This window comes from Arthrobacter sp. 92, from assembly GCF_050260325.1.
Classification (GTDB): Bacteria; Actinomycetota; Actinomycetes; order Actinomycetales; family Micrococcaceae; genus Arthrobacter.
This window is the reverse complement of the sequence record NZ_CP189863.1, coordinates 2,847,041-2,903,159: the sequence shown is the minus strand read 5'-3', so window position 1 is coordinate 2,903,159 and position 56,119 is coordinate 2,847,041. Positions and strand designations below refer to the sequence as shown.

The window sequence follows — 56,119 nt, the reverse complement described above, 5'->3', positions numbered from 1 at the left end:
AGCACCAGGCTGTACATCTGGGTGGGCATTGTCATGAAGGCGGGGGCTCCCACGAGATATGTTCCCTGTGCTTCATCGAAGGAAGCCAGAAATGACATGACGGCTGCGACAATGATCCCCGGCAGCGCCAGGGGCAGCGTCACGGAGGAGAACACCCGCGCTCTGGAAGCTCCGGCGTCGCGGGCGGCTTCTTCCAGGTTCCGGGGCACTGCGGCGAACGCGGCCGCCGGGATCCAAGTCATGAACACCACTGTGCCCAGGACATGGACGATCAGGATTCCCAGCACGGTGTTCATCAGGTTCAGCGCGTAGAACAGTGCCGCGAGTGTGACGAACAGCCCCATTTTGGGGAACGCGTTGGTGGCGAACAGGCTGATCAGGAAGAACTGCCTTCCGGGGAAATTGAAGCGGGCGAAAGCGTACGCCGCAGGAAGGCAGATGACGGCTGAGACAAGGACAGTCATCGGCGCGAAGAACAGCGAGTTCTGCACGGCCACTGCCAGGGCGCTGTCGTTGAAAACGACCTGCCACCAGCGCAGCGTCCAATCATCGGGCAACAGATTGGGAAAGGTCCAGGTCCCGGCGAAGGCATGAATACCGAGCCACATCAGCGGGCCCAGAATGAAAAGGACCATCAAAGCCACGAAAAGTGCCACGAGGGCGCCCAAGGCCAGCGACCCGGTCGTCACCTGGCGCCGCTGGGGTGCGTGAGTGTTTATGGCCATCAGAGCTTTCCCTGTTCCTTGGCGGAGCGGAAGTTCGCCCATACGTAGAGCGCCGCGATTCCGGAGGCAATCAGGAACACGGTGAAGGCCATCACGGCGGACTGTTGCGGCTGGTTGAAAGACGAAAAGTAGTTCGACATGTCCACCCCCAGCATGTTCGGTGAATTGGGCCCGGTGAAATAAGGGACGGTGAATGACCCGACGATCCCGATGGCAGTGAATGTTGTGGCGATGATGATGGGAACCGCTGCCATCGGAACGATCACCGAAACAACGATCCGCAGGAATCCGGCGCCGGCGTCGCGGGCCGCCTCGATCATTGCCTCGGGCACCGCCTGCAGGCCGGAGGAGACCATGAGCACCGCGAAGGGAAGCGACGTCCAGACCGAGCCGATGATGACGGTGACCATCGTGAAGGCCCAGACCGGGAACTCAAGACCGAACTGCGCGAACACGCTGCGCAGGAAACCCGTGCCCGAATAGAAGGTCAGGATGGCCCACGAAGCGATCACCACCGGTATGAACAGCGGTACGATCGCCAGCCCCGAGAGCAGGCGGGCGGCCCGTCCGCCCCGGAGCTTGAGGAACAACCCGATCCCCAGAGCCAGGAAGAGAACCGCCGCAGTGCTGACCAGGGTCACGGTGACGGTCACCAGAAGATCGCCCAGGAAACGCGGATTGGTGAACATCTCCTGATAAGCGGCCGGGGTTCCCCACCAGTTTCCGGCCTCGTGCACGTTCTGCCCGATGGTGGCGATGGTGTGGTTCAGGCCTCCGGTCATTCCGATGCTGAAGCCGAAGGCGAGCACGATCGGGAACCCGATGAAGAGGGCGATCAGCAGGATCGGTGGGAGCGCCATGAGGAAACCGATGCTTCGCGGGCCCGGCCGGCTGGCGGTCCGGGCGGCGGCCGGAGGCTCCGCCTGCCGCGGAGCCTCCGGCTTTTCGAGCGTGGCCGTCACTGGCCGGGGACCTTCTGGTCCCACAGGCTGTTCAGGTCTTTGCCCATCTGGTCGAAGTAGCCCTTACGCAGGTTGTTCGTGTCCGCGTCCTTAAATTTTTCCTTTACATCGGCGGGAAGCTTGTCCAGGCTGATGGCCGGGAAGCCCGACATTTCCTTGATGATCGTCGACTGCGCGTCGGGGGAGAGGACGAAGTTCGCCAGTTTCAGCGCGGCGTCCTGACGTGTGGTGGACTTGGGAATGCCCAGGTAGGCCGCGCCCCCGGTGAAGGACGGGTTGCTGATCTGTGCGGCTTTCACCGTCGAGGCGATCTGGCCGTTGGCCACTCCGGTGATGAACTGGTCGGACCAGACCGGCGCCATGGAGATTTGTCCGCTGGCGAGCAGGTCAAGGGTCTGCTTGTTCCCGTTCGGGTAAACGCCCTTCTGGAAGACGTAGGGGTTCAGTTCCTTCAGGGCCGCGAAGCCTGCGTCCCAGTCGCCCTCAAGGCCCTTTTCGTATCCGACAGTCATCTTGGCCCGGTCCGCGGCCGGAACGTACTTGTCCAGGACTGTGGCAACGAATGCCCCGCCGGAGCCGCCGGACTTGGGGGAGTTGTAGGTGAACTTCCCGGGGTTCGCCTTGATCCAGGTCAGCAGGTCGTCCAGAGTCTTCGGCGGCGTCGGGACAGTCTTGGTGTCGTAGGCCAGCAGGACGGCGGATCCGCGGTAAGGGATGCCCCCGGTCCCTCCAGCCTGGATGACTTCCTGGGGCACGTCCTTCAATGCCGGCACCGTATCGGTGGTCACGGGTGTCAACAGGTTGGCTGCCGAGGCCTTGGAGACGAACCCGCCGTCGACAAGATCGAAGTCGGGCTCCTTCTTCTGTTCCGTGGCGCTGGTCAGCTTTGCCAGTGTCTGGGCATCGTGTTCCCCGTGCAGGTCCAGGGTGACCTTGACGCTGTAACCGGGGTTGGCCTTCTCAAACGCCGGAACCAGGCTCTTCTCCCACAGGCTCTGCACATTGGTATCACCGCTGATCAACACGGTGATTGTCTTGTCAGCGGACGCGCCCGCGGCGTTGTCCTGGGCGGTGGCAGTACTGCTCTGGGCACAGCCGGTCACAGCGGTAGCTGCTACAACGACAAGTGCCGCTGCGGATAGTAAGCGACGTGTAGTCACGATGTTTCCTTCATATAGTTCCGAAAGTCCCCCAACCGAAGTCACCAGACTCTACGAACCATGTGAACAACGACGGCGGCGACGGTGAACCACCAGTGAACCGGACCATCCTTCCCCATGAATACGTCAGGACATAAGAACATTGATTTCGTCAAAGCAGTGAGGCCCCTGACTAGTCTGCGTGCCTTCACGAGGCCCCACCGTGAAGCCGGTGCGTCATGCGGAGCTCCCGGCGTGTCAACGACGGCGTCGGACAAGTCGGGAACTCCTTCGAGGTTTGGGTGCGAGGTGAAGCGTTTTCGGTCGTGCCACCCTTACCTCACGTGTCCCATCCTCAGACCACAACCAGGTGATGACTCGGCGCTTCGATCCCGGAAGTGTTGGATTGGTCGGAGTTGCTGTTCTCCGGGCGATGCTGCGCCCACGGGATGTGGTCTTTCGCCAACGGATTTGTGGGCCACACTTAGCACGTGCGTACTCTTGGTGTTGAGGAAGAATTTCTGATCGTGGACCCCCGAAATGGCGGTCTCCTGCCCTTGGCCGGAGAAGTCCTGGGCCTCCATGATTTGGGCCGGGGCGCGGAGAATCCTCCCCGGTACCCGATGCTGGCCGCTGAACTGCAGCAGGAACAACTCGAGGTCATCACCGGGCCGCACAGCAGTCTGAGCGGACTGGCCGCCGAAATACGAGCCGGCCGCTCCTATGCAGAATCTTTGGCCAGGAGCGTGGGCGCGAGGATATCCGCCCTCGGCACGTCGCCGCTTCCGGTCGCGCCCCGGCACACCCGCAACGACCGGTATGACGCACTGGTGGAAAAGTTCGCTCTGACTGCTCGGGAACAGCTGACGTGTGGGTATCACGTCCATGTTTACGTCGGCTCCGATGAGGAAGGAGTGGCGGTCCTGGACCGGATCCGGTCCTGGCTCCCGCTGCTCATAGCGTTGAGCTCCAATTCCCCGTTTTGGAACGGCACCGACAGCGGCTATGCCAGTTTCCGCACACAGGCCTGGAACCGGTGGTCAACGGCGGGTCCGACGGACGTGTTCGGCTCGGCGGACGCCTACTACTCATTGGTGGAACGCTTGGCAGACACCGGCGTCGTCACCAGCCCGGATTTTGACGCCCGGCTGTCCGCCAGGCACCCTACCGTGGAGATCCGCGTATCCGATGTTTGCCTTGACGTCCGGGATGCCGCCCTCATCGCGGCCCTGGTGCGGGCGCTGGTGGAGACCGCCGCCAGGGAATGGGAGGCGGGAAAGCCGCCGGACATGGTTCCCGCGGCGATCCTGCGCCAGGCAGCGTGGCGAGCCAGCCGGTTCGGTATCGAAGGAAGCCTGCTCCACCCCGTGGCTCACAAGCTGGACACCGCAAGAAATGTCGTTACCGCAATCTACGATCACGTCCGGGACGCCCTCGACGAGACGGGCGACGCAACGTACGTGATGGAAGGCCTGCAACGCATTCTCACCCAAGGTACCGGTGCCACCCGGCAGCGCCGCTCCTACGAGCGTAACGGCAGCCTCGCCGACGTGGTAACCCACGCCACCGGTGTAACCCACGAGGAAACGAGCAATCCCCACTCCGGCGCGGAACGTGTGCTCAGGTCCGTAGTGATCCCCAGCCGACGTCCGGGCGTGGCCGCCCTTTCGCGCTGATAGATCCGCTCGCCGCCGCCAGACCGGGCGGAGGTCAGTGCCCGGATGACACCAGTCCGACGAGGGCTTGCCCGATCGCCGGGAACACGGCTGCGCCGAGGACCGCGACGGCGAGGACCAGGGCATACTGGCTGATGTTGATCGTCAGACCGTGCCCGATGGTGCCGACGATGACGGATGAAACCAGATTCGCGATCAACTGGACGACGAGGCGGCTGGCCATGATCCCCCAGGTCGGTGCCGTGGTTTCCTTCGTGGGAACGCCGGACAAGCGGTTCCACAACGCGGAGACGGTCAGCGGCCGGAATCGCCTTTACGTGGTCAATAATCTGGACACTGACGCGCCCGTCGCTCTCGGTTCCCCTGACGCGGATCAGCGACTCAATGGAATTCTCGGCACCCCAGCATTTCAGTAATGTCCCCCCGCAGATCAGCCAGCTCCTTAACGCGGTCGGGAGCCTCTGGGGAAGACCCTAGCGGGAATGTACTCTCGGCCCGCAACGCCCGGCGCACTGCTACTGAAGTGCGCGGAGCCAGGTCAGTTCCGATCCGTCGCCTTCAATGAGACCTGCGAGTTCCTCGTTGAATTTTTGTCCGTAGTGGGCTCCAATGTGCTCATCGAAGGCGGCCTGGTCACGGTAAACCTCGAAGACGATGAACTCGTTGGGCCGGGATTCCCTGGTATAGGGCCAGAAGACCACGTTTCCCGGCTCGGCGCGGACGTGTTCGGAGAGCTCGCGCATCATTTCCGCGACTCTGGCCTCGCAGCCGGGCTTGACCGTGAATTCGGCGTACAACGTTTTAGTCATGTCATATCCTTTGCTTCCTACGAAAATTTTCGGAATAGTCAGTTGGGTCAGTCCGCCGGCCGGAGCTCGCCCGAACCCCGGACGATCAGCTCTGAGGGGACAACCCAGGTGCCGGGCCGGCTTTGGTCGCCGTCGATCCTTGCCAGGATCCGTTCGGCGGCAAGTTTCCCGATGCGGTCGGGGTGCTGCGCGATGACCGTGATCCCCGGTTCCATCATGTCCGCCAGGGCAAAGTCGTCGAAACCGACCAGAGCCACTTTGGTGCTCGCGCCCGCTTCCTTCAGCGCCCGCATGGCGCCGAAGGTGACCAGGTTCTGGCTGGAGAATATGGCGGTAGGGGGATTCCGGGAGGCGAGCAGTGCGTGCGTGGCCAGGCGGGCTGCCTCTTCATCATGAAGATCCTCAGTGACCGGGACTGCGGACGCGGGAATCCCGGCGTGGCCGAGTTCCTCCACGAAGCCCCTGCGGCGTTCCCGCGCGGTCTGGATCTCGGGCCGGTCTCCCAGATACGCCAGTCTGGTATGACCGTGGCTGAGCAGATGGGCAGCTGCCCGCGCTCCGCCGGTGGCGTTATCACTCACTACGGCGTCGGCGTCAACCCCGATCGGTTCACGGTCAATGAAAACGATCGGTAGGTTCTGGGAATGTTGAGGTATGACGTGGGCCTGGCTCTTGGCGATCGGGGTAAGGACAAGGCCGTCGACGCGCCGCCGCAGAAACGCGGCGACGAGGGCTTTCTCGCGCTCCGGGTCGTCGTCCAGGCTTGCGGCAAACACCGCAATGCCACGCGGTGCCAGAGCATCTTCGATGGCCCGGTGGATTTCCCCGCTGAACGGATTAGCCACGCTGGGAAGAAGCAACCCGATGGACAAGGTTCTCCGGCCGGTGCGACGAAGACTGCCCGCGGCCATGTCCACCTGATAGTTCAACTGTTCCACGGCCCGGAGAACGCGGACCCTCTTCGCTTCTGACACGCCCGGTTCGTCATTGACGACCCGGGAGACTGTCTTGATCCCGACGCCAGCGAGTGCGGCGACGTCGCGCATGGTGGGGCGCTGCTTCGCGGTGCCGGGATGGTAACCGTTAGACAACGATGTCAACGACCTGCTCCTTCTTATTCGGAGAACTCTTGACTCTCCATTGTGATCCGGGTTACACCTTACATGACATCGTTGTCAGGCACCTCAGTGCCGAATACAAAACAGGAGATTCAATGTTGAGTTCCAAAGCCCTCGGGCCGGCCGTCAACCGCTTCCTCGCCGTCGGTGCAGTTCTGACGATCGGAGCGCTTAGCCTGACGGCCTGTGGCGGTGGTTCTTCGGCCCCGGCCTCCGGTGGAGCCTCCTCCGCCGGGAAGGTCGGCGTTTCGTTGATTGTCAAGACGACCACAAACCCGTACTTCGTTGCCATGGAAGACGGCGCGAAGAAGGCCGCCGAGGGCGGAAACATTGACCTGAAACTTGCCGCGGGCAAGTCCGATGGCGACGAGGACACGCAGATCCAGGCAATCGAGAATGCCATCAGCAAGGGCGACAAGGGCATCCTGATCACTCCGAACGGACCGGCCGTCGTTGATGCGATCAAGAAGGCCCGCGACGCCGGGCTGTTCGTGATCGCCCTGGACACCCCGCCGGACCCGGCAAACGCTGTGGACATCACGTTCGCGACGGATAACTTCGCCGCCGGCAAGCAGATCGGCCAGTGGACCGCGGCGCAGCTGGACGGCAAGAAGGCCACCATCGCGCTAGTCGACCTGTTCAGCGACAAGGTCGTCTCGGTTGACTACAACCGTGATCAGGGATTCCTTGAAGGAATGGGCATCCCCACGGCCGATAAGACCAAGAACGGTGATGAGGCCAAGACCGGAAAATACACTGGAGGCAAGGGCGGGGACTACGAAATCGTTGGCAATCAGGCTTCCCAGGGCGCCGAAGACGGCGGCCGGACCGCGATGGAAACGCTGCTGTCGAAGAACCCGAACATCAACGTCGTCTACACGATAAATGAACCGGCCGCGGCAGGCGCCTATGAGGCGCTGAAGGCCGCGGGCAAGGAAAAGGGTGTGCTGGTGGTCTCAATCGACGGTGGCTGCACCGGGGTGAACAACGTCAAGTCCGGCATTATCGGGGCCACGGCGCAGCAGTACCCGGTGAAGATGGCCCAGCTGGGCGTGAAAGCAATCCAGGACCTGGCCACCACGGGAAAGAAGCCCTCAACATCCGAAGGGCTGGACTTCTTCAACACCGGGTCAGCGCTCGTGACCGACAAAGCCGTTCCGGGATTGACGAGCATCGACACGGCTGCCGCTGCCCAGATCTGCTGGGGCAAGTAACCAAACCCGTCCGGTTCCGGGGCCAAGCCCCGGGACAGGCCGCCGATACACCCCTTAATGCTGAATGCAGGAGCAAATGTGACCCAGCAACAAACCGCCGGACCGCCGCCAGCTCAGGCGGATCTCGCCGAAGAATTCCTTGACCGCAGCACCCCACTGAGCAGGATCCGGAACGTTCTCCACCGCTACCCGGCCCTGAGCCCGGCCATCGTGCTGCTCGTGGCGGTCATCGTCTTCGGAATCCTCAACGACCGGTTCCTCCGCCCCGAGAACCTGTCCCTCATCACCCAGCAGGTCGCCGTCATCGGCACTTTGGCGATCGCGCAGACCCTCATCATTCTGACCGCGGGCATCGACCTCTCAGTGGGCGCGGTCATGGTCCTGGCTTCCATGGTGGTCGCCCAAACGGCCGTCAACAATGGTGTCCCGGCCATTCTCGCCCTCGTCGCCGGACTCGTCATCGGTTTGGTCGCCGGGGCACTCAACGGTTTCCTGGTCACCCGGCTCAGGCTCCCTCCGTTCATCGTCACCCTGGGCACCTTGAACATCTTCATCGCGCTGACTCTGCTCTACTCCAACGGCGCCACCGTCCGCGGATCCAAAATGCCGGACCTGCTCACGTGGACTGGAACCACCTTCCCCATAGGCGGGGTCCGCGTTTCCATCGGCGTGGTGATGATGCTCCTGCTCTACGGCGTGGTGGCTTTCATCCTGGGCAAGACCGCCTGGGGCCGCCACGTCTACGCCGTCGGCGATGACAAAGAGGCGGCGCGGCTGGCCGGCATTCCCGTCAGCCGTGTGCTGATGAGCGTGTATCTGGCAGCCGGAGCGGTGCTGGCAGCCGGCGCCTGGATCCAAATCGGCCGGACGAACGCAGCCAGCCCGAATGCAGGGGTCGACCTCAACCTCGACTCCATCACCGCCGTCGTCATCGGCGGGACCAGCCTCTTCGGCGGGCGCGGCTCCATCTGGGGATCACTGCTCGGTGCCCTCATCGTCGGGGTCTTCCGCAATGGCCTATCCCTGGCCGGCCTCGACGTCTTGTACCAAACCCTCGCGGTGGGCATCCTCGTCATCGTCGCCGTATCCGTGGACCAGTGGATCCGAAAGGTGAAGTCATGACCGTCACAGAAGCCTCAGTCCCATCCGTGCCCCCTGGAGAACCAAACCGAGCGCCGATCCTTCAAGCCAGGAACCTCGTCAAGACCTTCGGCCGGGTCGTGGGCCTGGACGGGGTCAGCCTGGACCTCTACCCGGGGGAGGTACTCGCGATCATCGGCGACAACGGTGCCGGGAAATCGACCCTCATCAAATGCCTCACGGGAGCGGAAGTTCCAGACACGGGAGAACTCTATGTTTCAGGACAGCAGGTGCATTTCAAGCGACCGCAGGACGCCCGGGCTCACGGCATCGAAACCGTGTACCAGAACCTTGCCGTCTCACCGGCGCTCGATGTCGCTTCGAACCTGTTCCTCGGCCGCGAAGAACGCCTCCCCGGCCCTCTGGGGAGCCTGTTCCGGATGCTCGACATCAAAGGCATGCGCAGGAAAGCCAAGGAAGAACTGACCCGCCTCGGGATCTCCACCCTGCAGGACGTCACAGTGGCTGTGGAAAACCTCTCCGGCGGACAGCGCCAGGCTGTCGCCGTCGCCCGTGCCGCCGCTTTCGGCTCCAAAGTCGTGGTCTTGGACGAGCCAACAGCGGCCCTAGGGGTCCGGGAATCCAACCAGGTGCTGCAACTGGTCAGGGACCTCCGGGACCGTGGCCTGCCGGTGATCCTGATCAGCCACAACATGCCTCACGTATTCGATGTCGCAGACCGGATCCACATCCAGCGCCTCGGAAAATGCGCCGCTACCATCACTCCTGAGTCCCACAACATGACCGACGCCGTCGCGATCATGACCGGCGCGGCCACAGCATAAGAACCGGTCCTGCCATACCGTACGGGGCAGGATCTGTCCGCGGACCCTCCTTGTGGGCTTCACGGGCAGATCCTGCCCCGTCGCTTCGGAGCACGAACCACGCCCAGAACGGACACCGGGAAGTCCCTGCCTTGCACACGTGAAGAAAGAGATCATGAACACCCTTGAACCGAAGCCGGGACCCCCGCAGGTCCTGGACGTCATCGTTGTCGGCGAAGCCCTCATTGACATCGTAGAGTCCGACACCGGCACCATCGAACATCCGGGCGGGTCACCGGCCAATGTCGCCTACGGGCTCGGCCGCCTCGGCGTCAGCACAGGCCTGAAGACCGCGATCGGGGAGGACCGGCACGGCCGACTCATCCGGGAACACCTGAACAGCGCCGGTGTGCAGCTGCTGCAGGGGTCCACCTCGCTGGACAGAACAGCAACAGCGACGGCGACCCTCGCCGCCGACGGCTCCGCCAGCTATGAATTCGACATCCGATGGGACCTGACCCAGGCCGCTCCAGGCTTCTTGCCCAAGGTCTTCCACACGGGCTCCATCGCAACGTTCCTGGCCCCCGGAGCGTCCGCCGTCCGGTCCCTGATGCTCCAATGCCACCACTCATGCCTGGTCACCTATGACCCCAATATCAGACCCGCCCTACTGGGCAGCCACCACGAAGCCAAGACCATCTTCGAGGAACTCGTTCCACTGACGGACGTGGTCAAACTCAGCGACGACGACGCTCAATGGCTCTACCCCGGAGCACCACTGCAGGACATCGCGGCCCGGATCCTCAGCCTGGGCGCGGAACTGGCCGTCATCACCACAGGTTCCAACGGCTCCCTGCTCTCCACACCCACAGTGCAACTGAGCATCCCCGCATTGGCCACACAAGTAGCCGATACCATCGGCGCCGGCGACTCATACATGTCCGCACTGATCCACGGGCTCCTGAGCCGCACCGGCGAAGGCCTCGGCCCATCGGTACTGGAAAGGATAGGACGCAGCGCATCCCTGGCAGCAGCAATCACCGTAGGCCGCCCCGGAGCCAACCCGCCGACCTCGAACGAGCTCCAGGCAGCAGTGACACGACACCAGTCCATTGATCCCACCACCGCCTTCGCCCCAACTGCCTGAGCGCCCGCATTCGATCGGCCGCGAAACGCGGGACATGAGAGGGAGTCTTTGAATCAGGTGGATCCGGGGTTGGCGTCCCCCCGCCGGGCGTGCCCGGCGCGGGGACGACTGATCATGAGCGAAACCATGGCCCCGTGGCGACTGACATGGATCAGCGAGGGTCGGCCCAGCAGTGCCTGACCCAGGCCAGGATGAATAGGCAGCCCCATGGTGAACCACTTCGAGGCCGGCTGGGCCGAGCCGGATCCGCACGGAGCTTCTACGGCTCGCTCTTCGACTGGAGCCTTGGTGAGCTTCCGGCCGGCTACCGGATGGTGAACGGCGGCAATGGTGGGTTTTTGGACTGCTTCGCTGGGCGGAAACACTGGGGCGATCTTCTAGGTGCAGGTCGAGGATAGGCCGCGATCGCCCAGGCAGAGTCGCTCTGCGCTAGCGTCGCCCTCCTGTTCGTTGACAACGGCGGCATTGAGTTCGCCCACCTCATTGACCCGTAGGGAAGCCGCTCCGGTGTATGTCGCCCGAGAAGGCCGGTCTCGCCCGGACATTAGATCGGGCGCCGCTTGTTCGGGGCAGGCTGCCACTGTCGCTACCCATCGGGCGCCGCCACCTAGGGGAACGGGGACGGGACATAGTTCGAACACAGGATCAGCAAGGCGCAGCGCCTGTACCGCAGATTGTGCGGCGTCCAGGTCCCGCATCACCAACCGGGCTGGGCCAATGAGCTCCTTTCCTGCCTCACTGAGGACAGCCCGGCGGCCAATGCGGTGGAAGAGCGGCACTCCCAGATCTTTCTCCAGGCCGGCAATGGTCTGGGAAAGGGACGGCTGGGCGATAAGCAGATATTCTGCGGCCCGGCTGAAATTGTCGTGATCAACGACGGCCAGAAAATACCTCAACTTCCGTGTATCCAACGCCATGCCCTTCACCGTGCGGTTCTGAAAGCTTCCCGCGCTGTCAAAATCCCTGTTCTGAGGCAACAACAGGTGCCGCGATCAAGCACGAATAGCCTACGTCAGGGAGGGTGCTGCCATCGACACCACCGTGGCCATCCTGCAACAGGACTGGGGCTACGAAAAAGGTAACGGGGCAGCCGAGTCCAAGTGCTGGTAAAGCGCGTCAACCAGCTGTCCCAAGGCATGGTCCGAGAGGGCGCGAACGGTGCTGGCCGGGTCGAGAGTCCCCTCATAAAGCCCTGCCGCGTCGATTGTTGTTGCGGGATCGCCCTGGTTCAAAACACCCCGGCCCGCGCCGGCATGGACCGGTGACGCGGCGTCGAGTTGGGCCAGCACTTCACCATCCGCGCCCACATGCATGAGGCAGATGGGCAGTTCCACCGGCTCCATCAAGGTAACCGGGATGGCTTCATTGCGTCCGGTCTTGTCATTGTTCCCGCTTGCCGCCTTTGCGGCGGTTGCTGCTAGGCCGCGGAGTGCGAGCAGCACGTCCGGATCAAGATGGGTTGCCCCGCTGAGGCCAAGGACGATGGGGCCTGTGCCGGCCCTTCGGGCGGCGCCGCGAAGGTTTGCCAGAAGACTTGGTAGTTATCCTGGGTCAGGCATTCCCTGAGCTCCGTACGGTGCCGCTGTGGCGACGGGGTTAGCCTCCGGTAATGGTCGTCCAGAGGCCGATGCCGCCGGCCACGACCATGATGGCCGTGGTGGTCCAGCCGAGGGTGGCGGCGAGTTTGCCGTTGCCGTATTCGCCCATGATGTCCTTGTCACCGGAGATCAGCATGGTCACGATCAGGAACGGGGCGGCAGCGATGCCGTTGATGGTGGCGCTGAGGATCAGGAGTCCGATCGGGTCGGTGGCGAAGTAGCTGATCAGCACGCCGCCGAGGGTTCCCGCGCCCAACAGGAGGTAGTACAGGGGTGCGCGGCGGGGACTGCGGTCAAAGCCCCATTCCTTGCCGAGCAGCCCTGCCAGTCCGGCGGCGCCGGAGGCGGCGAGGACCGGTACCGCGAGGATGCCGGAGCCGACGAATCCGGCCGCGAACAGGAACTTGGCCGCTGGCCCGACAATTGGTTCCAGGGCCTTGGCGGCGTCGGCCGCGGTCTTGATATCGGTGCCGTTCCTGCCCAGGGTCGCGGCCGTGGCGGCCATGATGGCGAACATGACCAGGACCGAGAAGAACATGCCGATGAACACATCGGCCCGGGCGTTACGGAGCGTGTGGGCTGCAGCGGCCGAGTCAGGCCGGTCGCGCAATCCGACCGCGTGTTTCCCGCCCCGGTCCTCGCCCCGGAGTTCGTGGATCCGGTGCGCGCTTTGCCAGAAAAAGAGATACGGGGAGATCGTGGTGCCCAGAACAGCAACGATCAGGCCCAAATACTCCGGGGCGAACCGGAACTGCATCCCGAGCAGGCCGGCTGCCACATCCGCCCAGTCGACGTTGGCGACGAACAGGACCGCGACGTAGGCCAGCAGGCTCACGCACAGCCATTTGAAGACTTTTGCGATGAGCGCGAACGACCCCGTCATCAGAGCCGCCCCGATGCCGATGCCGGCGACGGCGCTCCAGAGGTGGTCCGGTCCGGCGCCGAGCATCTCCATGCCCTGTCCGATCGCCATCAGGTCCGCGGCGGCATTGAGAACATTGGCCACCAGCAGCGCGAGGATCAGGACCGCGATCACCATCCGCGGCCGGCGCGAGAACTTAATCCGGGCCAGCTTGCCCAGGCTGTTCCCGGTCGCCAGGGCGGTCCGGTCGCAGATCTCCTGGACCGCCATCATCATCGGCAGTGTGACCGGGGCCGTCCAGAGCATGCCGTTGGAGAAGCTCGCCCCGGCCTGGGCATAGGTGGCGATTCCTGACGGGTCATCGTCCGCCGCCCCCGTTACCAGCCCGGGACCCAGCAGGCCGGCGAAGCGGCGCAGCCGCGAGGGTCTCGCCTCCGCAGCGGCGGCAGGCTCGCGGAACGGCTGCCGGGACACGTCATCTATGGCCGGACCCTCAAGAGGTTTTGGTTCGGTGGCCTCGCCGGTACTCATAGGTCTTCTCCCGATATCCGCCGCCGCCGAATGCTAAGCAGGCTTAGTTATCACTAAGTTAGCCCATGGCGGGGCAGGAAGGTGCCACCTCGGACGTCGAGCGGGCTGCGAGGACACCGCTACCGGGGTGTCGATCCGACGGCCGATACGGTAATGACCGCCGTCCGACGCCTGCTGGGTGAATCCGGGCTGGCTGCTCAGAATGTAGTCCCCAGCCGCTGGCCCCCTCATCCATAGCCCCGGGCAGATGAACCGGGAACCCACGAAATGGGCCCTGATCCCCAACTCCCGCATGGCCGTCCAGAAGTCGTCGACCGGCGCAGGAGTGGTGCCCTGAAGGATGCACCAGCTCGTGTAGGGGCCATGGAGCTCCCCTCGGTCAACCCGTCAATGGCATCCCCGGATGACTGCATGCACTCCGCGAAGAACCGGGCAAAGAGCGAATTCTCCATGGGATACTACCCGCGCCCACGGCATGGTCTGTCGGAACAGGCGCCGAGGCGGCGGTCGGGCGGAACTGGACGGCACGGTCTCGCGGGCCTAAATTCACCTTTGGCAACGGGCGATGATCTGCTGCCACGCTTCGTAGGGGGAGCATCCTGGCGATGCACACGGCATAAAGAAACAGACATGAGCGCGCATTTCGACCGGTTGCTGGCAGAGGCATTGACCACCGACCGGGAAACCGACGGCGGTCTGGCCAGGGAAGAGCTGTACGGCCTCAACACCAGTTGGTGCCTGATAGATGAAATTCCTGCCCGAACCAGATTGGAACGCGCTTTCCATCCCCGTCGTGGAGGACATTGACCCTGACGCTGAAACCGCGCTGACTTTTGCCGAATTCAACGACGGGGTGCAGACGCTGCGGAACATTCATCGGAACAGGCAGGGCCGCACTTCCAGGGATGACAGCTGAACTACGAGGGCATTCCCTGTCGGCTGAACTACGTCATCGACGCGCTGCCGGCCCTTTGGAGCGGGCCTCGGAGGCTGGTGACGCCACAGATCCCGCCGAAGAGGCACCAACCGGCTAGCCCCGAAGCCCAACCCGAAGATCCCCACCTCGACATCCCCGTCCCCGAACAGCTACGTCGTCCCGCCACCGTTGATGTCTGTGGGGACAGGGGAACGTCCGTATTAGGCCTCGGGGGATGCCAGGTCGTGTCCGGCCAGCCCCGGGGGTCCTTCCAAGCTCATGGAGCCACTCAGGGTGTGGATGTCCTTTCGGGGCGGAACTGGTCCGGAACATGGAGCAAGGCCCGGAACACTTCCGGGCCTTGTCGGTGCCATGCTGCCGGTGACCCCGACCGGGAGGCTTGCCCTACTTCGCTGTGTCCTATTGCTCGTCCTTGCGGGACGGGAGCACGAGGAGGGCGTCCCCGACTGCGCGTTCCGCGCCGCCGGAGGGGCTGTTGAGGACGGTCCCTCCGGCGACGGCGGTGGTTGACCCGCCGCCGTCCAGGTTCATGGCCTGGACCATGCCCAGAGAGATGGCGACGTCGGCTTCCTCCTTCAGGCTCAGGCCCAGCGAGTTTGTTGACCGGCCGTCGGCGGTGACCAGCAGGGTGTTCCCTTGGGCGTCGGTGCCGGCGAAGGTGCGGGGGTTCCGCTTGTGGACCCAGCCGTAGTAGAAGCTGTTCCCGTCGTCGGGGTGGACCATGCCGTCATGCTTGACGGTGACGTCTTCCTGCCCGTCTTTGACCAGTAGCGGTCCGCCGTTGACGATGCTGGTGGCCTGGTCAGTGTGGAGGGTTTTCCCGTCCTGGCCAGCGAGGCCGGTGCCGATTTTGAGCTTGGCGCCCACCGGGGCGAGTGCGCGGAGCTTGGCGACGTCGTTGCCGATGGCCTGGACGGTGTGGCCGCCCGCGGGGACGGGCCCGCCGCGGGTTTCGGAGACGGCGGTGACGGTGTCGCGGCTATCCACCGCGACCTCAAGACCGGCGCCGGCGGGTGTGGTCGGTCCGAAGTCCGGAGTGAAGGTGACAAGCTCGTTGGCGTTCGTGCAGGTGACGTCATGGAGCGCGAGCGGGGTGGGCAGGTCGTGTACGCCGCCGCAGTTGCGGATCAGGCCAGGGACCCGGTCAATGCCGTCCAGCGCCGTCTCACCGGAGGCGGAGGAAAGGGACCCGGCCCAGGTGAGGCGCTCGATGCTGGTCGCGTTCTTCTTCCCGTCGATGACGAGGGCGGGGCGGTCCGCGACGGGCTCGCTGAGGGTCTTGCCGCCATAGACGCCGACGCCGGCGGGGTCGCCTTCGGCGCCGGCCTTCGGGTCAAAGACGAAGAACCCGGCGTTGACCCCGGCGATGGCGTGAGCGTCGGCCGCCAGCTGGCTGGTTGTTTCCCGTTTCTCCAGGTCCGGGCCGAACGAGGCGGCGAGCTCACCTTTGTACGTCTTGGGGTCGATCGTGATGACTTGGAGGTTCCACGGGCCGCGGGTCTTCGTGCTGGTGTCCGTGTCGCCGTCCCAGCCGGTGTAGATCACCGAGGAGGCGAACCCCGCCGCCTTGATCTTGGCGACGGTGGCGTTCCCGCCGGTCTTCGCCGTGAAGTTTCCGGCCCGGACCCGGTAGCCCAGGTCGCCGCCGGCGTCAGCCAGCTGTGGGGACTGGACGTGTTCGATGCGGGTCTCGACGCCGGAGGCTTTGAGCTTGTCCGCGGTGGCCTGGGCGGTGGCCTGGCTGGAGAGCGCCGAGGCTGGCGCATCGGGATCCGGCGAATCGGAGGGAATGGCCACTTCTGCGGTCCAGAAGAGCGAGGAGTCCGCGCCGCCGCGGCTGATCTTCGTCAGCGTGACGCCGGGAGCCGGTGTGGTCACCGTCCGGATTTCGGGCAGGTCAGCGGCTCCGAGGTTGAGGTGGGCCCCCTGATCCGTCCCGATATTGTTCTTTTGTCCGTCGTCGGCCAGGGTGGGGCCGGCGGGGCTGAGGAAGGCCGAACAGACGGCGAGGATCAGCCCGCCGGTCAGGGCGCCGCGGTGCATGAGGGAGGATTTCATGCGTCCAACCTATAGAAACATGAATGAAGGACCGGCCCGATAATCGGGCTTGGGGTGCTTGTTGCCCGAACCTTCATGCCCTGTTTACCTTCGGCAGACGGGCGAACGGGTCTGTCCGCGTCCCCGCAGGTTGCGTGTGATCGGCTAAGACGCCGTCGTCCGGTTTGAGAACCGGGTGATATGTACGTAGGTAAGTTAAGGCCCCTCCGTGGTCCCTCCAACATACGGAGGCCTCAGCCCAAAACAGAAATCCCGCCGGTCTTTGCGCCTGGTGGGGTTTCTGACGTTTCGGAACCGGAACCGGAGCCGCGGGTCCGGTCGCTGGTCCTGTCGGCGTCGCGGAAAAGCTAAACGGAGGTTCTGCCGGTTCATTGCCCCAATCTGCAACTCCCGGATCCCATGCGGAGGGCAGCGCTCACGGCGCCGGTTCCACGGATTCCACCGCATAGGGTTTGGTCGCCGACCGCTGCAGGGGACGGCGCAGGCGCACCTGGTACAGGCCGTTCCGGAACGTGGCGCGGGGGTCCAGCTGGATAACAAGAAGCGGTTCGTCGCGGGAGGCGTCGATCCGCACCACCATCCCGTCCCGCCGGCCGCCCACGAGCAGCGGTGTGGCAGGCTCCACCGCACTCTCCCTCAGTCGGTCCCGATATTCCGGCCGCGCCGCCAGGAAGAGGATTCCATGCGCGACTCCGACGACCCTCAGCGGGATCACAGCGTCCGCGGGCGTGGATGCAGGGGCCGAATGGAGTTGCCGCGGTTCTTCCCCGGCAGGCGATCCTCCGCTTGCCTTCAGGGCCCGGTCGCATTCCCGGCACCGGGTCCGCGCCCCGACGTCAGCCAACAGGGTTACGCGCAGCCCTCTGGGCGCATGGCTCCATTTGTCGGCCACGACTTTGCACCACGAAGAGTGATACTCCCTGCCGTACTTCATCACATATACCTGACCAGCGCCGAGGAGGGGCATCCCCTCCCGCCGGGCGGCCGGCTCCACCGGCTTGAGCACGCCAAGCGCTTTGGCCTCAGCACGGGCGGAGTCGCCGCCCTTGAAGTGCTTGCCGATCAACGGATTGGATGGTCGTTTTGGTCGAGGAATTGCGGGGCCTTCCTGTGCGGCGGGAATGCGTTCGCTCCCGAATTACCCCCTACCCAGCTTGGTGTGTTTTCCCGTAAGTTGCCAGTCGGGACAGCGACTATTGTCTGGGAATGGCGGTTTTCCTTGACCTCCAGTGGCGGTTCCTGGCCGTATGCCGCGGACGGTGTCCTTACCGGCCGCCCGCCGGCGACCGTGGCCCGTGAGTATCGGTTGACCGACCACTGTCGTCGTCCGTTTAAGGCCCGGCGAACCCGGCCGAGCCACGGCACGTATCACTGATTTAGACGTTCCGAGGGAGAAAGCCCGGTTCAGGCCGCTTCGAGTGCTTCACCGAAGTCACGAAGCGCCTTGTTATGTTCTAGCGCCTCAGGCCAGGTTTGGACTCGATGCCGGTCACCGGGGGTCCCAAGCGGCGAAGATCGGGTCTGATGCCCTGCGGGGGCTCTCGGGGCTTTGCTGATGTCCCTCTTATGGCACTACGCCAACGAACCTCGGACGGGCGTTCCAGTGTCTTGCAGCGTTGGGCGGCCTGCGGCGGGCAGGGGCCAAGGCTTCACAGCATTAAAGTGGGCATCACCTCCATGCCATCAACGTGACACAGCCTGCGAAGCCCTTAGCCGTAATTCCCTTAGAACAGCGGCCAGGGCACCGCCGACATCTCACCGCTCGGAGCCGGAAACCGCCCTGCCAAGCGCAACCGGGCGCAGCGCGCGGCGAGCGATGCGATTTCTTCGGCGCTGAGCAAGTCCGCCAGGTTTCGGCCCAGCCCACCGTGCAGTCCTTCGCTGACACGATCGATGCCCTCGCGTTCCTCGGCGGTCAGAGCGTCTCCCAGCCATCCCCACAGCACCGTGCGCAGCTTGTGGTCACGGTGAAAGGTGAGCCCATGGTCCACGCCGTGCCGGTGCCCGTCCGTCATGGCAAGAATGTGGTCGCCTTTGCGGTCGGCGTTGTTGACGACCATGTCGAACACCGCCATGCGTCTGAGCGCTGGCGAGTCTTCGTGAACGAGGGCGACCATCCGTCCGTCCTCATCTCGTCCCTCGAGAACGTGTTTCCAGCCCGTCTCGGGTACGTGGCCCGTCGCGACCAGATTCACAGCGCTTTGGGCGGGGTCTTGCTCCTGCCAGAGCTGCACCATTCCTTCGCCCATCGGACCATCGCGCAGCCAGGTGGGCGGCACGACGTCCCAGCCGAAGACCTGCGAGACCAGGTAGGCGGCCACCTCCCGGTGAGCCAGGGTGCCGTGGGGAAAATCCCACAAGGGGCTTTCGCCTGCTATCGGCTTATAGACGACCACCACGTCGCCGATGCTGCCTAGAAATGTTGCGTTTGAAGCCGTCGTGATGCGGCCGGTGAGCGTCAGCTCGGCGGTCACTAGGTCCGGCGCTGGCATCAGAGCTCGGGAAGGGTGCAGATGTGTCCGTCGGCGTCTATGGGGTAACCGCAGAGCGGGCACGTCGGACGCCCGGCGCCCACGATCTCACGGGTGCGCTTGGAGAATGCACGGGCAGTGCCGACCGGCATTCGCACCAGCAGCATTTCGGTCTCGTTAGCGCCGTCCTCATCAAGCGATTCGTCGTTGTCATCAGCATCGACATCGGTGATGGGGTGGGCCTCTATTAGGACCTGGGCGGTGGTTGGGTCCCAACCTAGGCTCATGGCGCCGGTGCGAAACTGCTCCTGAACGGCCTCGAGCTGGTCGTTGTCGACAAGTTCAATGGGAGTACTCGTGGGAACGCTGAAGGGGTTGCCCTCGACCGTGATGAGCTGGTCGAGAATTTCGTCGATCTTCTCCGCGAGCAGAGCCGCCTGCTGCTTCTCCAGGGCAATACTCACGATCTGCGTCCCTGCGCGCACCTGCAGGTAGAACGTGCGCGCCCCCGGGAGGCCAATGGTGCCAACGACGACGCGATCAGGCCAGGCAAACTCGTGAACACGTGTAGGCATGTCAGTATTTTAGGCACATGAGGTTCATGGCGCCTTTTGCCCTGCACCGCCGCCCACCGGCGCATCGCCGGAGTGGAGGCCGTTCGACAGCCACGACAGATCACCCGCGTCAGTGTTGGTCGCGTAGATGCTCGGCCGACTAGCGCCGTGGCGCACGATCGATACGGAGGCGGGGCCCACGTTAATACGCTGGAACAGGTCAAGGTGCATGCCGAGAGCGTCGGCGAGGATTGACTTGATGATGTCACCATGACTCACCGCCACCCACACGGCCCCTGGCCCGTACTCGGCTTCGAAGGCGGCATCGTGGCGTCGAATCGCTGCCACCGACCGGGCCTGCATCGCGGCCATGGATTCACCCCCGGGAAAGACGACGGCGGACGGTTGCGACTGCACAACCGGCCACAAATCCTCGGTCGCGAGATCACTGAGTGTACGGCCCTGCCACTGGCCGTAATCGCACTCGGTGAGATCGAGATCGACCGGCGCGTACGGCGTGCCAGCCTGGCGATCGAGGATCAGCCGGGCGGTCTGCTGACAACGCTCAAGAGGGCTCGACACCACCCCGACCACCGGCACGGCCGCGAGCCGGTCTCCGGTCAGAGCCGCCTGGTCGCGCCCGATCCGGTCCAGGCTGACGCCGACGGCCCGACCGGCCAGCAGCCCAGTGGCATTGGCTGTCGTGCGGCCGTGCCGCACGAGAATAACTGTCGCCATCCACCCAGCCTAACCACTCGCTCGATGGCGGGTGTGAACCGCACCGGGTCGCGCGCCGAACAGGAAGATAAAGCACTGGCGGAACCTTAAGCACGCCGACCCTTGCTTACCCAGCGACGCTGAGGTAGATATCAGATCGGAGGTGAGCCATGGACATTGGGCAGGTCATCGAGAAATACCACTCGGGATTAGACGTGTTTGCCGTGGGCGATCCGGAGCCGATCAAGGCACTGTACGCGCGGAGCGAGGACGTGCTTCTAGCGAATCCCTTCGGCGGCTCCTCTCATGGCTGGGATGCGGTTTCACAAGCGCTCGACTTCGCTTCATCGAACTTCCGCGATGGCAGGCCAGTTCGTTTTGAAGAAGTTACCCGTTACGTCGGCGCAGATCTCGTCACGCTGTTCGAGCACGAGCATTGGGAGACCAAGGTCGGCGGTCGCGACGAGCCGTCGCCCTTCGACTTGCGTGTCACGACCACTTTTCGGTTGGAGAGCGACGGATGGCAACTGGTCAGTCGACACGCCGACCCGCTGACGACACCGCATCCCGACGGACCGATCCGCCCCACGAACTGAGTTCGGCGACCCACGAAGACGAGGCCGCGTGGGAGGATTTGATCGGAATGTTCCCACCGATGGACGGCGCCCGCAACATCGTCGACGTCGACGTGGATCTTGTGCAGCCGCGACTGAGAATGTCAATCTGATTGAGCCCACTTTGGCGTTGAAGCGCAGGGCGGATTCGGGACCACCCTAAAGAAGTGGCGGCTTGTGAAACGGCAGATTTGGCAATCGTTGTCGTATTAATGTTCCCGCCGATCAGCGGGAGCAACGCGGCAGGGTTCCGGATCGTTTGTCGGCACATCCAAGAATCATCCAACTGTTCGCGGGACATTCCCGAGCTTGTCCTTCCGGCCGCAAATGATCAGCCGTGGGCGTTGTCATGCAGTTGCGCCCGGTAAACGTCGATTTTCGCGCTGATCCCGCGCAGGTATTCCTGCTGTTCGGCCAGATTGGCCGCCACGGCGGAGCGGTGGGCCTCCAGCAGCCGGAGGCGGGACTCACTGGTGCTGGTTCCGTTCCGGACCATTGCCGCGTACTCGCGGGTTACGTTGATCGGCATTCCCGTTTTGCGCAATTGCGCGTTGAACCGGACGGCTGCGAGCTCCCGGGGGCCGTAGCGGCGCTGGCCGGATGCTGTCCGCGGAACGTCCAGGAGCTGCTGGCCTTCGTAGTAGCGCAGCGTGTGGACGCCGACGCCGGTCAGCTCCGCCGCCTCGGCGATGGAGACCTCAGACGGGTCGTTAGGAGTCACAGACCCACCCATCCGGCGGTCATTGACGTCACCAGGCTCCCGTCGAGGTCGCTGAGCTTGACAGCGACGAATTCGCGGGCCCATTCAGACGTCTGGATCCGGAAGGCCGGGTTCCTGTCCTGCAGGCTGGAGAGCACCGTCTGCGCCACCTCGTCCGGTGATTGTGCGCTGCTGCTGGAGAACTGAGCCGAGGTGCGGGAAATATAGGCGGACAGCGTCGGTGTGTAGGCGCCCGCGCTGGCGATCATCGCCGCCGGGTCAATGCATGCGTTGGCCACAAGCTCGCTTGAGACCGCCCCAGGCTCAATGATATGCACGCCCACCCCCACGGTTTTCGCCACCGGCTGCAGACTTTCCAGGAAACCCTCGACTGCGGACTTGGCGGCGCAGTATGCCTCGTTGAAGAAGGGCTGACCCACGGCACCTCCCACGGAGCTGATGGTGACCAGCCGCCCGCCGCTGGCCCGCAGATGGGGCAGCGCGGTGCGGGTCAGGGCGACCACGCCGAAGTAGTTGACCTCCATGGCCGAGCGAAAGTCGTCCATGGAGAGTGTTTCGAGAGTCCCGAGGGTGGCGCTGCCGGCATTGTTGACCACGGCGTCGAGTCGCCCGTAGCGATCCGTGGCGTACGCGACTTCGGTGGCGGGCGTCGGAGCCGGCGTCGGGTGCTCGGGCCGGGAGACCCTGCCGGGCAGCCCCTCACTGGGGGTGGCCGACGACGACCTGGGCGGGGCTGTGGGTGATGTAGCCGTTGAGCCAGGAAAACAAGGCGCGTACCTTCTGCTGGAATCCCGACAGCAGGGCGAGGTGGACCAGGAGCCAGGACACGAAGGCCAGCGGCCCCTGCACTTGGATGCGCTTGCGGCCGATCTCGGCGACTGCGGCACCGCGGCCGATCATCGCCATGTATCCCTTGTCGACGTATTTGAAGGGTTTCCGGGTGCCCCCGGTGAGGTCGGCGTGGATGTTGCGGGCCGCCCACTTCCCGGCCTGCTGCGCCACGGAGCCCAGCTGGGGAAGTTTGGCCCCGGTCGAATCGGTCATATTGGCGGCGTCGCCGATGACATACACACCCTCGATGTCCGGGGCGGTCAGGTCCGTGCGGACATCGATGCGCCCTCCTTTACCCTGGGTAAGATCGGAGCCGGAAACGACTTTTCCTGCCTTCAGGCCTCCGGCCCACACCACGATCCGGCCGGGGATGAAGGTCCCGTCGGCGAGCCTCACGCCGTCGCCGCGGACCTCCTCGACGCCGACTCCCAGGTGCAGACGGACCCCGATCTTCGTCAGGCGTTCCCTCGCGTAGTCCTGCGACTTTGCCGAGAACGCGTTCAGTACGGCCGGGACCATGTCCACCAAGTGGACGCGGCACCGGGCCGCGAGCTCGGGAGAAAAGTACTTGGGCACCACGAACTTGACGTTTTCGGCCAGGGCGCCGGCGGTCTCCACACCTGTGGGACCGCCGCCGACGACGACCACGTCCACGGTGCCGCCGGACTCCCGGTCGGCCTGGTCCAGCAGCCGGGTGAGACTGCCGGCCAGCCGGGTGGCGTCGGTGGCCGAGTACAGCGGGAAGGTGTGTTCCTCCGCGCCGACGATATTGAAAAAGTTCGGCACGGCGCCTGCCGCAAGGACCAGGACCTGGGCCCGGAACGTGTCGCCCAGGGCGGTTGTGACAGAACGGCCGGCTGCATCGACTGAAGTCACCTCAGCGGTGAGCACCTTCACCGGCTTCAAGCGGCGGAAAATGGATCGGAGTGGGCGGGCAATGGCCGACACCCCGAGCTGTGACGTCGCGACCTGGTAAAGGAGAGGCTGGAACTGATGATAGTTGTTCGAATCGATGAGCAGCACCCGGACGCCCTTTCGTCCAAGTTCCCGGGCAGCGGCAACGCCGGCGAAGCCGGCCCCGACCACGATGACCTGGTAGGTATCCTCCATCCGGACAACCTACTCCTCCTGAAGCCGGAGTAACAGAGCCGTGGGATCACCGGCAAACAGGGACATTGAAACCTGGGAGAGACATCCTAATGCTCATATTTTCGAGGTCAGGGCGCGGGTGTGATTCCCCACGATGCTGTGTGCGTCTGTCCGGGCTCCAGCCGGACCAGCCCTTCTCCGGAGTTGAATGCGTCCGGCGCACACGTCATCGGTTCAACGCCCAGGCCCGTCCGCCTCCGGTGGCGCTGGTGCAGGGTGTCGCCGGTGAAGATCTCCAGGTAGCTGTAGCCTTCGTCCGCCCAGAGTTCCACTCCGGAAGGCCGCCGGGAGCTGAGGAGCCTGACGCGGGCGCGCCCGTCCGGGTCCCGCACCAGATCCGTGTAGGCGACGTCGATCCGACGGCTCCCCAGTTCCTGGAGACTGCGGAGGTCATACTGGGTGCCCTCAACGGATTCGCGGCCTGTGGGGATGCCCGCATCATCCACTGGCAGGTACGTCTCGGCGGGAACCTGGGCGAGGTCAGCGTCGATGACGGGAGCGCCGGTGCTCAGGTATGGATGCGCTCCCGTGCCGTAGGGGCAGGGCGTGCCGCTGCGGTTCGTGGTGGTGGTCCTGACGCTCAGCCCGTCATCGTCGAGCAGATAGTCAAGGCGGCATTCCAGAACCCACTCCCATCCCGGGCAGGGGTGGAGCGTGCAGGTGAAGGACACGCGCTCCGCCCCGTACCCGACGGCATGCCAGTTGCGCCAGCGGGTCAGGCCGTGGATTGCCCCCGCTTTGTCGGGTTCGCTTAGGTCCAGCTGCAGTTGCCGGCCGCCCCACTCGTAGTTTCCTCCGCGGATCCGGTTCGGCCAGGGGATCAGGGACTGCCCGCGCGCACCGGTGCACATTTCGTCCTCGCCGTAGCCGTCAATCAGCGCCCGCTCATCGAGCCGGTAGTCCCGGAGGGCCCCGCCCACCTCTGTCAGCACCGCGGCCTGCCGGCCGGACCGGATCCTGTACTGACGGCCGGACGGGGGTACCTGCGGTCCGGCCGGATAATCCTGACCCGTCTTTAATCCCATGTCGGATCCTTCCTTCCGGTCCTAGTGGAGGTCCAGAACAACCTTTACGTCATCGGCGTGGTGTGAAAAGGCGTCACGGTAGCCGGCCAGCGGCACGCGCCGGTTCATCAGCCGCCCCAGCCAGGCCGCATCAGCCCTGGCCAGGGCGCCGGCAGCGGCGTCGTAGTGGCGGCGGTTGGCGTTGACGCTGCCGAAAACCACCGCGTTGCCCAGCACCGCATGCCGATTCATCGCCCCGACGTCGACCCCGGTCTCCCTGCCCGTGCCCGAGACCCCTGTCAGGCAGGTGATGGCGTCCATCGCCCCGGATTCCATTACGTCCAGAATCACCGAGGCCACCCCGGTACACTCGACCAGGATGTCCGCCTTGACCCCAGAATCGGTCACTGCTTCGGTGTGGTAGACGGCACCGAGGTCCCGCACCAGCCTGGGCTTCGGACCCTCGGTTACGACGTCGAAGACGTGGACCTCCAGGCCGCGCTGAACCCCCAACAGGGCCGCGAGCAGGCCGACGGGTCCTGCGCCGGTCACCACGGCCACGCGGGGATCGAAAAAGGCACGCTGGCCGATGCGCTCAACCTGTTCCCAGGCTTTAGCCACGATCGTCGTCGGTTCCAGGAGCACGCCCACAGCTGCGAGGCCGGCGTCGAGCTTCACCATTGCCTCGGGCTCCGCCCGCCAGCGTTCGCGGGCGAAACCGTCCAACCCCTTAATGCCGTGCTCGGTGTACTGGCTGTTCCTGCACATGTCCCATTCGCCCGCCGCACATGCCTTGCAGGGGACGGGATCGGGCCTGCGTACGATCCCTACGACGAGGTCGCCTTCCGCCAATCCCGAACCGGAGGGAGCCTCCCGGACCCGGCCGAGGTTTTCATGCCCGAGCACCAGGAAATCCTGGCCGGGCGGCGCCTGACCGTACTGGGCTTCGACGATCTCCATGTCGGTTCCGCACAGGCCGACGGCCAGCGTTTCGACGAGGACCGGTCCCTGCCCGGGCGCTGGTTCGGCTACCTCGCGAAGCAAGAGGGAATCCTTTTTTCCTGGAATGACTGTCAGGGCCCGCATCAGGTCTCCTCGCGCCGGGTACGTTGTTTCGCCCAGTCTTGCGGATTACTTGCGCAACCGCAACGGATCCGGCGGACTCGCGGGAACGGAGGCGGCTGTGCCTCCTCCGTCGCCGCCTAGATGACGTCCTCCCCGGCCCCTGACAACGATAAACTGCCAGCACCACGCCCCCTGTTGCCTCACGTCAATAGGTCCGGGAAAGGTCCCAGATGGGGTTGAGTTTCTCAAGCTCCGCGGGGGGCGTCGTGCCGGTAGTAGCCCACGAGTTCGCGGACACGGGCCAGTTGGCAGTACGCGAGCAGGTAGTCGTTGATGAACACGGATCCGTTGTCCGAATCGTTCCCCAGGATCGGGAACGGCAACCGGTCCAGGGCATGCTGCAGCGCCGCGGATCACCCACTTCTGGGCCTTGTTCGGCACCGACCGGTTCACCGTCCACCCGGTGGCGATATCCGTGACCGTCAGAGTGAGACAGAACTGCCCGGACGCGACGCCTCCTTCGTGGCCGACAAGATCGATTCCACGAACCCGGGCACCGCGTCGTCCCAGTCGGCCCAGTTCCGGACCGGGATCCGGGACTTCAGGGAGGCTGCCAACCGATGCCGGTCGGCAGCTTCCCTCGGGGCGAAGTGAACTCGGGTCTAGTGCGCGCGGGGCGCTGAAGTGGCACCGGTTTCAGACGGCCGTTCGGTTACCGGGCGGTCTCCACCACGACGCAGGGTAAGCATGACCAGCCCAGCCGCCACCAGACAGGCTGCCAGGAAGATAGACGCTGCCAGGAAACTACCCTGCGTGGCGTCCTGCAGGAACCCTCCAACATAGGGGCCGACGAAGCCGCCCAGGTTGCCGACCGCATTGATCAATCCCATGGCCGATCCCGCCACCACAACGGGCATAGCCCTGGAGGCCGAGGCCCAGAACGGTCCGTCGTAGGCCAATGCCCCGGCGACGGCGATGCTGATAAAGACAATAGCCAGGACCGGCATGGAGTTTCCGGTGGCAACAGAGATCACCAATGCCACGGCACCGACAGCCATTGAGAGCAACACATGGGTTGAATAGCGGCCGGACTTGTCTGCGGCCTTGGCGTTGTACCAGAGGCCGAACATGGCCAGAACGTACGGTATGGCCGTGACGAATCCTACTTCTACCGAGGAGCCGCCGGTGATGGTCTTGACGACCTTAGGAAGCCAGATATTGATGCCGTAGAAGCCGATCTGGATCAGGAAGTACACCAGGGTCAGACGCCACACCACGCTGTTCGAAAACACCTTGCGGATGCTCACATGGTCTTCGTGCGGTGAGGCGGCCAGGTCGGCGGCCAGCCCCTCCTCGATGTAAGTCCGCTCTTCGACGGTGCACCATTTGGCGTCCCTGGGACGGTCGGTAACGAAGATCCACCAGATCGGTGCCGCGATGATGAACGGGAAGAGACCCTCGATGATGAAGAGCATGCGCCAATCCGTGAAGGAGAGAATCCAGCCGGACAACGGTGCCGTGATGATTGAAGCGATGGCGATATTCATCATCCAGAACGCATAGGCGCGGGCGCGTTCCTTCGCGGGGAACCAATGGCTGATCAGCACCAGGATGGCCGGCCAGATCCCGGCCTCGGCGACTCCGAGGAAGAACCGGACCCAAAGCAGCTGCCCGAAATCCTGGATGAATCCGCACAGCACAGCCAGCACGCCCCAGACGAGGATCATGATGCCGACGAACTTCTTCGCGCTCCATCTTTCGGCCAGGTGTCCGCCGGGGATCTGCAAGGTTAGGTACCCGATAAAGAAAATACCTGCAGCCAACCCCTGCTGGGCGGCGTCGATCCCCAGATCCTTATTCAAACCGTTCAGAGCGAACCCGATGTTGGTCCGGTCCATAAACGAGATGATGTAGACAATAATTGCGACGGGGATGAGGCGCGTCCAGCGCTTCCTGCCTATCGCTTGAACTCCGCTAACCGCACTAGACATCGGGTGCTCCTCCCAATTTTCTACCGGATTAACGGAACGCCAGTACGCTCTCCGGCTCAGTCAAGAGATACAGATCACCATAGGGTGCGATATGAATCACACCCGCTTCCCCGTCGCCGTGTACGCCCTTACATAAGTCGCCGGCGATGGTGCTCGTGCTGGCCAGAGAGTCATCCCTTCCTTGTTCAGGGCGCTCAGCTCTCGAGATCCACGATGCCGATGTCCGAAAGAGTCTGCAGAACCGTCGCCCCGGTGAAACGGGTCGACCCGCAGGACGTTGTCGGCCGGTTTCGTGGCCGTGCTGTAAGCGCCGTACTCTGTGGCGACCGGCACCAGCACCAGCGGGACGGCGGCGGTGGTCCACTCGGCGATCTTCTCGGACCGGCCGGTGAAAGGCGATCAGGACGTGCTCGGACTGCGTGGACGGGTCGAAAGTGCCTTCCTGGGCGGCGTTGGCGGCCAGGACCTGCTGGAGCGTGTTGGCGATCTGGACGGAGGTCCGGTAGCGGGCGTACGGGGCCTCGGCGGCCCCTCCTCGATCTCGGGCAGGTCTACCGACCGCATCCGGGAGCAACCTGAGAGACCACGGAGGAATCATCAGGCGAGCGGGGTCCGTCCGGGATGACCGGTCCAGCACCCCGATGCCCTAAGCGTACGTACTATTGCGCAGGCGCAAATGTTCCCGCTAGATTGGAGTCCTAACGGGGACCCGACTCAGCGCCCTGCAGATGGGCAGGGATGCCGACACTTGCTAACACGCTAAGGAGTCACCTTCATGGACAAAGCCAGGCGCATCGTCGTCGTCGCCGGATCCAGGGACGGAATTGCCGGCGGGGCCGCCTGGAGTCTGAGCGTCGATACCCCGGACGCTGAGGCGGTTGATGCCGCGGCCGGGCGGATTGAGCGCGAGCTGGGACCCATCAAGGCAGACCCGGGGACCCCGCAGGGCCGACCAGCCTGCGAACCTCTGGGAGCCCGCGGACTCCGGGAAGGATTACGGGACGTATACGGGACGCAAAACACATTCGATGGCAGGTCCGCTCTACGCAGCGCGCAGTTGTGGGCCTCCCAGCACCATGGGGCGGTGGGCGTTGCCGCGGGCGGGCTCCTCGGGGCAGCGGCCTTGGCAGGCGCCGCGCTCTTGCGGACGGTGAACCCGTGAAGCCCCCGGAGGCAGTCCGCGCCGCCTACGGATTATGCGAGCTGCTGGCACCGGATTTCGTCTCAGGCCGGCTGCTGGGTGAGCCACCGCATCGCAGGGTCCGGATTGTGATCCGGGTCCTCGGCGCAAGGCATCTGCTGCAGGCCGTTCTGACTGCCCGCGCCGCGAGCATGGTCGTTCTCACCGCGCTCGCGGCGTGGACCGAATGTTCGCGACCGTCAACGCGGCCCTTGCGATGGTCTTTGGTGCGGGGAGTTCGAATGATCATCTCACCCGGTGTTGATGGCGAACCTGAATCACGTGGCGCTCACCGCTGGAGATGGACGGTGAACCGGCCGTCTTCGATGCCTTCGCCGCCGTCGGCCGCGGCAAAGGCAGCCATGCCAAGGGCCGCGGCGCCGCGCAACTGTTCCGGCATCCGTGCCATCACGGCGGCGACGGCGCTCCGGCGGTGTTCCAGGACGGTGTTGACCAGGGAGGCGCCCGCGGGTGTCAGCGACAACGCCACGTACCGCCGATCCACGGGGTCCTCGCGCCGGACGACCAGACCGGCACTGACCAGCCGGTCGCAGATGCGGGTTGCGTTTGAGGGGTGCACCCCAAGCTCCGTAGCGACGGCACCGGGATTCTGCGGGCCGTGCAAGGCGATCAGGACCAGCACACGCAATTGGGGACTGGTGACAACGTCTTCGACTTCGACGACGGAGCGCGCCACGACGCGCAGCAGTACGTTGGCGGCGCGAAGGACCGCATCGATCTGGGCATCGGCGTTTCCGTCTTCGATTCTCTCCACGCACCCCAGTATCGCCCCGGTACGTGCGCGGCAGCAAAGTTTCTAAGACGGTACATATTCTTTCTGATCGAGGAGGAACACATCATGAACCCTCTACCCGAGCCCGAGGTGGTGCACCTCGTTGACCGCCTGGTCCGCAACGTGAAAACGGGCAGGTTTGAACGATCGCTGTCGGGGCTCACGGCGGCGGGGGCTCTCGTGACGGCGGCCGAAATCTACTTCGAGCATGACAAGGCCAGCTTCGGGAACAAATGGATGTGGCTGCCCGTGGCTCTCGGCCCGGTCGGGGCCGCGGCCGGCGTGGCAGGGGTCTTCAGCCGCCGGATGGCCAAGACCGCATTGCCGATCGCAAGCGCTGCGATAGTAGCTAACGGAGTACAGGGAACCTACCTTCATGCCCGCGGCATCGCCCAAAAACCCGGCGGGTTTTCCAATCTGCGCTACAACCTTGAGATGGGTCCGCCGCTGCTGGCGCCGCTGTTGGTGACGCTGGTCGGCGGCATGGGGCTGCTGGCCTCGGTACTGAGGCGGGAGCGATGAGCCCCCTTCCCCTGGAGAAGGGCGACGGCGGTGGCCGGTACCCGGGTTTCAGCACCCTCGCCCAGTCCAGTCATTGGGACCAGGCCACTGCGGGCGTGGTCCTGAGCAGGATTGGGCGCCCTTCCGACATCCGGTTCTTCACCCCGGCCGAAGAGGCCACCGCCAGGGCACTCTTGGACCAGCTCCTTGACCAGCATGCCGAACCCCGGGTTCCTGTAGTTAACTTTGTCGACGCCCGCCTGGCCGAAAACCAGACCGACGGCTGGCGCTACGAGGACATGCCCGAAGATGCAGAGGCTTGGCGCAGGACGCTGTCGGCGCTGGACCGCACGGCGCAGGAATCGTTCAACCAGCCCTTCGCCAACTGCCGTGGGGACCAGCAGGCCGCCTTGCTCCGGACCATCCGGGACCAGAGCGGCTCCTCATGGCAAGGCCTGCCGGCGTCCCGGGTGTGGGGATTGTGGACCCGCTATGCATGCACGGCGTTCTACTCACACCCGTGGGCCTGGGACGAAATCGGATTCGCAGGACCGGCGTTCCCGCGCGGGTATAAGAACCTCGGGCTCAACCGGTTGGAACCGTTTGAAGTGGCTGATGCCAGGCCCCGGGAGGACCCCGCAGCCCGGGATGGAGGACAGCATCCATGAACCGTGTGCGACGCCGGAATGGGTCCGCCTGGCTGCTTCCGCCCGGGCCCGGCGGCAGCCACCGCTTGCGCGATGACATGCGAACCTTCGATGACGGTGATGAAGTGGACATCGTGATTGTGGGATGCGGAGCCGGCGGCTCAACCATGCTGCAGCGTCTGGCCCGCGGAGGCTGGCGGGCGGTGGCCCTCGATGCCGGCCCGTTCTGGGATCCGGAACGCGATTGGGTGAGCGATGAAGCCGGCTCCCACCACCTGTATTGGACCGAGCCGCGGGTCATCACCGGCGAGGACCCCGTGCCGCTCGGATCGAATAATTCAGGCCGCGGGGTGGGCGGCTCCATGGTGCACTATGCGGGATACACGCCCCGGTTCCACCCCAGCGATTTCCGCACCTTCACCACGGACGGCGTTGGCGCAGACTGGCCTTTGGACTATGCGGACCTTCGTCCCTTCTATGAAGACATCGAAGGGGAACTCCCCGTCGCCGGAGAACCGTGGCCCTGGGGCGATCCCCACAGCTATCCGCACCGCCCCCACCCCGTCTCGGGAAACGGCGAGCTCTTCCTTCGCGGCGCCCGTGCCTGCGGCATCACCGCCAAAGTGGGCCCGGTGGCGATCGCCAACGGCCGCTTTGGCAACCGGCCACACTGCATTTACCGGGGCTTTTGCCTTCAGGGCTGCAAGGTCAACGCGAAGGCCTCACCCCTGATCACCCACATTCCGGACGCACTTGCCCGCGGTGCCGAGGTTCGTGCCGATTCGATGGTGACCCGCATCGGCTTCGACGAACGGACCGGAAGAGCCACCGGCGTCCACTACGTCCGCCACGGGCGCGAACGGTTCCAGCGCGCGCGCGTGGTTGCCGTCGCCGGATATTCGATCGAAACACCGCGTCTTCTGCTGAACTCGACCTCCACAAGGTTCCCGGAAGGCATGTGCAACGACTTCGACCACGTAGGCCGTTATTTGATGGTCCAGGGCGCCCCGCAAACGGCGGGCCGCTTCGACGCCGAAGTCCGCATGTGGAAGGCCCCACCACCGGAGGTCAGCACCGAGGACTTCTACGAAACAGACCCTGTCAAGCCTTACAAACGCGGATTTTCCATCCAGACGGTCTCTCCGCTACCCATCACCTGGGCCGAGCACGTCTCCGCCCAAGGGCACTGGGGAGCTGACCTGCGCCGGTACATGAGTGACTTTCCCCATTGGGCCTGCCTTGGCGCGCTCTGCGAATTTTTGCCGCAGGAAGGGAACCGCGTGACGTTGGCGGAAGAAAAAGACCGGAACGGGATCCCCGTCGCCCGGTTCAGCTACAGCCAATGCGAGAACGACCGGCAACTGATGGGCGCCGCACAGTCCGTCATGGAGAAAATCCTGAAGGCCGCCGGCGCGGACGAAGTCATCACGATCAAACGCTTCGCCCACCTGGTCGGCGGTGCACGGATGGCAGGCGACGAACACCACGGAGTTGTGGACCAGTGGTGCCGCAGCTTTGCTGTTCCCAATCTGTTCATCACCGACGGCAGCGTGCTGCCGACCCAGGGAAGCGCCAACCCGGCGCTGACGATCATGGCCGTGGCGGCCCGCGCCGCCGAGAGGCTGAGCAATGGAAGGGAAGACTGATCATGGCATCACAGACGGTTGCTGACTATTTGCTGGCCCGGCTCCGCGAATGGGAAGTGGACAAGGTGTTCGCTTTTCCCGGGGACGGCATCAACGGCGTCCTCGCCGCCTTCGGCAGAGCCGGCAATGAGCCGAAATTCATTCAGGCCCGGCATGAGGAAATGAGCGCCTTTGAAGCGGTCGGCTATGCCAAATTCTCCGGCAGGTTAGGAGTTTGCATGGCCACATCGGGCCCGGGCGCGATCCACCTGCTCAACGGGCTATACGACGCGAAACTGGACCATGTGCCGGTAGTGGCCATAGTCGGCCAGACGGCCCGCAGCGCGATGGGGGGCTCCTACCAGCAAGAGGTGGACCTGATCAGCCTCTTCAAAGACGTGGCCTCCGACTACCTCCAGATGGTCACGGTTCCCGAGCAGCTGCCGAACGTCCTGGACCGAGCCCTGCGGATAGCGCTGGCCAAACGGGCGCCAACGGCCATCATCATCCCCTCCGATGTCCAGGAACTGGAGTACAGCCCGCCGACGCACGCCTTCAAGATGGTTCCTTCCAGTCTCGGCATCCGGTGGCCGGACATCCAGCCGGACGACGACGCGATCCGGGGCGCGGCTCGGCTGCTGAACCAGGGAAGCAAAGTGGCCATGCTGATTGGCCAGGGCGCGCGCGGCGCGGCCGGGGAAGTCCGCCAGGTCGCAGAGCTGCTGGGCGCAGGTGTTGCCAAGGCCCTGCTGGGCAAGGACACACTTCCGGACGACCTGCCTTACGTCACCGGATCCATCGGCCTGCTCGGGACCCGTCCCAGCTATGAAATGATGCGGGACTGCGACACTCTGCTGACCATCGGTTCAAGCTTCCCCTACACACAGTTCATGCCCCAGGAAGGCCAGGCCCGTGCCGTCCAGATCGACATCGACCCAGGCATGATCGGTCTGCGGTACCCCTACGAGTTCAACATCGTCGCGGATGCCGCAGCTGCACTGCGGGCTCTGATCCCTCATCTGAAACGGAAAGAAGACCGTGCCTGGCAAGAGGATCTTGAAACGAAAATCACCCGGTGGTGGGAGACCATGCGCGCCGAGGCGATGGTTCAAGCCAACCCCATCAACCCCATGCGGCTATTCTCCGAACTCTCCGACAGGCTGCCGGAGGACGCCATCCTCACGGCAGACTCCGGATCCACCGCCAACTGGTATGCCCGGCAACTGAAGTTCCACGGCCGGATCCGCGGCTCCCTGTCCGGTAACCTGGCCACCATGGGCCCCGGAGTGCCCTATGCCATCGGAGCGAAGTTCGCTCATCCGGACCGCCCAGCAATCGCCTTCGCCGGGGACGGTGCCATGCAGATGAACGGCATGGCCGAGCTCATCACCATCAAGCACTACTGGCGTCAATGGAGCGATCCCAGACTCATCGTGGCAATCCTGCACAACGGTGACCTGAATCAGGTCACCTGGGAAATGCGCGCTATGGGAGGCGCCCCGGCCTTCCGTGAATCCCAAGTCCTCCCTGACGTCGACTATGCGGCCTTCGCCTCCAGCCTGGGGCTGCAGGGCATCAACGTGGGACACCCCGACGAACTCGGGAGCGCATGGGAGAAGGCCCTAGCCGGGGACCGCCCCACCGTCCTGGATGTACGCACCGACCCCGACATCCCGCCCATCCCGCCCCACGCAACCCTGGAACAGGCGCTCAACAGCGCTAAAGCCGTCATGAAGGGCGATGACAGCGCCTGGGGAATCATTAAGGAGGGCATGAAAACCAAAGCCCAGGAGTTCCTCCCACACAGGCAGGACTAAGCTATGTCGAGCGACTCGACCCTTCAGCTGGGCACCCTTGGCGTCTCGGCTTATACGGTTCCAACCGTCAGCCCCGAAGGCGACGGAACCTTCGCCTGGGAGGCCACCACCATGGTCCTGGTGCAGGCCCGGGCCGGCGCCTGGACCGGCGTCGGCTGGACCTTCGCCCCGGCCGCCTGCGCCACACTGATCAGGGACACCCTGGAGCCGGCCGTCACCGGGCTCAACGCCTTCGACGTCCCCGCTGCGGCCGAAGCGATGGCCCGGACGGTGAGGAATGCTTCACGCCCCGGACTGACCGGCTACGCCATCTCCGCCGTCGACTGCGCGCTCTGGGACCTCAAGGCACGGATCCTCGATCTTCCCCTGCACCGGCTCCTCGGTGCGGCGCGGACCCAGGTGGAGGTTTATGGCAGTGGCGGGTTCACCACCTATTCAGAAGACCAGCTCCGAACCCAGCTGGAGGGTTGGGCGGGTCATAATCAGATCCCGAGGGTGAAGATCAAGATCGGCCAAGACCGCGGCGCGAACACGGCCCGCGACCTCGAACGGATCCGCCAGGCGCGGGACGCCATTGGCCCGCGCGTTCAGCTCTTCGTCGACGCCAACGGCGCCTACACAGCAAAACAAGCCGTCCGGGTTTTCGAAGCCGCCGCCGAATGCGATCTGTCCTGGTTCGAGGAACCGGTCTCCAGCGATCATCTCGAGGGACTCCGCCAGGTCCGGCAGTCGGTTTCAGCTGACGTCGCAGCCGGCGAATACGGCACTGACCTGTTCTACTTCCAGCGGATGTGTGACGCCGGCGCCGTGGACTGCCTGCAAGTGGATGTGAGCCGCTGCGGAGGATTCACGGAGTGGTTCCGGGCGGCTGCGGTCGCTGCGGCCCACGGCCTGGAAATCTCCGGGCACTGCGCACCGAACCTGACCGTCCCCGCGGCCGCGGGCACCCCCAATTTCCGCCACCTCGAATGGTTCCACGACCACGTCCGGATCGAAGACATGTTCTTTGACGGAACGGGAGATCCCCATGGCGGGGCGGTTCAGCCCAGTGGCGATCGCCCCGGCAACGGCCTCATTTTTCGTGAGCGGGACGCCGAAAAGTACCGGATTTGGACCCCAGGCAATAAGGGAGCCAGCGTGAATAAAGTCAACGACATTTCGGAGGGAGCGGTGATCGGGCCACGCGGGGACGCGGTCTGGATGTGCGTCCCGCAGTATTCTCGTCCCTGGTTGGCGGCTCCGGCGTCTTTGCCGTGACGCCCCTGAACCCGCGTTTCGTCCGGGGAGGGCGGGGGATTGAAGCTCCCGCTCAGCGGCATGAGACGGGCCAGCATGATCGAGGGCATGCTGAATCAGGACATTCACCTTGGCCTCGGAGACGACCACCACTTTGTGCTGGAGCTCTCCAACAAGCCGCTACCGGCCCCGGCGCCAACCGCGGCGGATCTCTGGGCCGCCACCAAGCAAGCCTAGGGTCCAGGATGAGCATAAACTCAACCTTCCGGGCTACCAGGGCGGAACGGACAAGGTCGGCAACTCGGTCAACGGGAAATTCCAACTGGACATTTTTGGCGAAACCCTCCCGGTGCGCTTCCACGCACCCCTGAGAGGACGGGCACGCGAGCAGGTAGCCCGCACCCTATCTTGCGGCCGTCCTCGGGACTAGGTTGGACACCATCACCATCACCACCACGCCCAGGGACTAGTAATGGCGTCCGAGCAGCTGTACCCGCCCGAGGAAATTCCGGGCCTCGACAAATTCCTCGTGGACCCGGCCCGCTCCATAACATCACCGTCACACGGGCGGAAACTGCTTGCCAGGATTGACGGGGCCACCCTCAGGTATAGCCGCCCCAACAGTGCCCGCCTCGCCCGGAACCGCATCCTCGGCGCCCCCCACCAGCGGCGGCGGCAGTCATGACCGAACCGCTCCGGCCCCCATACGTGCTGCCCGGCCTCGAAGCGTTGCGGAAGAAAGCCCAGACATTCAGCCGGAACCTGCACAACATCCGGATCACCCGGACCGTCGCCAACCCCGGCACCTACCTGAACGTAGCCGCCACGTACATCAACTCCGGCAGGTCCGGACCAGGGACGGAGATCGGGCTGTACTGGGCGCCCCGTAACGGGCCTGCCGAACCCGAACCCGCGCTCCGGGTCGGTGACCAAACCTGCCCGTATGCCGGGCCGTTCGACCTGGTCGACGCCGAAGCCCGCGGTCTGCTCCGCATCGACTGGGTACAGCCCGAGGAGCTCCTGGTCGCCATCGAGCAACTTTGGGAACTCCGGGAACTCGCCGAGGAATGCTGGCGGACCTCCGAGAACGAAGCGAGCCTGTACGCATCGCCAGGCTGAACACCACGGCTCAGCGGCGTGGTCGCGCGTAACTTTGGCGGACTTCCCCCTGCATGAGGAACAGGGTTCTGGAAATGGCATGCGCGGGGCTGGCTGGCCAACTATGCCCCGGGCCGGCTTCTATCGGGCCGGTGCGGGTGCTTCTTTGCCTATTCCGGTGGGGAGGGGGCCGGTGGTCTGGGGTCTGCGCGCGGCGTCGCTGATGCGGAGCAGCAGGGCCACGATGATCCAGTTCGCGAGCAGGGAGGATCCTCCGGCGGAGAGGAACGGTGTGGTCAGGCCGGTCAGGGGGATCAGGCGGGTGACGCCGCCTATGATGATGAAGCATTGGAGCGCCATGGCGAAGGACAGTCCGCAGGCCAGGAGTTTCCCGAAGGAGTCACGGGTCCCGAGGGCGGCCCGGAATCCGCGGGTGAAGAGCATCAGGTAGAGCGTGAGAATGGCGAAGACCCCGATCAGGCCCAGTGCTTCGCCGAGGGAGGCGATGATCATGTCGCTGTTGGCGAAGGGGACAAGGTCCGGGCGTCCGAGTCCGAGCCCCTCGCCGGCCAGGCCGCCGGAGGCCATGCCGAAGAGTCCTTCGACTATCTGGGCGCTCCCGCCGGGGAATCGTTCGTAGACGACCGGGTCGAAGGCGTTGATCCAGGCGTCGATGCGCAGCCGCACGTGGGGGAAGATTTTGGCCGCGGCGTAGCCGCCGGCTCCCATGAGGAGCAGGCCGAGTATGAGCCAGCTGCCCCGGCTGGTGGCGACGTAGATCATGACCATGAACAGACCGAAGAACAGGATGGACATGCCCAGGTCGTGCTGGAAGACCAGCACGCCCACGCTGGCGGCCCACGCCGTCACCATGGGGCCCATGTCCTTTACCCGCGGGAACTGCAGGGGCCCGATTTTCCTGCCGGCCAAAAGGATCAGGTCCCGGTTGGTGGAGAGGTATCCGGCGAAAAAGACACCGAGCGTTATTTTGACGATTTCCCCGGGCTGGAATTGGACCGGGCCAAGGCGGATCCAGACGCTGGCGCCGTTGATGTCTCCTGCGGAAACGCCGGGGACCAGGGGGAGGATCAGCAGAACGGTGCTCACGGCAAGGGAGATGAACGTATATCGGCGCAGCACCCGATGGTCCTTCAGGAACCACAGCACTGCGGCCGCAATGAGGACGGACACGGCCGTCCATTTGAGCTGGTTTGCCCCGGCATCGTTGCCGGTGGGCATATCCAGGCTTTGGATCATGGCGATGCCCAGACCGTTCAACGCCACCACGATCGGCAGCATCACCGGATCCGCGTAACTCGCACGCAGCCGCAAGACAACATGGAATCCCGCGGCGAGAACCGTCAGGGTCCCGGCCTGGAGCCAGAACCCCTGGCCAAGCGCCTCGTTTCTGTCCAGGCTGACCAACGCGCTGGCGCCAATCCCGATGCCCAGGGCCACCAGCAAGAGGACAGCCTCGAGATTCCTGCGCGGCCTCGCGAGTCCCTGCTGCTCACTCATCGATCGCTTCTTTCGGGGGGTGGGGCGGGCTCCGGACCGTACCTGGCCGGACCTGTGTGATCCAGGTTGGACCTTCCGGCAGGACGCCGCCAGTCTACTATTCCGTGACACGGTCATGTCCGGGGAGCCGCTGGGCGACACGTGCCCGCCGGCAGCGGCGTCGGAAAGGCCGGAAGACGTATTGTTTTTGAGTGCCGCCTGTCCCAGCCCCGGACCGGAGCGGGCAGGGGGAAGGGGACCAGAAGTATAAGGAGTGGTGGGAACGATGGCCGCAGCACGGAAACCGCTGGCGCTCAGGACACCCAGGAAACCCCGGAACCCCTTGGCGGGGCGGTTCCCGCGGTGGCTGGCCGACGAATCCGGAGGCCGCACGCGGCCGGTCATCTTCGCCGTCGTTCTGACGCTGGCCGGGATCGGACTGGTCGAGGTGGCCTCGGCATCATCGGTGGAATCCGTCGCGGCGGGGATCAATCCTTACGACCTGCCCCTGAAACAGGGATTATGGACCCTGGCCGGGGTGGTCATCATGTTCGTCCTGGCGGGGCTGCCGGTCCGGCATATCCGGAAACTGGCGTGGCCGATGCTGATTCTTTCGCTCATTGGGCTTGGGCTCGTTTTCACACCTCTGGGCATGACAGTCAATGGCAACAGGAACTGGCTGAACGCGGGCGGGTTCACCGCCCAACCCTCCGAGTTCGCCAAGCTCGCCCTCATCGTGTGGGGCGCGGCCGTGCTCTCCCGCAAGGAGGCGCTGCTCAGGCAGTGGAAACACGCCGTCGTCCCGTTGCTGCCCGCCGGTGCGGTCATCGCCGCTCTCGTGGCCCTGGGCCATGACCTCGGCACAACATTGATCATCATGATGATCATCGCGGCCACCCTGTTTTACGGCGGGGTACCGATGAAAGTCCTCGGCGTGGCGGGCGGCATCGGCGCCGGAGCAGCGTTGGTCCTCGCTGCCACCAGCGGGAACAGAATGGGCCGGATCTTTTCCTGGCTTGGCATGGGATCCACTGAAGATTCCCAGGGGCTGGGCTATCAGGCCCTGAACGGCCAATACGCGCTGGCCTCTGGCGGGTGGTTCGGCGTGGGGCTCGGGCAAAGCCGCGAGAAATGGAACTGGATTCCTGAGGCGCACAACGACTTCATCTTCACCATCCTCGGGGAGGAACTCGGCCTCGCAGGGACTCTCCTGGTCCTGGGACTGTTCGCGATTCTGGCCGTGGCTGTGTTCAAGACCATCACCCGGACAGAGGACACTTTCGCGCGTATCGTCTCGTGTGGCATCATCACTTGGATCATCGGCCAGGCCATCATCAACATTGCCATGGTCAGCGGACTGCTCCCGGTTATCGGCGTCCCGTTGCCCTTCATCTCCTACGGCGGTTCGGCCATGGTTTCCTCGCTGGCCGGGATCGGCATGATCCTCGCCGTCACCCGCACCAACCAGAGCGACCGCCCCTCCCTCAGGGGCCGGGGAACGATCCGGAAGCCTCCCGTCCCCGAACCGGCACGCACCTCCTGAGCGCCCGGCCCCAGCGCGCAACCCGGGCCCGCAGATTACCGGGGCGGGATCGCACCTCGGTATCGCCTTTGCCACTCTTCTCAAGGACGTCTCAGCCCGGGAGTGGGCCCTGAATCGCGTTGCCGGGGGCTTGGGCGGTCGGGACGGGTTTTGTGCCGGTGGCGAAGTCTTCGCCGGCGTGGAACTGCACGCCCTGGACGCCGGTCCCCTGCTGCACGCTCGGGCGCGGGAGCCCGAATAGGGCGGCGACGCCGGCCGCGACGTCGGCGACGCCGGGGCCGTAGTAGACCATGCTCTGTCCACGGGGTTGGGCCTGGATCCGGCAAGTTTCGTGTACCCGGCACCGGTCATGAACGCCCCGATCTCGGTGCTTTTGGAGGCCACGCTAGTGCCGTTGGCGACGGTGACGGGCTGGAGTGCCTTGTCATAGTCCGGCTTCGCGGCCGTGGTGGAGGGATCTCCTGACGGGGATGCCGAGGGATGGGTCTGGCTCAGGTCGGCGCTACGGTGCAGGGCCGCGAAGAGGTCCATGGCCGCGGGTTCATCGAGAGTGAGCCGGTTGGGATCCGAGGGGGCCGGCACGGTCGGGGCGGTGATGAAGTTGGCCTTGGCCGGGTCGATGTTCTTGAGCCGTCCGGCGAGGGCGTCTTAGCCCCGCGGTGTCGGGTAGGCGGCCTGGGTGCCGGGCTGTGGGCGCCTCCGCCGGTGAGGAGGCGCGCGGATCCAGGTACCGGGACCTTTGGCCCTCCCCGATCTTCCGCACGGATGGTCTGATGGTTACCAGTGCCCGGACGAGGGCGGCATTCCTCTGTCTCCGGGACCGGCTCAGCGCCGCGTCGGATCCTGGCGGTGCCATCGGATAACGGACCGGCGGTTCCTGCCGTTCCCGGGAAGGGCAGGAACCGCACATGAGTGGTGGTTTTGAGGTATTTCTCGATAGGCAGCTGCGGCTTAGATTCCGGCTGCTGGACGCCGATGGTGTCGTGCTGGCGGTGTCGTCTCCTTTTGCCGGTAAGCGGGAGGTCGCGGCGGGGATAGCGGCGGTGCGCGAGTGCGCCGGCATGGGCCTGGTCACCGACCTCAGCGGTCATGCACCGGCCAGGTCCGCGGACCAGGACCGGCCCCGGGTAAGGGTTCCGATGACTCCGTATCGGCCGGAGGTCCTAAACATCCTCGTGTGCTGAGTTGCCGGGTGTTTCCCGCGGCGCCACGACGTGGTTTTATACAAGGAAAGATCAGGGTGGCAGCGTGAGTACGGTCCGCCGGCCTGGCAGGGCCCCAAGCGGGGCATGGCACGGTCTGTCAGTCGGGGTCGTGGGCGGGGAGAACGTTTTGGTTTGGTGACGGAGTCTTCGCGTCCCTACAAGCCCGGTTAGGGTCGCCGAAGTGCGCAAAAAGAGGGTGTGCACAATTTGCACACCCTGGGCTTCGGATCGGGTTGTTCTGGCAACGGACTGGGCCGGATTGCGGAGGTTTTTCTGGATGGAACGCCCCTCAGCACGGGACGGTGCGGACTCGCGAGACATGCTTCGGGTGGATGGTCGACAAATCGGGCTGTTACCAGTGGTACCAAGGCGGGATCATCTGGTGGTCCCCGGCCTCGGGAACTCACGTCGTATGGGGCGCGATCATGCGCGCCTACGAGCGCGCCAACTGGGTGTGGCCTGACTACAGCTCGTCCGGCTACCCCATGCAGATGATCGGCTACCCGATCAGCGACGAAAATTGCACAGGGCCCGGAGGCGGGTGTTACCAGTGGTTCGAGAATGGCATCATCTGGTGGTCCGCCACCACGGGCGCCCAGCGCCTCATGAATGGCGACAAGACGGTATATCAGTCCCTCAACTGGGCATGGGTGCCACTCGGGTACCCGACGACCGAAGAGCGCTGGTGGAATGATTACACCGCCTACCCGAGGTACTACTCGGGCACACGCCAGTACTTCGAGCGCGGCTACCTCGCCTGGACCAGCGGCTACGGCATAACGGTCACGTACTACTGACTTTTTCTCATCGGGTTCCTCGTTGCGGGTTTAGGAGGACGAGGCCTGCGGCTGTGATTTCGGTCATTTTTCCGGAGCGAGGGAGACACAGATGTAGCGGATTTGTCGAGGCGGGGAACGGTTCGAGACTGTCGCGGTGGGGGACCGGCTTGCGGGCAGCGACGGAGGAGTGGCTCGGCTCGCCCCGTACGGTATGTCCATGCAGATTCGTGAATCCACCCTGGATGACCTGGGACAAGTGATTGCGGTCTGTGATGCCAGCGCCCGCGCACGCTGGACCAGCGAGATGATCGCCCCCAGGAGCGGCCGAGTTGTATTGGTGGCTGTCACGCAAGGCGAGGTCGTCGGCGTGGCCAAGACGCACCTCCACCCGACTCCTGAAGGCAGCTCTCCCGCAGGCCACTATCTCGGGGGTGTGGTGGTCGCTCCCTGGTTCCGCCGGCAAGGAGTCGGTTCTGCCCTCACCCGGGCGAGATTGGAATGGATCTGGTCTCGGGATTCGATTGCTTACTACTTCACTAACGAACACAACACGGCATCCATCAGGATGCACGAGACTTTCAACTTCCGGCCGGTAGCCCGATTCCCGGAGATTCGCGGAGTGACAGCGGACGACGGTCGGTCTGCGCTCATTCTCTTCGAGGCGTCCCGATCCTCAACTGGACGACCGTGAGAAGCCGACATGGGCGCCCGACCCGTCTTCCGCCAGCCGGTGGTCTGGACGTTCTACACCCTCCATCCGGCACTAGTTGACTGGCTGGGGACTTCCGGGGCAGGCTGTGAGGACATCCGGGCAGGGGTAACCACAATGACTTACCGACGCTCGTTGGCCGCTATCGGGGTGCTGCTCGGGTTTGCCCTTTCCGGGTGCCAGCCGGATGCCGGGCCGCTCACGGTGGGGTCTCCCGCAGCAGCTGTGCCCAGCCCGTCGTCCTCCGAGCTTTCGGCCATCATCCGGACTGCCGTGGAGGACCGCAACGGCACCGCCCTGGACGTTCCCCCGGCGCCGCATCTCGACGACGTGCAGTCGACGGCGGCCTACAGGGCCAAGCGCGCGAGGGACCTTCCGGTGGTGGCACGGTCAAAGGCCAGATTCAAGTCGATGGGCTTCTGGTACACGGACTTTTCGACGACGATCACGGTGGGGTCAATCGAGGTGAACGGCTCGGAAGCGAGCGTCCATTTCAAGGAATTGACCGAGGAACACCAGGCCTCGGCGGCGAATGGGCCAAGCAACGTCCCGTCCAGCTACTCGCTGCCGCAGACGGCGACGTTCCGGGCATCCGCGGACGGCTGGCAGCTCGACAGCATCACGCCTTCGGAACGTGGGGGCGGCTCGCCGATGTCCATCGTCGAGTAGCGGGACGGGGCTGTCTGTGGTCCTCCGGCGCCGGCCAACTATTTGCCGCACCGGCCAAACTAGAGACTTTGGTCGCAGTCAGAGGTTGCGTAAGTCCCTTCAGGATGAGGGGCCCAGGCTCGAGTCCCGCGGACAAAAGACCGGACCGGGTTCAGCTGGTGGCCGTGATTCGCCCGCCGTCGACGTGGGCTGGGCCCGCTGGTGGTGGAGTACTTCTCCGACCGTGCGGAGGAATCGCGCTCAGCGCATAGTCTCGTACCTGGTCAGGACCACGCCGCCGGGAAACGTCCGCGTCTCGACCAGGTTCAGGTTCACCCAGCTGTCCAGCGAGGTGAAGAACGGAGTGCCGGCCCCCACCAGGACCGGATGGGTGGCTAGCGCGTATTCGTCGATCAGCCCGGCCCGCATGGCCGCCCCGGCGAGCGTTGCGCCGCCGACGCTCATCGGGCCGCCGTCCCCGGCCTTGAGCCGGGTGATCTCGGCGATCGCGTCGCCGGCGACCAGGCGGGTGTTCCAGTCGACCTTGTCGATCGTCGAGGAGAACACCACCTTCGGCGTGTCCCGCCAGTTCCGGGCGAACTCTATCTCCGCCGGGGTGGCGTTGGGCTCCTGGTCCCCGGTCGGCCAGTAGGAACTCATGGTCTCCCAGAGCTTGCGCCCGTACAGCGACAGGCTGCTAGCCCGCTCCTGGTCCAGCCACCACTGGAAGAGTTCGTCGCTCGGCGCGCTCCAGCCGATGTCGTCGCCGGCCGCGGCGATGTAGCCGTCCAGGGTCAGATTCATGCCGTAGATCAGTTTCCGCACGGCGCCAGCCTTCCATCTCGTAGTGGTCGAGGGCGTCATTGAACGCTGTCGTCCCGCATAAGATGGGCAGCATCCTGTCCCTCATGGAACCACCGTAACTGCCCATGATCTGGATGCCATAGCCGTCGGTCCGCGTTTCAACTGAGCTGCCCGGTGAAGGATCCTTGGGTTCTCGCGGTGATTGCAACACTTAGCGGATGGGTGTTGTTATGGCGGGGTATTCAATTCATTTGAGGCCTGATCTCTTGCAGGTTTTTTGGGCCGGGATGCAGGCGGGCGATTTCATCACCGATGCCGTGGCTCCGATCAATACGAGCCGGCGCACCGGGCGCAGGGTCTTGCTTGAGGCCGGTGGCGTCAGGCCCCGGCGGGGCCGTGATCTGAAGGGCCGGTGTCTGACCTTCGCCCAGCGGGAGGAGATCGCAATACTGCGTGGCCAGGGTCAATCTCTGCGGCAGATCGGAGCCGTGGTCGGCAGAGCGGCCTCCACGGTTTCCAGGGAGTTGCGGCGTAACTCGGCGGCAGGGATGCCTTACAGGGCGACCTCAGCGCACGCACTGGCCTACGAACGGGCCTCGCGTCCGAAACCAGCGAAACTGCACACGAACACGGCGCTGCGTGCGAAGGTGGAAGAGGACCTGAAAAAGAAGTACTCACCCGAGCAGATCGCAGGACGACTCCGGGTTGAGTTCCCCGAGGAGCCGGAGATGAGGGTGTCACCCGAGACGATCTACCAGTCCCTTTACGTGCAGTCCCGCGGGGCGCTGAAGCGTGATCTGACCGTGTGTCTGCGCACCGGGCGGGCTATCAGGCAGCCCTGCCGCAAGGCCGGCCAGCGCAAGAACCGGATCCCGGGAATGATCAACATTTCCGAACGTCCCCCCGAAGTTCAGGACCGTGCCGTGCCAGGGCATTGGGAAGGCGATCTAATCATCGGTAAAGGAAACCAGTCCGCGATTGGGACGCTGGTCGAGCGGACCACTAATTACACGATGCTCGTACACCTGCCGGACGGGTACAAGGCCGAGCAGATGCGTGATGCACTGACCGCGAAGATCAAGACACTCCCCGAGTCGCTGCGGCATTCCCTGACCTGGGACCAGGGCATCGAGATGCAGGACTGGAAGACCGTGAAGATCGACACCGGCATCGAGATCTACTTCTGCGACCCGCACTCGCCCTGGCAGCGCGGCATCAACGAAAACACCAATGGCCTGCTGCGCCAATATTTCCCCAAGGGCACCGACCTGAGCATCCACAGCCCCGCAGACCTCGACTGGGTTGCCCAGGAACTCAACGACCGACCGCGTAAAAGACTAGAGTTCAAGAAACCGATCGAACTGATCGAAAACCTCCTGTTGCAATGACCGCTTGAATCCGCTGATCCTCCACCGGCACGTCGGGTCGCCAAGGAGCATCCGCCCGTGCACGATCTGGGTCGATGCGTGAATGGATCATTCGCAGCTGAACTTGTCCGCGCAGAAGCTCGTTAGTGTCACGGCATAAGTTTCGACTTACGGACATATTGCGATCGCGACCGCGGATGCGTCGAACCCATGACCCGCGTTCTGAACCGGGCCCTGCCCGGGTCGCCGCCGCGCAGAAAGGCTTCGACGCCCAGGACACTAAGCCTGTGTCCGAGGCCGGCATTAGCGCACGGCGCTGCGCAGGGGTGCCGTGGCGCTAGAGGTCCCCATGCAGTGCTTAGGTATCGGCCGACAGCTCGGCTGGCTGACCGATCAACTCGGCCGGAGTGCCCCCAGGTCATTGAGGTGGATCCCGTCTTCGAAACCGTACGATGATCTCGTCTCGTCGCTTAATCAGCCGGTGGTCGAAGGAGACACCGGTGGACCAGGCCGGCGATAATGTTCAGTTTTCCGCCTCTTCGCGGGAGGTTGGGCAGAGCGACGTCAGTTCGGGTTTTCTGTCCTTGGGGGTATAGATGTTTGTTCCGAATTTGGGGGATCACTTCCGGGAGGATGATCTTCCGGCCCAGGTCCGCGCGCTGGGGATACCGCGCTGGGCCGGCGCGGCCATCGGCGGGGGCCTCCTGGTGGCCGCGGTCGCGGCGGTCGCCACCTCGATCCTCGTCAACGAGAGCGACAGCACGGTCATCCCGTCCCGGGTCGAGGGTCTCATCATGGGAGTGGCAATTATTTCGGCGATCTCCGGCGCTCTCCTGCTCTGGTACGCCGGTGAGTGGGTCACGCTCACGCCGGATTCGGCAATTGTGACAACAGCATTCCTGGCCCGGAGACGGGTCGACCGGACGCAGTTGGAGGACTTCCATCCCTGCCTGCACCTGCACTCCGGGCGTTCGGGAGTTCGGTACCGGATGGTGCCGACCTTCACCGTTAGGGACGCCCACGACCGACTCCGGGACCTGCCGCTACCGTTCCTGGCCTACTGGAACCCGGCCGGTGGCACGGAAGCGCCCCTGCCGCCCCGCGCCGCGTACGTCGAGGCGTGGGCACGGGCGGGCAGCAATCCGTACTCGAGAGCTGTGCTCACGGGCGCTGTGCCGAACACGCTCTCGATGCATCGACAGTCCATGCGGACGGGCCCGGTGCGCCGCGCGCGCCTGACGGCGATCCTCATCCCGCTGGTCTCGATCGGGATAGGGCTAGGCCTCGGCTTCGGGCTCGGACCGGCCTCTAAAGCCCTTGGGCTTAACCGCAGCGGCGACGCTCAAACGGATCGCACCGGCATCCGCGATCTTGACGACGCTCTTACGCCCGCCGTAACCGGCTATCAATGGCGTGCCCGGGAGTTCAAGCCCGGCACGAGAGACTTCACTTTCTTCCCGACCCTGCGGCCATTGCCGTCGGCGCCGTACACTGTCCGATATTTCATCCGCGACCCCCCTCGCAGCGCGCCACAGACCTCACTGCCCCGGAGCAGAAGTACGGCCGGACCGTCTCGGAAGGGACGATTTCCGGGAGGAACCCCACGATCGAGTTCACGCTCGACCGTGACGACACCACCTTCACTTTCGAGGTATACGTCACTGACGACCATGGCCACACCACGTTCGATTCCGACCTCTATAGAAACCTCGCCGCAAAGCCGACGCCAACGCTCTGAGAGCGAACGGGTACCACCCACTCCAGAGAACTTGACGTACCGGTCTCCGATGGCAGGGGGGAACAGAAGATCCATTTGCGGTACTACTTCTTATATCGGATTGGGTAGCCCAGCTTTCAAACCCGGTACACGTCGGCCGCCGTCGCGGTGCTTCCCGGCCCGGCGTCTTCCGAGCCCCCGGCCAACATCCAGGGGGCCGTCGAGGACCGTAACGGCACCATCCTCGATGTTCCCCCGGCGCCGCATCTCGCGGACGCGCAGTCGACGGCGGCCTACCGGGACCAACGCGCGCTGGACGCTCCGGTGGTGGCCCGGTCGAGGGCCGGATTCAAATCAATGGGCTTCTGGCACAGGGACTTTTCGACGACGATCACGGTGGAGTCCATCGAGGTGACCGGGTCGACCGTGAGCGTCCACTTCAAGGAACTGACCGAGGAACATCAGGCCCCCGCGGTGAACGGGCCCAGCAACGTCCCGTCGGGCTGCTTGCTGCCGCAGACCGCGACGTTCCGGGCATCCGCGGACGGCTGGCTGCTGGACAGCATCGCCCCTTCGGCGCGTGGGGGCGGGCTGGCGGTGTCCGTCGTGGAGTAGGGTCCTGCGATCATGCGAAGGACGGCGCTAAGCTCGCTCTCAGAGGCGGGTGGACCCGCTGCGAGCCAAGGGATTGAGCGTATGGCAGAAGAGCCCGGAAACCGAACGACGTCCAGGGCGGGCGCTCCCGCCCGTGCACACTCCTATTTGAGGCCCACGCGGTTGCTCGCTGAAGGCGAGCGGTCCAAGCGGCATCCATCGGTCCTGGCGGAGGCGGAGCACCGGGCGGCAAGCATTCAGCTGCGGGTGGCCGATGCGATCACCTCCTTCGCCGGATCGATGAACTTTGTCTACCTGCACGTGGCGCTCTTCGCCGTGTGGATGCTCGTGTTCGAACAGAGCCCGTGGCCGACGTTGACACTGATCGTCTCGCTCGAGGCGATCTTCCTCTCAACCTTCGTGATGATCGGCCAGAACCGCCAGGCGGCCTTCCAACAGGTAAAGGCAGACCATGACTACACCGCCCAGGAGCAGCTGCTCGTGGAGAACACCGATCTCACCCGTGCGGTGCACGAGCTCACCCGTCAGATCCACGAGCGGGTCCTCACGGACGGCGCCTCCGCTGCCCGGGAGGCGGGGGCCGCCGCCCAGCCGACGCAGGGGGACCCGGCAATCGACAGCGAGATATGAGCGCCAGCGTGACGCCACCACTTGACCAGGGTCCGAATCGCCATCCGCACGGTTCCCATCTGTGATCTCCTGAAAATGAGCCACGAGTCAGTTCTCCAGCCGCGCCGGCAATCCACTGGAATGCGCGGTCTTCGCATCGCCGTCCTGGCCGCCGACACCCTGTCGCTGCTGGCCGTCCTCATCATCCGTGTCGCTCGCCCGCTGAATTCCGGACAAGACGGAGAGGCCCTGTTCTGGGCCGGACTCCTGCTGGCCTACGCGCTTATTCTGCTCTTCGGACTGACCTTGGTCGTCAACGTCGTCTATCTGATCGCCCTCGGTTTCATGCAGGGCCGGTACGAGAACGGATACGGTCGGGTCTCCCGCGCGCTCCTGTTCCTGATCCCGGCAGCTACGTTCCTGGGGCTCACACTCCGGTAGGGACGGCGCCGGATAGGAAACATCTAGAGGTCAGTTGTTGGTCCATGTCGTTCACGGTGCCCCAATGCGGCGTAGCTGCTCCGCCTGGGCGCAATCACTTGTCCGTTAGCCGGAAGTCCCGGGTGCCGCGGAGTAGGCTTCGTGAATTGGTATTGCAGCGCTGTGGTGCACGGCAGCATCTATGGGGGTAGAAGAAGAGTGAAGCATCAAGGTCTGGGGACTGCGGCGGCCGCGGTGGGGGCGGTTCTTTTCCTAGGGGCGGCACCGGCCATGGCGGCGTCCGCGGAGGTTCTCGACGCCGGCGGGACACCGGTCGGGGTGGCGGTTGGTGCTCACGGCACGGCGTACGTGGGCAATTACGGGACGGCCGGCGGGATCCGGGTGATACCGCCGGGAGCGGGTCGGCCCTCGCGCACTCTCAGCGCGGGCAGTAATGTCTCCGGGGTGGCGCTGGCCCCGGACGGCACCCTGTATGTGGCTGAGCAGGACAGTGCCACGGGCCGGACAGTGGTAGGTGTCGTTCCGGCCGGCGCGGAGGGTGTCGCCCGGAGCATTCCGGTGTCGCGCGGGAGCCATCTGATTGCCACTGGGCCCGATGGTACGGTCTTCGTTCCAAATGCTGCCGAACGCACCGTGTCGGTCATCGCACCCAATGGATCGGCGGTTGACCGCACTGTCACGGTCGGGGCAAATCCGGTGGAAGTGGCGGTCACGAAGGACGGCACCGCGTTCGTGACGAACCAGGACGACGGGACGGTCTCGGTGATCCCGGCCGGGGCAAACACCGTCTCACGGACCATCCAGGTCGGCTCCACCCCGGGGAAGACGGAGAACCCCCACGGGATCGCCGCCGGGCCGGACGGGACGATCTATGTCACCAACATCAGTTCCAGTCACGTCGCTGTCATCAAACCCGGCGCTGACACCGTGGCCTACAGCATCTATGTCCCGGGCGGACCCACGGAGGCAGCCGTCGGGCCGGACGGGACCCTCTACGTGGCCGGCGCCCTGAACCGCGCGCTGGGCGTAATACCGCCGGGGGCCACAACGGCGGGCCCTTCCATCCCCACGGAGAATATCCCGGGCCACCTCGCGGTAGCCCCGGACGGAACAATCGTCGTGGCGAGCCCGGGCAACGGCACGGGCAACGGTTCCGTGGCCCGCTACGGCTCCGCCGCCGCAGGCGCGGCGTCCGCCCCGGCCTCGGCGGCGTCCGGCAGCCCCCAGCCTCCAGAGGACGCAGGCTTCCGCCGGGACCCGAGCCGATGACACGGTTGCAGGCCCCTGGATTTCTCCTGCCGGCATCGCCGGGGTAGCCGGGGCGGCAGCCGTCGCCGTCTGCCTCGTGGCCGCGGGACGCCGCAGGAAGGGCGCCCTACGCACCCGCGTCAGCGGGAAGGCGGACGGCTACGCCGATCCCCACACGGCGAGGACTCAACGCCCTTACGCCAATCAGGCTCAATGAGTATGGACGTATTCGACAGGCCGTCATCGCGTCGGCCGCGGAGGCACTGCCTGGGGTGTTTCTGCCCCGGCTTCCTGACAGGCGGGATGCGGGCGGTCTGATGGTGAGCACTCGGTCGGTTGGAGTCGAAGGAACGAAGGGATTGGTCGCTTTCACGGTGGTTTCGTTTCTGGCAGCGCTTTTCTTTCTTGCGGGTGCGCTCGGCCGTCCCGGGACGGGCACGCTGTGGGCGGCAAGCACTCTTTGGGCGGCGACGGGTGTGCTGGCCGCGGTCAGAGTCGGCGTCCGGCGCAGGATCGTTTCCGCCGCTGCGGCGCGGACCGCAGCGAAGAGGGGTGTGCAGGACGTCCGGGAACCTTTGATCACCCGGTTCGCCTACGGGTTGGCGGATCTGAATCCGCTCTTCCGGATGGATGAAGAGCTTGACAGGGTCGTGGATGCTTCCGGTAGCGGGGAATACGACGGGCATGAGATCGCGGTGGACCTCAGCGATGGATCCCTTTACTTCTACGGGCCAAGTGCCGCGGAGATCCGGAAGCTGATCGCCCCGACCCTGGCCGGGTATCCGTTCATGACTGGGGCCTCGTCACCATGGACCGGTTGCCGACACCGGCCGCTGACCAAGCCCGCGGCTGGCAAGGGCGCGGTGCGGGGAGCACGGGGCGGGCCTGACTTAGCCTTTGACTGAGCAGCGCATGGTCCTGCGGTCTGCACGCACAACTCAAAACTCAATCTGACCGTCTGACCCGTGGTGGGGATCGCGGTTCTGTTGGTCGCAACACTGCGTGGCTACGATGGCTAGAATCCATCCCGTCCTGATGAGTTATCCACCGCTACGGCGGCGAGGGACCTTCCCAGTGGCTGCCATTTCCAGCGGTGGATAACCCGAACTGACCCCAGATGTGGACAGCTGGAGTGTTGGGATTGGGGATCCGTTTGGGGAACGCTGGGCGACCGCCTTCTGAGCGGGTCTAACGTTTCGATTCCGTGGGATCTCCCTCCAGCTGGGGCGTGGTGGGACGGCAGCCGCGGCGGACTAGGGACGCTCATGTTCCGGCGCCATGTGTCGCTTGGCGGCGTTCGCAGCGGGACCCTATACGGCGTCGCGCGGTGCATTGTCCTTGAGACGGGTCTTGCTGGCCGGTTTAGGACGCTGGCAGCTGGTGCAGAAAATGGGTCCGGGGTTCCTTTAAGGTCGGCGGATTTGCCCCTGGGCGCCGCACGATGATTGCGGCGGCCATGGAGGCGGGCGCGTCCCAACGGCGGCCGCTGCCGCTTCGGCGTCAAGCTCGGGACCGTTATGCGAATTGGGTGACACTCAGACTATTTAGGATTGCTGTGCCCCCGATGGCGTAGAGCGAGACCTCGGTGCTCGTGGCGGCCGGGAAGATCAACTCGGTCAGGGTGACCTGGCCTCCCTGGGCGAAAACCTCGACGGAGCAGCGGTCCACACAAAGGGCGAGCTCGTAGGAACCGTCCGTCGCCTGGATCGGGGCGGTATCGATGGAGGCGAAGGATTCGTGGAAGTCCGTTTGCCCGGATTCCCGGCGATCGACGACGAGAAGTCCCTCAGTAGGCCGGATACCGATGCGCGTTCCCTGCGCTCCGTCACCGCGGACTACCAGCCCGAATTCCTCGGCTGTTCCCGGCGTGAGGGCGAGCTCAATGCGTTGGACGCTGCCGGCCGCGCCGTCCAGGACGTGCTGGCCGTGAGATATTTCGACTGCCCCGAGGTTGAATGACGGGGTCTGTCCTGCGTATGGGGCCAGATTTGCTGCGGCCTGCTGGACGAGGCGCCAGCTCCCATCCGTGCTGCGCAGGGACACTTCTCGGACCAAGGACATGGGACTGCGCCATGGTGAGGTGGGGATCTTGTTGGCGTATTGCCAGTTGTTCATCCAGCCGATCATGAGCCGCCGGCCGTCGGGAACGTCGCTGAAGGAAACGGCGGCGTAGTAGTCGCGGCCCCAGTCGAGCCATTGGTACTCGCCCAGTCTGTCCGGGTCCTGCAGGCCGTTGGTGACCGTGGTGGCTGAGGTGAATGTGGTTCCGTCGAAGTCTCCCACGAAGTACTGCCCGGCTGAGCCGTCGTTGGGGCCGCCGGGATTGAGGTTTACTGTCAGGACCCATTTGAGATTTTCCGGATCACCGTCGACCGGCAGCGGGAAGAGGTCCGGGCACTCCCACACGCCGCCGGTCGCGTTTGCCGGGCCGAAGCTGCTCAGCAGTTCCCAGTCCTTGAGGTCGTGGGATTTGTAGAAGACGACTTCGAAATCCTGGGCTTCCACGGCCACCATGACCCAGCAGCTCCCGGCGTCGGATTCGTAGCGGAAGACCTTTGGATCGCGGAAGTCGGCTGACCCCCGGTTCAGTACGGGGTTACTGGGGTGTTTGGTCCAGGTGTAGCCGCCGTCCAGACTGTAGGCCAGGGACTGGGCCTGGATGCCGGGGCGTGCGGATGCCGTCTTGTAGGCGCTGGTGTAGACGGCAACCAGCGGGGCGGTTGATCCGGTGCCGAATCCGCTGGTGTTGTGACGGTCGAAGACGATGCTGCCGGAGAAGATGTCTTCTTCCGCGTCGCAGGCGATCGCGACAGGGTGCTCGGTCCAGGTGACCAGGTCCGTGGACGTGGCGTGCCCCCAGGACATGTTTCCCCAGACGCTGTCCAGCGGGTTGGTCTGATAGTAGAGGTGGTAGACGCCCTCATGGTGGATCAGGCCGTTGGGGTCGTTGAGCCAGGTATTCCGGGCTGCGTAGTGCAGGGCGGGCCGGAAGGTATCGGCCGTCGTGGAGGTCACGGCAATCATGGGGGTTCGGAATCTCGCTTCTGTTCTGTGCTGTGGCGTCCCTAAGTGGGAACGACGTTTGCGTTGCACGGGCTAGGGGTTTTCGTGCCGGGGTCGTAGGCCCTCACCGATGCCGGGCCGGCCGCGGGCCGGGTCAGCAGAGCGCTGGGATCTTTCTGGACGGTTCCGACGATGCCCGGTTGTCTCCTGCCGGTGTGGTGGCGGCCGGTCCACAGGTCGAATGCCTGGCTTTTCCACAACTCCGTTTGGGTCTTATGGAGTACAGAGGTGCTGGACCTGGTGGCTCCGGTCAGGCGCCGGCCCCGGCCAGGCGGTGTGATGCGGCAAAACTACAGGGGCTTGAGAGTTAGCCGCGGTCAGCCCTTGACTCCGCTGGAGGCGATGCTGTTCACGAAAGAGCGTTGGAACGCGATGAAGAGGGCGACGACCGGCAGAGTGATCATCGAGGAGTAGGCCATGACCTCGCCCCAGGAGACATTGAGCTGGAAGAAGTACTGCACACCGATCATGACCGGGCGTAGTTCCTCGCTCTGGACAACCATGAGCGGCCACAGGTAGGAGTTCCAGGCCGGGAGGAAGGTCAGGATGGAAACGGTGGCGATGGCCGGCCCGGACAGTGGCATGACAATTTGGCGGTAGATCTTGAACCAGCCGGCCCCGTCCACCCGGGCCGCTTCGTCCAGTTCCTTAGGGATCGATTCGAAGTACTGGTGGAACAGGTAAATGGAAAAGGCGTTGGCCACGAACGGGATGATCTGCACATGGTAGGTGTCCAGCCATCCGGTGGTCAGTGACAGTGAGAACCCGTTGATGTCGAGCCAGGGCAGCTGGTTGACCCACCAGACCAGCGGCAGGGCAAGTGTTTCGAAGGGCACTATCAGGGTGGCGATGATGAGCGTCAGGATGATTCCCTTACCGCGGATCCGCATCCGTGACAGGGCGAATGCCGCGAGGCTGTTGACCAGGACACCCAAAATGACCGTCACGGCCGAGATGCCGATGGAGTTGATCAGGAACCGGGCCGCGGGTACCCGGTCGAAGACGGCGCCGTAGTTATCCATTGAGAGGTTCCCTACGGGCAGGAACGCGGCGATGGAGGACAGGTCGCCGAAGATCTGCTGGTCCGGTTTCAGTGAGGAGACGAACATGAACAGCAGCGGGAAGGCAAAGATGACGCCGAGAAGGATTCTCACAATCCAGCCGGCGACACCGCGGAAGCTCCGCGGTCTCTGGAGGGCTGAACTCTCGGAGGTTGAGCGGGATCGGGTGCGCCGGTCGGCTGCATCTAATGTGGTGGCCATGTCAGGACTTCTCTCGGGTGAGGTAGCGCTGTACTGCGGAGATGATGAGTACCAACGCAAAGAAGACTAGGGAGATTGCGGAGGCGTAGGAGGTTTCCTGTTGCTTGAAACCGGCACGGACAGCCTGGTAGACGATGGTCGTCGTCGAATCGAGGGGACCGCCTTGGGTCATCACATTGACCTGTGTGAAGAGGCTCAACGCCTGGATAGTGATGGTGATAAGGATCAGGCCCCGGGTGGCGGAAAGCCCTGGCCAGGTAATGTATCTGAACCGCTGCCACCGGCTGACCCCGTCAATATCCGCCGCTTCGTACAGCTCGGCTGAAATGGTCTGCAGGCCCGAGAGCCAGATGATCATGTGGAACCCCGCTCCCTGCCAGACTGACATCAGAATGATGGCCGGCATGGCCGTGGTGGTGTTGTTCAGCCAGTCCGGTCCATGGACCGCGCCGAACGTCAGCCTGGTGATGATCTCGTTGAGCAGGCCGTCCTGACGATAGATGAAGAGCCACAGGAGGGACACGACCACCATGGACGTGACCACGGGCAGGAAATACACGGTGCGGAAGAAGTTGACTCCGCGGACCTTGGCGTTGACTAGCAGCGCCATGATCAGGGCGACACCGGCCTGCAAGGGGACCACGATGACGGCGAAGTACGCCACGTTCAGCAGGGAGCGGTAGAACGTATCATCGGCAAAGAGGCGCACGAAGTTATCGAGCCCGACGAAGGTTGGCGGGTTCGGGGAAATCAGGCGTGCGTTGGTGAAGGCCAGTCCGAAGGCGAGCATGGCTGGCACGAACACGAAGAGCAGAAGCAGAAGCAGGGCCGGGCTCAGCATGGCCCATCCGACACGCCGCTCGCGCCTGTGGTGCCGCTTGGTCCGGAGTGGTTCCTTCGGCGAAGAGGGTGAAGGGATGGCAGGGGTGGTTTTCGGCAAGGTTGCCGTGGCTGGGGAGGAATTCATCGTTTATTGTCCTGATTGGGTCCGGGCCCGGTTCCGGGGGTGCCGCGCAGCGCGGTGCACGGCACCCCCGGAGCCCGGCTAGTTCTTGTAGCCGTTGTTGGACTTGATGTTGGAGTCAATATTCTTGACGGCCTTGTCCAGGACCTGTTTCGGATCGGCACCGGAAATGATGTCCTGCGTTGCTTTGCCGAACTCGGTGGCGATGAACGGGTAGGCCGGAGTTTCAGGCCGCAGCACGGCAGACTTCTTGGAGAAGTCGAGGAAGGCCCGGTTCTTGCCCGTCGGCTCGTAGCCGGGCACCAGGGCAGCAGCGGCGTCGGTGGCAGGGATCGTGCCGGTGGCCTTTGCGACCTTGGCGATGTTTTCCGGTTTGAGGGAGAAGGAGAGATAGTCCATCGCCGCGTCCGGGTTCTTGCAGCCCGTGGTCACGCCCCACTGCCAGGATCCGCCGCCGATCTTCGGGCCGTTGCCCAGGTCCACTGAAGGCATGACGACCAGGTCATCGCCGAGAGCGGTGCGTGCTTTGTCTGCGGCCCAGCTGCCCGTGTAGACGATGGCGCTCTTCTTGTTCAGGAAGTCTGCGGTGGCGTCCTTGCCGCTTTTCTGCGCGGCGTAGCCCTTGGTGATCAGGCCATGGAACCAGTTGGCCCACTCGACCGCCTTGTCACCGTTGAGCGCACCGTCAGCGCCCTGGAAGTCATTGCGGTTGATCAGGTCCCCGCCGAAAGACTGAAGGAACGGCGAATAGGCGTAAGGGAGCCATTCACCCGTGCCGGCCGTCCCAAGGTCCAAAGGGTTGTCCCACTTGCCCAGCTTCTTCAGCGCAGCCAGTGCCGCGTCGAACTCGTCCTTGGTCCAAGGCTTGTCCACGGTCGCCACCCGCACACCGGCGGCCTTCAGATCCGAAGCGCGGGCCAGCATGGCAAGGGCGACGTCGTAATATCCGAACGA

57 protein-coding genes and 1 pseudogene (2 of these 58 cut by a window edge) are annotated in these 56,119 nt (G+C 64.5%); 28 read left to right on the top strand and 30 right to left on the bottom strand.

Annotation, left to right across the window (positions count from 1 at the left end; translation table 11 throughout):
* The 3 genes in view from ACP4XC_RS13410 to ACP4XC_RS13400 are tightly spaced (each overlapping or abutting the next) and all read right to left on the bottom strand, a layout consistent with a single transcriptional unit that may run on beyond the window.
* Positions 1–725 carry the 5' portion of an ABC transporter permease gene (locus ACP4XC_RS13410; protein ID WP_427170412.1) on the bottom strand. Its footprint begins 127 nt before the window's first position, so the window shows 725 of its 852 coding nt (coding positions 1–725); it begins with the start codon at positions 723–725; its stop codon lies beyond the left edge, outside the window.
* The gene (locus tag ACP4XC_RS13405; protein ID WP_427170409.1) at positions 725–1,687 is read right to left on the bottom strand and encodes an ABC transporter permease; all 963 of its coding nucleotides are present in this window, start codon (positions 1,685–1,687) and stop codon (positions 725–727) included. Before ACP4XC_RS13405 ends, ACP4XC_RS13410 begins: the two co-directional genes overlap by 1 nt.
* Positions 1,684–2,847, bottom strand: a complete 1,164-nt coding sequence (locus ACP4XC_RS13400) for an extracellular solute-binding protein (RefSeq protein ID WP_427170407.1) — start codon at positions 2,845–2,847, stop codon at positions 1,684–1,686. The genes ACP4XC_RS13405 and ACP4XC_RS13400 overlap by 4 nt, the downstream gene beginning before the upstream one ends.
* A gap of 470 nt (positions 2,848–3,317) precedes the next feature.
* Between ACP4XC_RS13400 and ACP4XC_RS13395 the strand changes: the two genes are divergently transcribed.
* Positions 3,318–4,502 (top strand): carboxylate-amine ligase, encoded by a 1,185-nt coding sequence (locus ACP4XC_RS13395; protein ID WP_427170405.1) that lies wholly within the window; start codon positions 3,318–3,320, stop codon positions 4,500–4,502.
* A 34-nt stretch (positions 4,503–4,536) separates the two neighbouring features.
* Here ACP4XC_RS13395 and ACP4XC_RS13390 read toward each other — a convergent pair whose 3' ends face one another.
* Positions 4,537–4,725: a hypothetical protein gene (locus ACP4XC_RS13390; protein ID WP_427170403.1), complete on the bottom strand. Its 189-nt coding sequence runs from the start codon at positions 4,723–4,725 to the stop codon at positions 4,537–4,539.
* Between ACP4XC_RS13390 and ACP4XC_RS13385 the strand changes: the two genes are divergently transcribed.
* Positions 4,724–4,918, top strand: a complete 195-nt coding sequence (locus tag ACP4XC_RS13385) for a hypothetical protein (RefSeq protein WP_427170401.1) — start codon at positions 4,724–4,726, stop codon at positions 4,916–4,918. The genes ACP4XC_RS13390 and ACP4XC_RS13385 overlap by 2 nt on opposite strands.
* Positions 4,919–5,017: 99 nt before the next feature.
* Here ACP4XC_RS13385 and ACP4XC_RS13380 read toward each other — a convergent pair whose 3' ends face one another.
* Positions 5,018–5,311, bottom strand: a complete 294-nt coding sequence (locus ACP4XC_RS13380) for a putative quinol monooxygenase (protein WP_427170399.1) — start codon at positions 5,309–5,311, stop codon at positions 5,018–5,020.
* Between the two features lie 47 nt (positions 5,312–5,358).
* The gene (locus ACP4XC_RS13375) at positions 5,359–6,357 is read right to left on the bottom strand and encodes a LacI family DNA-binding transcriptional regulator (protein ID WP_427175109.1); all 999 of its coding nucleotides are present in this window, start codon (positions 6,355–6,357) and stop codon (positions 5,359–5,361) included.
* A 167-nt stretch (positions 6,358–6,524) separates the two neighbouring features.
* On the opposite strand from ACP4XC_RS13375, the gene ACP4XC_RS13370 reads away from it, so the two are divergent.
* The 4 genes from ACP4XC_RS13370 to ACP4XC_RS13355 all read left to right on the top strand — a co-directional run bounded on the left by ACP4XC_RS13370 (position 6,525) and on the right by ACP4XC_RS13355 (position 10,694).
* Entirely contained in the window at positions 6,525–7,643 is a 1,119-nt protein-coding gene (locus ACP4XC_RS13370; RefSeq protein ID WP_427170395.1) for a substrate-binding domain-containing protein, read from the top strand.
* 78 nt (positions 7,644–7,721) lie between these two features.
* On the top strand, positions 7,722–8,765 hold the full coding sequence (locus ACP4XC_RS13365; protein ID WP_427170393.1) for an ABC transporter permease: 1,044 nt from the start codon (positions 7,722–7,724) through the stop codon (positions 8,763–8,765).
* Positions 8,762–9,568 (top strand): ATP-binding cassette domain-containing protein, encoded by an 807-nt coding sequence (locus ACP4XC_RS13360; RefSeq protein ID WP_427170391.1) that lies wholly within the window; start codon positions 8,762–8,764, stop codon positions 9,566–9,568. The genes ACP4XC_RS13365 and ACP4XC_RS13360 overlap by 4 nt, the downstream gene beginning before the upstream one ends.
* A 154-nt stretch (positions 9,569–9,722) precedes the next feature.
* Entirely contained in the window at positions 9,723–10,694 is a 972-nt protein-coding gene (locus ACP4XC_RS13355; protein WP_427170389.1) for a carbohydrate kinase family protein, read from the top strand.
* 653 nt (positions 10,695–11,347) lie between these two features.
* Here ACP4XC_RS13355 and ACP4XC_RS13350 read toward each other — a convergent pair.
* From ACP4XC_RS13350 to ACP4XC_RS13340, 3 genes and pseudogenes are all read right to left on the bottom strand, one after another.
* Positions 11,348–11,605 (bottom strand): annotated as a pseudogene (locus ACP4XC_RS13350) (LysR family transcriptional regulator); the annotation flags it as partial.
* Positions 11,606–11,761: 156 nt separating this feature from the next.
* Entirely contained in the window at positions 11,762–12,136 is a 375-nt protein-coding gene (locus ACP4XC_RS13345; RefSeq protein ID WP_427170387.1) for a hypothetical protein, read from the bottom strand.
* A 154-nt stretch (positions 12,137–12,290) separates the two neighbouring features.
* The gene (locus ACP4XC_RS13340) at positions 12,291–13,685 is read right to left on the bottom strand and encodes an Nramp family divalent metal transporter (RefSeq protein WP_427170386.1); all 1,395 of its coding nucleotides are present in this window, start codon (positions 13,683–13,685) and stop codon (positions 12,291–12,293) included.
* A gap of 630 nt (positions 13,686–14,315) precedes the next feature.
* Between ACP4XC_RS13340 and ACP4XC_RS13335 the strand changes: the two genes are divergently transcribed.
* Entirely contained in the window at positions 14,316–14,492 is a 177-nt protein-coding gene (locus ACP4XC_RS13335) for a hypothetical protein (RefSeq protein ID WP_427170383.1), read from the top strand.
* Between the two features lie 529 nt (positions 14,493–15,021).
* On the opposite strand, the gene ACP4XC_RS13330 is transcribed toward ACP4XC_RS13335, so the two are convergent.
* The 5 genes from ACP4XC_RS13330 to ACP4XC_RS13310 all read right to left on the bottom strand — a co-directional run bounded on the left by ACP4XC_RS13330 (position 15,022) and on the right by ACP4XC_RS13310 (position 20,443).
* A complete protein-coding gene (locus tag ACP4XC_RS13330) occupies positions 15,022–16,680 on the bottom strand; it encodes a phosphodiester glycosidase family protein (protein WP_427170380.1) in 1,659 nt (552 codons plus the stop codon).
* Positions 16,681–17,095: 415 nt separating this feature from the next.
* Positions 17,096–17,746: a hypothetical protein gene (locus tag ACP4XC_RS13325; protein ID WP_427170377.1), complete on the bottom strand. Its 651-nt coding sequence runs from the start codon at positions 17,744–17,746 to the stop codon at positions 17,096–17,098.
* A 658-nt stretch (positions 17,747–18,404) separates the two neighbouring features.
* On the bottom strand, positions 18,405–19,172 hold the full coding sequence (locus ACP4XC_RS13320) for an SCO1664 family protein (protein WP_427170374.1): 768 nt from the start codon (positions 19,170–19,172) through the stop codon (positions 18,405–18,407).
* The gene (locus ACP4XC_RS13315; RefSeq protein ID WP_427170372.1) at positions 19,172–19,726 is read right to left on the bottom strand and encodes a DUF3090 domain-containing protein; all 555 of its coding nucleotides are present in this window, start codon (positions 19,724–19,726) and stop codon (positions 19,172–19,174) included. The genes ACP4XC_RS13320 and ACP4XC_RS13315 overlap by 1 nt, the downstream gene beginning before the upstream one ends.
* Positions 19,727–19,750: 24 nt before the next feature.
* The gene (locus ACP4XC_RS13310) at positions 19,751–20,443 is read right to left on the bottom strand and encodes an MSMEG_4193 family putative phosphomutase (protein WP_427170370.1); all 693 of its coding nucleotides are present in this window, start codon (positions 20,441–20,443) and stop codon (positions 19,751–19,753) included.
* Positions 20,444–20,592: 149 nt separating this feature from the next.
* On the opposite strand from ACP4XC_RS13310, the gene ACP4XC_RS13305 reads away from it, so the two are divergent.
* Positions 20,593–21,018, top strand: a complete 426-nt coding sequence (locus tag ACP4XC_RS13305) for a YybH family protein (RefSeq protein ID WP_427170367.1) — start codon at positions 20,593–20,595, stop codon at positions 21,016–21,018.
* Positions 21,019–21,367: 349 nt separating this feature from the next.
* Here ACP4XC_RS13305 and ACP4XC_RS13300 read toward each other — a convergent pair whose 3' ends face one another.
* The 7 genes from ACP4XC_RS13300 to ACP4XC_RS13270 form a co-directional block, all read right to left on the bottom strand.
* Positions 21,368–21,757, bottom strand: a complete 390-nt coding sequence (locus ACP4XC_RS13300) for a MerR family transcriptional regulator (RefSeq protein WP_427170365.1) — start codon at positions 21,755–21,757, stop codon at positions 21,368–21,370.
* Positions 21,754–22,452: an SDR family NAD(P)-dependent oxidoreductase gene (locus ACP4XC_RS13295; RefSeq protein WP_427175108.1), complete on the bottom strand. Its 699-nt coding sequence runs from the start codon at positions 22,450–22,452 to the stop codon at positions 21,754–21,756. Before ACP4XC_RS13295 ends, ACP4XC_RS13300 begins: the two co-directional genes overlap by 4 nt.
* A gap of 4 nt (positions 22,453–22,456) precedes the next feature.
* A complete protein-coding gene (locus tag ACP4XC_RS13290) occupies positions 22,457–23,698 on the bottom strand; it encodes an NAD(P)/FAD-dependent oxidoreductase (protein WP_427170363.1) in 1,242 nt (413 codons plus the stop codon).
* A gap of 107 nt (positions 23,699–23,805) precedes the next feature.
* Complete coding sequence (locus tag ACP4XC_RS13285; protein ID WP_427170361.1) at positions 23,806–24,762, bottom strand: aldose 1-epimerase family protein; 957 nt, start codon at positions 24,760–24,762, stop codon at positions 23,806–23,808.
* Between the two features lie 21 nt (positions 24,763–24,783).
* On the bottom strand, positions 24,784–25,785 hold the full coding sequence (locus ACP4XC_RS13280) for a glucose 1-dehydrogenase (protein ID WP_427170359.1): 1,002 nt from the start codon (positions 25,783–25,785) through the stop codon (positions 24,784–24,786).
* Positions 25,786–26,051: 266 nt separating this feature from the next.
* Positions 26,052–26,189 carry a hypothetical protein gene (locus ACP4XC_RS13275; RefSeq protein WP_427170357.1) on the bottom strand — a complete coding sequence of 46 codons (138 nt, stop codon included), beginning with the start codon at positions 26,187–26,189 and terminating at the stop codon, positions 26,052–26,054.
* 279 nt (positions 26,190–26,468) lie between these two features.
* Positions 26,469–27,797: an MFS transporter gene (locus ACP4XC_RS13270; RefSeq protein ID WP_427170355.1), complete on the bottom strand. Its 1,329-nt coding sequence runs from the start codon at positions 27,795–27,797 to the stop codon at positions 26,469–26,471.
* 319 nt (positions 27,798–28,116) lie between these two features.
* Here ACP4XC_RS13270 and ACP4XC_RS13265 point away from each other — a divergent pair, with 319 nt between their 5' ends.
* On the top strand, positions 28,117–28,422 hold the full coding sequence (locus ACP4XC_RS13265; RefSeq protein WP_427170353.1) for a hypothetical protein: 306 nt from the start codon (positions 28,117–28,119) through the stop codon (positions 28,420–28,422).
* 150 nt (positions 28,423–28,572) lie between these two features.
* Entirely contained in the window at positions 28,573–28,959 is a 387-nt protein-coding gene (locus ACP4XC_RS13260; RefSeq protein ID WP_427170351.1) for a hypothetical protein, read from the top strand.
* A gap of 307 nt (positions 28,960–29,266) precedes the next feature.
* Here the strand turns inward: ACP4XC_RS13260 and ACP4XC_RS13255 are convergent, their stop codons facing one another.
* Entirely contained in the window at positions 29,267–29,752 is a 486-nt protein-coding gene (locus ACP4XC_RS13255; RefSeq protein WP_427170349.1) for a MarR family winged helix-turn-helix transcriptional regulator, read from the bottom strand.
* 84 nt (positions 29,753–29,836) lie between these two features.
* Here ACP4XC_RS13255 and ACP4XC_RS13250 point away from each other — a divergent pair, with 84 nt between their 5' ends.
* From ACP4XC_RS13250 to ACP4XC_RS13220, 7 genes are all read left to right on the top strand, one after another.
* Positions 29,837–30,292 carry a hypothetical protein gene (locus ACP4XC_RS13250; RefSeq protein WP_427170347.1) on the top strand — a complete coding sequence of 152 codons (456 nt, stop codon included), beginning with the start codon at positions 29,837–29,839 and terminating at the stop codon, positions 30,290–30,292.
* On the top strand, positions 30,289–30,939 hold the full coding sequence (locus ACP4XC_RS13245) for a gluconate 2-dehydrogenase subunit 3 family protein (protein ID WP_427170345.1): 651 nt from the start codon (positions 30,289–30,291) through the stop codon (positions 30,937–30,939). Before ACP4XC_RS13250 ends, ACP4XC_RS13245 begins: the two co-directional genes overlap by 4 nt.
* On the top strand, positions 30,936–32,564 hold the full coding sequence (locus ACP4XC_RS13240; RefSeq protein WP_427170343.1) for a GMC family oxidoreductase: 1,629 nt from the start codon (positions 30,936–30,938) through the stop codon (positions 32,562–32,564). The genes ACP4XC_RS13245 and ACP4XC_RS13240 overlap by 4 nt, the downstream gene beginning before the upstream one ends.
* Positions 32,565–32,566: 2 nt before the next feature.
* Positions 32,567–34,360 (top strand): thiamine pyrophosphate-requiring protein, encoded by a 1,794-nt coding sequence (locus ACP4XC_RS13235; protein ID WP_427170341.1) that lies wholly within the window; start codon positions 32,567–32,569, stop codon positions 34,358–34,360.
* A 3-nt stretch (positions 34,361–34,363) separates the two neighbouring features.
* Positions 34,364–35,617: an enolase C-terminal domain-like protein gene (locus ACP4XC_RS13230; protein WP_427170339.1), complete on the top strand. Its 1,254-nt coding sequence runs from the start codon at positions 34,364–34,366 to the stop codon at positions 35,615–35,617.
* A gap of 87 nt (positions 35,618–35,704) precedes the next feature.
* Positions 35,705–35,833 carry a hypothetical protein gene (locus tag ACP4XC_RS13225; RefSeq protein ID WP_427170337.1) on the top strand — a complete coding sequence of 43 codons (129 nt, stop codon included), beginning with the start codon at positions 35,705–35,707 and terminating at the stop codon, positions 35,831–35,833.
* A 444-nt stretch (positions 35,834–36,277) separates the two neighbouring features.
* Entirely contained in the window at positions 36,278–36,715 is a 438-nt protein-coding gene (locus tag ACP4XC_RS13220; RefSeq protein ID WP_427170335.1) for a hypothetical protein, read from the top strand.
* 120 nt (positions 36,716–36,835) lie between these two features.
* On the opposite strand, the gene ACP4XC_RS13215 is transcribed toward ACP4XC_RS13220, so the two are convergent.
* Positions 36,836–38,212 (bottom strand): FtsW/RodA/SpoVE family cell cycle protein, encoded by a 1,377-nt coding sequence (locus ACP4XC_RS13215; RefSeq protein WP_427170333.1) that lies wholly within the window; start codon positions 38,210–38,212, stop codon positions 36,836–36,838.
* A gap of 265 nt (positions 38,213–38,477) precedes the next feature.
* Between ACP4XC_RS13215 and ftsW the strand changes: the two genes are divergently transcribed.
* Positions 38,478–39,734, top strand: a complete 1,257-nt coding sequence (gene ftsW, locus ACP4XC_RS13210; RefSeq protein ID WP_427170331.1) for a putative lipid II flippase FtsW — start codon at positions 38,478–38,480, stop codon at positions 39,732–39,734.
* Between the two features lie 91 nt (positions 39,735–39,825).
* On the opposite strand, the gene ACP4XC_RS13205 is transcribed toward ftsW, so the two are convergent.
* Positions 39,826–40,026 carry a hypothetical protein gene (locus ACP4XC_RS13205; RefSeq protein ID WP_427170328.1) on the bottom strand — a complete coding sequence of 67 codons (201 nt, stop codon included), beginning with the start codon at positions 40,024–40,026 and terminating at the stop codon, positions 39,826–39,828.
* Positions 40,027–40,642: 616 nt separating this feature from the next.
* Between ACP4XC_RS13205 and ACP4XC_RS13200 the strand changes: the two genes are divergently transcribed.
* The 4 genes from ACP4XC_RS13200 (at position 40,643) to ACP4XC_RS13185 (ending at position 43,096) form a co-directional block, all read left to right on the top strand.
* The gene (locus ACP4XC_RS13200) at positions 40,643–40,918 is read left to right on the top strand and encodes a DUF1508 domain-containing protein (RefSeq protein ID WP_427170326.1); all 276 of its coding nucleotides are present in this window, start codon (positions 40,643–40,645) and stop codon (positions 40,916–40,918) included.
* 353 nt (positions 40,919–41,271) lie between these two features.
* A complete protein-coding gene (locus ACP4XC_RS13195) occupies positions 41,272–41,736 on the top strand; it encodes an LGFP repeat-containing protein (RefSeq protein WP_427170324.1) in 465 nt (154 codons plus the stop codon).
* Between the two features lie 199 nt (positions 41,737–41,935).
* Positions 41,936–42,409 (top strand): N-acetyltransferase family protein, encoded by a 474-nt coding sequence (locus tag ACP4XC_RS13190; protein WP_427170322.1) that lies wholly within the window; start codon positions 41,936–41,938, stop codon positions 42,407–42,409.
* 9 nt (positions 42,410–42,418) lie between these two features.
* Positions 42,419–43,096, top strand: a complete 678-nt coding sequence (locus ACP4XC_RS13185; protein WP_427170320.1) for a hypothetical protein — start codon at positions 42,419–42,421, stop codon at positions 43,094–43,096.
* Between the two features lie 240 nt (positions 43,097–43,336).
* Here the strand turns inward: ACP4XC_RS13185 and ACP4XC_RS13180 are convergent, their stop codons facing one another.
* Positions 43,337–43,900 (bottom strand): dihydrofolate reductase family protein, encoded by a 564-nt coding sequence (locus ACP4XC_RS13180; protein ID WP_427170317.1) that lies wholly within the window; start codon positions 43,898–43,900, stop codon positions 43,337–43,339.
* Between the two features lie 197 nt (positions 43,901–44,097).
* Here ACP4XC_RS13180 and ACP4XC_RS13175 point away from each other — a divergent pair, with 197 nt between their 5' ends.
* Entirely contained in the window at positions 44,098–45,267 is a 1,170-nt protein-coding gene (locus ACP4XC_RS13175) for an IS30 family transposase (protein WP_427170290.1), read from the top strand.
* A gap of 598 nt (positions 45,268–45,865) precedes the next feature.
* On the opposite strand, the gene ACP4XC_RS13170 is transcribed toward ACP4XC_RS13175, so the two are convergent.
* Positions 45,866–46,114 carry a hypothetical protein gene (locus ACP4XC_RS13170; protein WP_427170315.1) on the bottom strand — a complete coding sequence of 83 codons (249 nt, stop codon included), beginning with the start codon at positions 46,112–46,114 and terminating at the stop codon, positions 45,866–45,868.
* Between the two features lie 1,017 nt (positions 46,115–47,131).
* Between ACP4XC_RS13170 and ACP4XC_RS13165 the strand changes: the two genes are divergently transcribed.
* The 5 genes from ACP4XC_RS13165 (at position 47,132) to ACP4XC_RS13145 (ending at position 50,781) form a co-directional block, all read left to right on the top strand.
* Positions 47,132–47,578 (top strand): hypothetical protein, encoded by a 447-nt coding sequence (locus ACP4XC_RS13165; RefSeq protein ID WP_427170312.1) that lies wholly within the window; start codon positions 47,132–47,134, stop codon positions 47,576–47,578.
* Between the two features lie 81 nt (positions 47,579–47,659).
* On the top strand, positions 47,660–48,208 hold the full coding sequence (locus ACP4XC_RS13160) for a DUF1003 domain-containing protein (RefSeq protein WP_427170310.1): 549 nt from the start codon (positions 47,660–47,662) through the stop codon (positions 48,206–48,208).
* A gap of 75 nt (positions 48,209–48,283) precedes the next feature.
* Positions 48,284–48,628 carry a hypothetical protein gene (locus tag ACP4XC_RS13155; RefSeq protein WP_427170308.1) on the top strand — a complete coding sequence of 115 codons (345 nt, stop codon included), beginning with the start codon at positions 48,284–48,286 and terminating at the stop codon, positions 48,626–48,628.
* A 198-nt stretch (positions 48,629–48,826) separates the two neighbouring features.
* Positions 48,827–49,897, top strand: a complete 1,071-nt coding sequence (locus ACP4XC_RS13150) for a virginiamycin B lyase family protein (RefSeq protein ID WP_427170306.1) — start codon at positions 48,827–48,829, stop codon at positions 49,895–49,897.
* A 338-nt stretch (positions 49,898–50,235) separates the two neighbouring features.
* A complete protein-coding gene (locus ACP4XC_RS13145) occupies positions 50,236–50,781 on the top strand; it encodes a hypothetical protein (protein ID WP_427170304.1) in 546 nt (181 codons plus the stop codon).
* Positions 50,782–51,391: 610 nt separating this feature from the next.
* Here ACP4XC_RS13145 and ACP4XC_RS13140 read toward each other — a convergent pair.
* The 4 genes from ACP4XC_RS13140 to ACP4XC_RS13125 all read right to left on the bottom strand — a co-directional run.
* A complete protein-coding gene (locus tag ACP4XC_RS13140; RefSeq protein WP_427170302.1) occupies positions 51,392–52,900 on the bottom strand; it encodes a glycoside hydrolase family 32 protein in 1,509 nt (502 codons plus the stop codon).
* Positions 52,901–53,256: 356 nt separating this feature from the next.
* Entirely contained in the window at positions 53,257–54,048 is a 792-nt protein-coding gene (locus tag ACP4XC_RS13135; RefSeq protein WP_427175107.1) for a carbohydrate ABC transporter permease, read from the bottom strand.
* A 154-nt stretch (positions 54,049–54,202) separates the two neighbouring features.
* Positions 54,203–55,168, bottom strand: a complete 966-nt coding sequence (locus ACP4XC_RS13130) for a carbohydrate ABC transporter permease (protein ID WP_427170300.1) — start codon at positions 55,166–55,168, stop codon at positions 54,203–54,205.
* Positions 55,169–55,246: 78 nt separating this feature from the next.
* Positions 55,247–56,119: the 3' portion of a sugar ABC transporter substrate-binding protein gene (locus ACP4XC_RS13125; RefSeq protein ID WP_427170298.1), read on the bottom strand. It continues 420 nt past the right edge of the window; 873 of the gene's 1,293 nt are visible here — the last part of the coding sequence; its start codon lies off the right edge, out of view; it ends in the stop codon at positions 55,247–55,249.

Coding starts and splice junctions, on each gene's coding strand:
- ACP4XC_RS13385 (WP_427170401.1), top strand. CDS start 4,724: ATGATCCCCCAGGTCGGTGCCGTGGTTTCCTTCGTGGGAACGCCGGAC.
- ACP4XC_RS13390 (WP_427170403.1), bottom strand. CDS start 4,725: ATGGCCAGCCGCCTCGTCGTCCAGTTGATCGCGAATCTGGTTTCATCC.
- ACP4XC_RS13380 (WP_427170399.1), bottom strand. CDS start 5,311: ATGACTAAAACGTTGTACGCCGAATTCACGGTCAAGCCCGGCTGCGAG.
- ACP4XC_RS13375 (WP_427175109.1), bottom strand. CDS start 6,357: ATGCGCGACGTCGCCGCACTCGCTGGCGTCGGGATCAAGACAGTCTCC.
- ACP4XC_RS13370 (WP_427170395.1), top strand. CDS start 6,525: ATGTTGAGTTCCAAAGCCCTCGGGCCGGCCGTCAACCGCTTCCTCGCC.
- ACP4XC_RS13360 (WP_427170391.1), top strand. CDS start 8,762: ATGACCGTCACAGAAGCCTCAGTCCCATCCGTGCCCCCTGGAGAACCA.
- ACP4XC_RS13355 (WP_427170389.1), top strand. CDS start 9,723: ATGAACACCCTTGAACCGAAGCCGGGACCCCCGCAGGTCCTGGACGTC.
- ACP4XC_RS13340 (WP_427170386.1), bottom strand. CDS start 13,685: ATGAGTACCGGCGAGGCCACCGAACCAAAACCTCTTGAGGGTCCGGCC.
- ACP4XC_RS13335 (WP_427170383.1), top strand. CDS start 14,316: ATGAGCGCGCATTTCGACCGGTTGCTGGCAGAGGCATTGACCACCGAC.
- ACP4XC_RS13330 (WP_427170380.1), bottom strand. CDS start 16,680: ATGAAATCCTCCCTCATGCACCGCGGCGCCCTGACCGGCGGGCTGATC.
- ACP4XC_RS13320 (WP_427170374.1), bottom strand. CDS start 19,172: ATGCCAGCGCCGGACCTAGTGACCGCCGAGCTGACGCTCACCGGCCGC.
- ACP4XC_RS13315 (WP_427170372.1), bottom strand. CDS start 19,726: ATGCCTACACGTGTTCACGAGTTTGCCTGGCCTGATCGCGTCGTCGTT.
- ACP4XC_RS13310 (WP_427170370.1), bottom strand. CDS start 20,443: ATGGCGACAGTTATTCTCGTGCGGCACGGCCGCACGACAGCCAATGCC.
- ACP4XC_RS13305 (WP_427170367.1), top strand. CDS start 20,593: ATGGACATTGGGCAGGTCATCGAGAAATACCACTCGGGATTAGACGTG.
- ACP4XC_RS13290 (WP_427170363.1), bottom strand. CDS start 23,698: ATGGAGGATACCTACCAGGTCATCGTGGTCGGGGCCGGCTTCGCCGGC.
- ACP4XC_RS13285 (WP_427170361.1), bottom strand. CDS start 24,762: ATGGGATTAAAGACGGGTCAGGATTATCCGGCCGGACCGCAGGTACCC.
- ACP4XC_RS13270 (WP_427170355.1), bottom strand. CDS start 27,797: ATGTCTAGTGCGGTTAGCGGAGTTCAAGCGATAGGCAGGAAGCGCTGG.
- ACP4XC_RS13260 (WP_427170351.1), top strand. CDS start 28,573: ATGGACAAAGCCAGGCGCATCGTCGTCGTCGCCGGATCCAGGGACGGA.
- ACP4XC_RS13250 (WP_427170347.1), top strand. CDS start 29,837: ATGAACCCTCTACCCGAGCCCGAGGTGGTGCACCTCGTTGACCGCCTG.
- ACP4XC_RS13245 (WP_427170345.1), top strand. CDS start 30,289: ATGAGCCCCCTTCCCCTGGAGAAGGGCGACGGCGGTGGCCGGTACCCG.
- ACP4XC_RS13240 (WP_427170343.1), top strand. CDS start 30,936: ATGAACCGTGTGCGACGCCGGAATGGGTCCGCCTGGCTGCTTCCGCCC.
- ACP4XC_RS13235 (WP_427170341.1), top strand. CDS start 32,567: ATGGCATCACAGACGGTTGCTGACTATTTGCTGGCCCGGCTCCGCGAA.
- ACP4XC_RS13230 (WP_427170339.1), top strand. CDS start 34,364: ATGTCGAGCGACTCGACCCTTCAGCTGGGCACCCTTGGCGTCTCGGCT.
- ACP4XC_RS13225 (WP_427170337.1), top strand. CDS start 35,705: ATGCTGAATCAGGACATTCACCTTGGCCTCGGAGACGACCACCACTTT.
- ACP4XC_RS13220 (WP_427170335.1), top strand. CDS start 36,278: ATGACCGAACCGCTCCGGCCCCCATACGTGCTGCCCGGCCTCGAAGCG.
- ACP4XC_RS13215 (WP_427170333.1), bottom strand. CDS start 38,212: ATGAGTGAGCAGCAGGGACTCGCGAGGCCGCGCAGGAATCTCGAGGCT.
- ftsW (WP_427170331.1), top strand. CDS start 38,478: ATGGCCGCAGCACGGAAACCGCTGGCGCTCAGGACACCCAGGAAACCC.
- ACP4XC_RS13205 (WP_427170328.1), bottom strand. CDS start 40,026: ATGGTCTACTACGGCCCCGGCGTCGCCGACGTCGCGGCCGGCGTCGCC.
- ACP4XC_RS13200 (WP_427170326.1), top strand. CDS start 40,643: ATGAGTGGTGGTTTTGAGGTATTTCTCGATAGGCAGCTGCGGCTTAGA.
- ACP4XC_RS13195 (WP_427170324.1), top strand. CDS start 41,272: ATGGTCGACAAATCGGGCTGTTACCAGTGGTACCAAGGCGGGATCATC.
- ACP4XC_RS13190 (WP_427170322.1), top strand. CDS start 41,936: ATGCAGATTCGTGAATCCACCCTGGATGACCTGGGACAAGTGATTGCG.
- ACP4XC_RS13185 (WP_427170320.1), top strand. CDS start 42,419: ATGGGCGCCCGACCCGTCTTCCGCCAGCCGGTGGTCTGGACGTTCTAC.
- ACP4XC_RS13175 (WP_427170290.1), top strand. CDS start 44,098: ATGGGTGTTGTTATGGCGGGGTATTCAATTCATTTGAGGCCTGATCTC.
- ACP4XC_RS13160 (WP_427170310.1), top strand. CDS start 47,660: ATGGCAGAAGAGCCCGGAAACCGAACGACGTCCAGGGCGGGCGCTCCC.
- ACP4XC_RS13155 (WP_427170308.1), top strand. CDS start 48,284: ATGAGCCACGAGTCAGTTCTCCAGCCGCGCCGGCAATCCACTGGAATG.
- ACP4XC_RS13140 (WP_427170302.1), bottom strand. CDS start 52,900: ATGATTGCCGTGACCTCCACGACGGCCGATACCTTCCGGCCCGCCCTG.
- ACP4XC_RS13135 (WP_427175107.1), bottom strand. CDS start 54,048: ATGTTCGTCTCCTCACTGAAACCGGACCAGCAGATCTTCGGCGACCTG.
- ACP4XC_RS13130 (WP_427170300.1), bottom strand. CDS start 55,168: ATGAATTCCTCCCCAGCCACGGCAACCTTGCCGAAAACCACCCCTGCC.